The organism is Lysinibacillus sp. FJAT-14745 (genome assembly GCF_001275675.1).
Classification (GTDB): domain Bacteria; phylum Bacillota; class Bacilli; order Bacillales_A; family Planococcaceae; genus Lysinibacillus.
Genome location: NZ_LITM01000007.1, coordinates 12,868 through 70,538, shown reverse-complemented (window position 1 = coordinate 70,538; position 57,671 = coordinate 12,868). Strand labels below are relative to the sequence as shown.

General features: G+C 37.1%; 59 protein-coding genes (1 of these 59 running past the window's edge). 35 read left to right on the top strand and 24 right to left on the bottom strand.

The annotated features are described in order from the left end of the window. From AMS59_RS13330 to AMS59_RS13315, 4 genes are all read left to right on the top strand, one after another. Positions 1-255: the 3' portion of a HEAT repeat domain-containing protein gene (locus AMS59_RS13330; protein ID WP_053484234.1), read on the top strand. Its footprint begins 792 nt before the window's first position; only the last 255 of its 1,047 coding nucleotides appear in the window; the start codon falls outside the window, past its left edge; the stop codon is at positions 253-255. Then, positions 252-1,676: a glycosyltransferase gene (locus tag AMS59_RS13325; protein ID WP_053484233.1), complete on the top strand. Its 1,425-nt coding sequence runs from the start codon at positions 252-254 to the stop codon at positions 1,674-1,676. Before AMS59_RS13330 ends, AMS59_RS13325 begins: the two co-directional genes overlap by 4 nt. Then, positions 1,673-4,849 (top strand): hypothetical protein, encoded by a 3,177-nt coding sequence (locus AMS59_RS13320; protein WP_053484232.1) that lies wholly within the window; start codon positions 1,673-1,675, stop codon positions 4,847-4,849. Before AMS59_RS13325 ends, AMS59_RS13320 begins: the two co-directional genes overlap by 4 nt. A gap of 637 nt (positions 4,850-5,486) precedes the next feature. After that, positions 5,487-6,650, top strand: coding sequence for a dicarboxylate/amino acid:cation symporter (locus AMS59_RS13315; protein WP_053484231.1), 1,164 nt, complete (start codon positions 5,487-5,489; stop codon positions 6,648-6,650). 194 nt (positions 6,651-6,844) lie between these two features. On the opposite strand, the gene AMS59_RS25240 is transcribed toward AMS59_RS13315, so the two are convergent. Next, the gene (locus AMS59_RS25240) at positions 6,845-7,093 is read right to left on the bottom strand and encodes a hypothetical protein (protein ID WP_156304657.1); all 249 of its coding nucleotides are present in this window, start codon (positions 7,091-7,093) and stop codon (positions 6,845-6,847) included. 61 nt (positions 7,094-7,154) lie between these two features. Then, positions 7,155-8,057 (bottom strand): LysR family transcriptional regulator, encoded by a 903-nt coding sequence (locus tag AMS59_RS13305; protein ID WP_053484229.1) that lies wholly within the window; start codon positions 8,055-8,057, stop codon positions 7,155-7,157. 1,143 nt (positions 8,058-9,200) lie between these two features. On the opposite strand from AMS59_RS13305, the gene sufC reads away from it, so the two are divergent. From sufC to sufB, 5 genes are all read left to right on the top strand, one after another. Next, positions 9,201-9,980, top strand: a complete 780-nt coding sequence (gene sufC / locus AMS59_RS13300; protein ID WP_053484228.1) for a Fe-S cluster assembly ATPase SufC — start codon at positions 9,201-9,203, stop codon at positions 9,978-9,980. A gap of 18 nt (positions 9,981-9,998) precedes the next feature. Next, the gene (gene sufD, locus AMS59_RS13295) at positions 9,999-11,306 is read left to right on the top strand and encodes a Fe-S cluster assembly protein SufD (protein WP_053484227.1); all 1,308 of its coding nucleotides are present in this window, start codon (positions 9,999-10,001) and stop codon (positions 11,304-11,306) included. Next, a complete protein-coding gene (locus tag AMS59_RS13290; RefSeq protein ID WP_053484226.1) occupies positions 11,306-12,535 on the top strand; it encodes a cysteine desulfurase in 1,230 nt (409 codons plus the stop codon). The genes sufD and AMS59_RS13290 overlap by 1 nt, the downstream gene beginning before the upstream one ends. Beyond that, positions 12,525-12,950, top strand: a complete 426-nt coding sequence (gene sufU, locus AMS59_RS13285; protein WP_053484225.1) for a Fe-S cluster assembly sulfur transfer protein SufU — start codon at positions 12,525-12,527, stop codon at positions 12,948-12,950. Before AMS59_RS13290 ends, sufU begins: the two co-directional genes overlap by 11 nt. Positions 12,951-13,057: 107 nt before the next feature. Continuing rightward, entirely contained in the window at positions 13,058-14,455 is a 1,398-nt protein-coding gene (gene sufB, locus AMS59_RS13280; protein WP_031417705.1) for a Fe-S cluster assembly protein SufB, read from the top strand. Positions 14,456-14,966: 511 nt separating this feature from the next. On the opposite strand, the gene AMS59_RS13270 is transcribed toward sufB, so the two are convergent. From AMS59_RS13270 to AMS59_RS13260, 3 genes are all read right to left on the bottom strand, one after another. Next, the gene (locus tag AMS59_RS13270; protein WP_082337502.1) at positions 14,967-15,434 is read right to left on the bottom strand and encodes a ferritin-like domain-containing protein; all 468 of its coding nucleotides are present in this window, start codon (positions 15,432-15,434) and stop codon (positions 14,967-14,969) included. 414 nt (positions 15,435-15,848) lie between these two features. Next, a complete protein-coding gene (locus tag AMS59_RS13265) occupies positions 15,849-16,199 on the bottom strand; it encodes a DUF3592 domain-containing protein (protein WP_053484223.1) in 351 nt (116 codons plus the stop codon). Positions 16,200-16,304: 105 nt separating this feature from the next. Continuing rightward, positions 16,305-17,129, bottom strand: a complete 825-nt coding sequence (locus AMS59_RS13260) for a GNAT family N-acetyltransferase (RefSeq protein ID WP_053484222.1) — start codon at positions 17,127-17,129, stop codon at positions 16,305-16,307. A 471-nt stretch (positions 17,130-17,600) separates the two neighbouring features. Here AMS59_RS13260 and AMS59_RS13250 point away from each other — a divergent pair, with 471 nt between their 5' ends. The 9 genes from AMS59_RS13250 to AMS59_RS13210 all read left to right on the top strand — a co-directional run bounded on the left by AMS59_RS13250 (position 17,601) and on the right by AMS59_RS13210 (position 25,562). Further along, the gene (locus AMS59_RS13250) at positions 17,601-18,458 is read left to right on the top strand and encodes a DUF72 domain-containing protein (RefSeq protein WP_053484220.1); all 858 of its coding nucleotides are present in this window, start codon (positions 17,601-17,603) and stop codon (positions 18,456-18,458) included. Further along, a complete protein-coding gene (locus AMS59_RS13245; protein ID WP_053484219.1) occupies positions 18,458-19,279 on the top strand; it encodes a sulfite exporter TauE/SafE family protein in 822 nt (273 codons plus the stop codon). Before AMS59_RS13250 ends, AMS59_RS13245 begins: the two co-directional genes overlap by 1 nt. 61 nt (positions 19,280-19,340) lie before the next feature. Next, the gene (locus AMS59_RS13240) at positions 19,341-20,705 is read left to right on the top strand and encodes a bifunctional UDP-sugar hydrolase/5'-nucleotidase (RefSeq protein WP_053484218.1); all 1,365 of its coding nucleotides are present in this window, start codon (positions 19,341-19,343) and stop codon (positions 20,703-20,705) included. 41 nt (positions 20,706-20,746) lie between these two features. Further along, entirely contained in the window at positions 20,747-21,856 is a 1,110-nt protein-coding gene (locus AMS59_RS13235) for an HD-GYP domain-containing protein (RefSeq protein WP_053484217.1), read from the top strand. A 23-nt stretch (positions 21,857-21,879) separates the two neighbouring features. After that, the gene (gene yunB, locus AMS59_RS13230) at positions 21,880-22,689 is read left to right on the top strand and encodes a sporulation protein YunB (RefSeq protein WP_053484216.1); all 810 of its coding nucleotides are present in this window, start codon (positions 21,880-21,882) and stop codon (positions 22,687-22,689) included. 338 nt (positions 22,690-23,027) lie between these two features. Continuing rightward, on the top strand, positions 23,028-23,951 hold the full coding sequence (lipA, locus tag AMS59_RS13225) for a lipoyl synthase (RefSeq protein ID WP_053484215.1): 924 nt from the start codon (positions 23,028-23,030) through the stop codon (positions 23,949-23,951). A 32-nt stretch (positions 23,952-23,983) separates the two neighbouring features. Continuing rightward, entirely contained in the window at positions 23,984-24,337 is a 354-nt protein-coding gene (locus AMS59_RS13220) for a YutD family protein (RefSeq protein ID WP_053484214.1), read from the top strand. A 441-nt stretch (positions 24,338-24,778) separates the two neighbouring features. After that, a complete protein-coding gene (locus AMS59_RS13215; protein WP_053484213.1) occupies positions 24,779-25,303 on the top strand; it encodes an HAD-IIIA family hydrolase in 525 nt (174 codons plus the stop codon). A gap of 64 nt (positions 25,304-25,367) precedes the next feature. Next, positions 25,368-25,562, top strand: a complete 195-nt coding sequence (locus AMS59_RS13210; protein WP_053484212.1) for a hypothetical protein — start codon at positions 25,368-25,370, stop codon at positions 25,560-25,562. A gap of 328 nt (positions 25,563-25,890) precedes the next feature. Here AMS59_RS13210 and AMS59_RS13205 read toward each other — a convergent pair whose 3' ends face one another. After that, positions 25,891-26,157: a DUF3055 domain-containing protein gene (locus AMS59_RS13205; protein ID WP_053484211.1), complete on the bottom strand. Its 267-nt coding sequence runs from the start codon at positions 26,155-26,157 to the stop codon at positions 25,891-25,893. An 88-nt stretch (positions 26,158-26,245) separates the two neighbouring features. Here AMS59_RS13205 and AMS59_RS13200 point away from each other — a divergent pair, with 88 nt between their 5' ends. Continuing rightward, positions 26,246-26,698 (top strand): DUF86 domain-containing protein, encoded by a 453-nt coding sequence (locus AMS59_RS13200; protein WP_053484210.1) that lies wholly within the window; start codon positions 26,246-26,248, stop codon positions 26,696-26,698. Beyond that, complete coding sequence (locus tag AMS59_RS13195) at positions 26,695-27,447, top strand: TIGR01457 family HAD-type hydrolase (RefSeq protein WP_053484209.1); 753 nt, start codon at positions 26,695-26,697, stop codon at positions 27,445-27,447. The genes AMS59_RS13200 and AMS59_RS13195 overlap by 4 nt, the downstream gene beginning before the upstream one ends. Before the next feature lie 145 nt (positions 27,448-27,592). Here AMS59_RS13195 and AMS59_RS13190 read toward each other — a convergent pair whose 3' ends face one another. Next, on the bottom strand, positions 27,593-27,829 hold the full coding sequence (locus AMS59_RS13190; RefSeq protein WP_053484208.1) for a YuzB family protein: 237 nt from the start codon (positions 27,827-27,829) through the stop codon (positions 27,593-27,595). 352 nt (positions 27,830-28,181) lie between these two features. On the opposite strand from AMS59_RS13190, the gene AMS59_RS13185 reads away from it, so the two are divergent. Further along, on the top strand, positions 28,182-29,246 hold the full coding sequence (locus AMS59_RS13185; RefSeq protein WP_053484207.1) for an NAD(P)/FAD-dependent oxidoreductase: 1,065 nt from the start codon (positions 28,182-28,184) through the stop codon (positions 29,244-29,246). Positions 29,247-29,358: 112 nt separating this feature from the next. Here AMS59_RS13185 and AMS59_RS13180 read toward each other — a convergent pair whose 3' ends face one another. Next, positions 29,359-29,694, bottom strand: coding sequence for a YuzD family protein (locus AMS59_RS13180; RefSeq protein WP_053484206.1), 336 nt, complete (start codon positions 29,692-29,694; stop codon positions 29,359-29,361). 82 nt (positions 29,695-29,776) lie between these two features. Here AMS59_RS13180 and AMS59_RS13175 point away from each other — a divergent pair, with 82 nt between their 5' ends. Beyond that, entirely contained in the window at positions 29,777-30,013 is a 237-nt protein-coding gene (locus AMS59_RS13175) for a NifU family protein (RefSeq protein WP_053484205.1), read from the top strand. 50 nt (positions 30,014-30,063) lie between these two features. Here the strand turns inward: AMS59_RS13175 and AMS59_RS13170 are convergent, their stop codons facing one another. Further along, a complete protein-coding gene (locus AMS59_RS13170) occupies positions 30,064-30,756 on the bottom strand; it encodes a DUF2225 domain-containing protein (protein ID WP_053484204.1) in 693 nt (230 codons plus the stop codon). A 569-nt stretch (positions 30,757-31,325) separates the two neighbouring features. On the opposite strand from AMS59_RS13170, the gene AMS59_RS13165 reads away from it, so the two are divergent. After that, the gene (locus tag AMS59_RS13165; protein ID WP_053484203.1) at positions 31,326-31,697 is read left to right on the top strand and encodes an iron-sulfur cluster assembly accessory protein; all 372 of its coding nucleotides are present in this window, start codon (positions 31,326-31,328) and stop codon (positions 31,695-31,697) included. A 320-nt stretch (positions 31,698-32,017) separates the two neighbouring features. Here the strand turns inward: AMS59_RS13165 and AMS59_RS27010 are convergent, their stop codons facing one another. Further along, complete coding sequence (locus AMS59_RS27010; protein ID WP_053484202.1) at positions 32,018-33,880, bottom strand: flagellin; 1,863 nt, start codon at positions 33,878-33,880, stop codon at positions 32,018-32,020. 725 nt (positions 33,881-34,605) lie between these two features. Next, positions 34,606-35,097 (bottom strand): CarD family transcriptional regulator, encoded by a 492-nt coding sequence (locus AMS59_RS13155; RefSeq protein WP_053484201.1) that lies wholly within the window; start codon positions 35,095-35,097, stop codon positions 34,606-34,608. Positions 35,098-35,232: 135 nt separating this feature from the next. Here AMS59_RS13155 and AMS59_RS13150 point away from each other — a divergent pair, with 135 nt between their 5' ends. Continuing rightward, positions 35,233-35,685 (top strand): MarR family winged helix-turn-helix transcriptional regulator, encoded by a 453-nt coding sequence (locus AMS59_RS13150; protein ID WP_369814328.1) that lies wholly within the window; start codon positions 35,233-35,235, stop codon positions 35,683-35,685. Positions 35,686-35,861: 176 nt separating this feature from the next. Here AMS59_RS13150 and AMS59_RS13145 read toward each other — a convergent pair whose 3' ends face one another. Continuing rightward, positions 35,862-36,413 (bottom strand): hypothetical protein, encoded by a 552-nt coding sequence (locus AMS59_RS13145; RefSeq protein WP_053484199.1) that lies wholly within the window; start codon positions 36,411-36,413, stop codon positions 35,862-35,864. Between the two features lie 178 nt (positions 36,414-36,591). On the opposite strand from AMS59_RS13145, the gene AMS59_RS13140 reads away from it, so the two are divergent. Further along, complete coding sequence (locus tag AMS59_RS13140; RefSeq protein ID WP_053484198.1) at positions 36,592-37,089, top strand: NUDIX domain-containing protein; 498 nt, start codon at positions 36,592-36,594, stop codon at positions 37,087-37,089. A 234-nt stretch (positions 37,090-37,323) separates the two neighbouring features. Beyond that, a complete protein-coding gene (locus AMS59_RS13135; RefSeq protein WP_053484197.1) occupies positions 37,324-37,653 on the top strand; it encodes a YuiB family protein in 330 nt (109 codons plus the stop codon). A 406-nt stretch (positions 37,654-38,059) separates the two neighbouring features. On the opposite strand, the gene AMS59_RS13130 is transcribed toward AMS59_RS13135, so the two are convergent. After that, on the bottom strand, positions 38,060-38,542 hold the full coding sequence (locus tag AMS59_RS13130) for a divergent PAP2 family protein (RefSeq protein ID WP_049669132.1): 483 nt from the start codon (positions 38,540-38,542) through the stop codon (positions 38,060-38,062). A gap of 113 nt (positions 38,543-38,655) precedes the next feature. On the opposite strand from AMS59_RS13130, the gene AMS59_RS13125 reads away from it, so the two are divergent. Beyond that, positions 38,656-40,164 (top strand): leucyl aminopeptidase, encoded by a 1,509-nt coding sequence (locus AMS59_RS13125; protein ID WP_053484196.1) that lies wholly within the window; start codon positions 38,656-38,658, stop codon positions 40,162-40,164. 68 nt (positions 40,165-40,232) lie between these two features. Beyond that, on the top strand, positions 40,233-40,433 hold the full coding sequence (locus tag AMS59_RS13120) for a hypothetical protein (protein ID WP_053484195.1): 201 nt from the start codon (positions 40,233-40,235) through the stop codon (positions 40,431-40,433). A 108-nt stretch (positions 40,434-40,541) separates the two neighbouring features. Here AMS59_RS13120 and mnhG read toward each other — a convergent pair whose 3' ends face one another. Genes mnhG through AMS59_RS13085 form a run of 7 tightly spaced genes read right to left on the bottom strand, consistent with a single transcriptional unit; the run spans position 40,542 to position 46,300 of the window. Next, the gene (gene mnhG, locus AMS59_RS13115) at positions 40,542-40,910 is read right to left on the bottom strand and encodes a monovalent cation/H(+) antiporter subunit G (RefSeq protein WP_049669147.1); all 369 of its coding nucleotides are present in this window, start codon (positions 40,908-40,910) and stop codon (positions 40,542-40,544) included. Further along, the gene (locus AMS59_RS13110) at positions 40,894-41,175 is read right to left on the bottom strand and encodes a Na(+)/H(+) antiporter subunit F1 (RefSeq protein ID WP_053484194.1); all 282 of its coding nucleotides are present in this window, start codon (positions 41,173-41,175) and stop codon (positions 40,894-40,896) included. The genes mnhG and AMS59_RS13110 overlap by 17 nt, the downstream gene beginning before the upstream one ends. Beyond that, positions 41,172-41,651, bottom strand: coding sequence for a Na+/H+ antiporter subunit E (locus AMS59_RS13105; protein WP_053484193.1), 480 nt, complete (start codon positions 41,649-41,651; stop codon positions 41,172-41,174). Before AMS59_RS13105 ends, AMS59_RS13110 begins: the two co-directional genes overlap by 4 nt. Positions 41,652-41,655: 4 nt before the next feature. After that, a complete protein-coding gene (locus tag AMS59_RS13100; protein ID WP_053484192.1) occupies positions 41,656-43,143 on the bottom strand; it encodes a Na+/H+ antiporter subunit D in 1,488 nt (495 codons plus the stop codon). Beyond that, positions 43,136-43,477, bottom strand: coding sequence for a Na(+)/H(+) antiporter subunit C (locus AMS59_RS13095; RefSeq protein WP_049669151.1), 342 nt, complete (start codon positions 43,475-43,477; stop codon positions 43,136-43,138). Before AMS59_RS13095 ends, AMS59_RS13100 begins: the two co-directional genes overlap by 8 nt. Continuing rightward, positions 43,477-43,899, bottom strand: coding sequence for a Na(+)/H(+) antiporter subunit B (locus tag AMS59_RS13090; RefSeq protein WP_053484191.1), 423 nt, complete (start codon positions 43,897-43,899; stop codon positions 43,477-43,479). The genes AMS59_RS13095 and AMS59_RS13090 overlap by 1 nt, the downstream gene beginning before the upstream one ends. Continuing rightward, positions 43,886-46,300, bottom strand: coding sequence for a Na+/H+ antiporter subunit A (locus AMS59_RS13085; protein ID WP_082337500.1), 2,415 nt, complete (start codon positions 46,298-46,300; stop codon positions 43,886-43,888). Before AMS59_RS13085 ends, AMS59_RS13090 begins: the two co-directional genes overlap by 14 nt. 153 nt (positions 46,301-46,453) lie before the next feature. Between AMS59_RS13085 and AMS59_RS13080 the strand changes: the two genes are divergently transcribed. Continuing rightward, positions 46,454-47,017, top strand: coding sequence for a DUF5366 family protein (locus AMS59_RS13080; RefSeq protein WP_053484190.1), 564 nt, complete (start codon positions 46,454-46,456; stop codon positions 47,015-47,017). Between the two features lie 104 nt (positions 47,018-47,121). Here AMS59_RS13080 and AMS59_RS13075 read toward each other — a convergent pair whose 3' ends face one another. Together AMS59_RS13075 and AMS59_RS13070 are read right to left on the bottom strand one after the other, a co-directional pair. Next, positions 47,122-48,972, bottom strand: coding sequence for a transglycosylase domain-containing protein (locus AMS59_RS13075; protein WP_053484189.1), 1,851 nt, complete (start codon positions 48,970-48,972; stop codon positions 47,122-47,124). 400 nt (positions 48,973-49,372) lie between these two features. Continuing rightward, positions 49,373-50,080 carry a hypothetical protein gene (locus AMS59_RS13070; protein ID WP_053484188.1) on the bottom strand — a complete coding sequence of 236 codons (708 nt, stop codon included), beginning with the start codon at positions 50,078-50,080 and terminating at the stop codon, positions 49,373-49,375. Between the two features lie 440 nt (positions 50,081-50,520). On the opposite strand from AMS59_RS13070, the gene AMS59_RS13060 reads away from it, so the two are divergent. Together AMS59_RS13060 and AMS59_RS13055 are read left to right on the top strand one after the other, a co-directional pair. Next, a complete protein-coding gene (locus AMS59_RS13060; RefSeq protein ID WP_053484186.1) occupies positions 50,521-51,108 on the top strand; it encodes a peptidylprolyl isomerase in 588 nt (195 codons plus the stop codon). A gap of 22 nt (positions 51,109-51,130) precedes the next feature. Then, positions 51,131-51,343: a hypothetical protein gene (locus AMS59_RS13055; RefSeq protein ID WP_053484185.1), complete on the top strand. Its 213-nt coding sequence runs from the start codon at positions 51,131-51,133 to the stop codon at positions 51,341-51,343. A gap of 211 nt (positions 51,344-51,554) precedes the next feature. On the opposite strand, the gene AMS59_RS13050 is transcribed toward AMS59_RS13055, so the two are convergent. Then, on the bottom strand, positions 51,555-52,727 hold the full coding sequence (locus AMS59_RS13050; protein WP_053484184.1) for a MalY/PatB family protein: 1,173 nt from the start codon (positions 52,725-52,727) through the stop codon (positions 51,555-51,557). A gap of 72 nt (positions 52,728-52,799) precedes the next feature. Between AMS59_RS13050 and AMS59_RS13045 the strand changes: the two genes are divergently transcribed. Then, the gene (locus tag AMS59_RS13045; protein WP_082337499.1) at positions 52,800-53,060 is read left to right on the top strand and encodes a DUF1871 family protein; all 261 of its coding nucleotides are present in this window, start codon (positions 52,800-52,802) and stop codon (positions 53,058-53,060) included. A 317-nt stretch (positions 53,061-53,377) separates the two neighbouring features. Here AMS59_RS13045 and AMS59_RS13040 read toward each other — a convergent pair whose 3' ends face one another. After that, complete coding sequence (locus tag AMS59_RS13040; protein WP_053484182.1) at positions 53,378-54,712, bottom strand: sodium-dependent transporter; 1,335 nt, start codon at positions 54,710-54,712, stop codon at positions 53,378-53,380. Between the two features lie 228 nt (positions 54,713-54,940). On the opposite strand from AMS59_RS13040, the gene AMS59_RS13035 reads away from it, so the two are divergent. From AMS59_RS13035 to yugI, 3 genes are all read left to right on the top strand, one after another. Beyond that, the gene (locus AMS59_RS13035) at positions 54,941-55,489 is read left to right on the top strand and encodes an RNA polymerase sigma factor (RefSeq protein WP_053484181.1); all 549 of its coding nucleotides are present in this window, start codon (positions 54,941-54,943) and stop codon (positions 55,487-55,489) included. Then, positions 55,482-57,134, top strand: coding sequence for a hypothetical protein (locus AMS59_RS13030; protein WP_053484327.1), 1,653 nt, complete (start codon positions 55,482-55,484; stop codon positions 57,132-57,134). The genes AMS59_RS13035 and AMS59_RS13030 overlap by 8 nt, the downstream gene beginning before the upstream one ends. Positions 57,135-57,219: 85 nt before the next feature. After that, positions 57,220-57,597: a S1 domain-containing post-transcriptional regulator GSP13 gene (yugI, locus tag AMS59_RS13025; RefSeq protein WP_053484180.1), complete on the top strand. Its 378-nt coding sequence runs from the start codon at positions 57,220-57,222 to the stop codon at positions 57,595-57,597. Positions 57,598-57,671: the final 74 nt, after the last annotated feature.

The following is a 57,671-nucleotide window of genomic DNA, read 5'->3' as shown; positions in this document are numbered from 1 at the left end:
GTGACATCAGATATGTGGGAAGTAAGATTAATGGTTGCAAAAATCTTTAAGCATGTGCCACTAAACTATACCTATGCTTATTTAGAACAGCTTCTTCAAGATGAAAATTGGTGGGTACGCTCACAGGCAGCTAAAACAATTGCAGAAAATAAAGAAGGAATTGCAAAATTACAGCAATTTATGGAGTCCTCAAACGACCAATATGCAATTGAAATGGCACAGGAAACAGTAGTCAGAAAGCAGGGGAACAAATGAAAGTATTTTTAGATTATTGTATGTGGTTCTTTGGCGGCATTATTCTGTTCTATATGTTATTCGTTATTGTTTCATATTGCACAATGTTTGTCATTGCCATGCTAGTTATGCGAAAACGCTATAAATTAGATCCCTCAGAGTATGATGATGCGCATATAGATGCCTTCTACTCAAAACCAGTATCCTTATTAGTCCCTGCTTACAATGAAGAGATTGGAGTTGTAGACACAGTCTATTCATTGTTGAATTTACGATATCCGCAAACGGAAATTATCATTATTAACGACGGTTCTACTGACTCTACGCTACAAACCGTAATTGAGCATTTCCGAATGAAGCCCGTTGATAAAATTGTTCGTACAAATATCCCTACAAAACAAGTTAAACAAATTTATGAATCTGAAATCTATAAGAATTGTATTTTAGTAGATAAAGAAAATGGTGGGAAGGCAGATGCATTAAATGTAGGTATTAATGTTTCGCAATATCCTTATTTTTGCTCTATCGATGGGGATTCAATCTTAGATGAAAAATCATTGCTTCGTGTGATGAAGCCGATTATTTTATCGGATGGTGAAGTGATTGCGGCAGGAGGAAATATCCGAATTGCCAATGGAGCGAAAATGCATCTTGGTTCTGTTACGGAAACGCATTTACCAAATAACTCCTTAGTTATTATGCAAATAATAGAATATTCGCGAGCCTTTTTAATGGGGCGAATAGCTTTAAGTAAATTCAATCTTGTACTTATTATTTCGGGAGCATTTAGTGTGTTTTCGAAGGAATGGGCTGTGGAAGCGGGTGGTTATTCCACGAATATTATTGGCGAAGACATGGAGCTTGTCGTGAATATTCACCGTTTGGTAAGAAAGAAAAAAGAAAAGAAACGTATTGAATTTGTTCCAGATCCTGTGTGTTGGACTGAAGCACCTCAGACATTAGGAGTTTTGCGAAACCAACGTAGACGTTGGCATCAAGGGTTATTTGAAAGCCTTTGGAAGCATAAAACGATGACGTTGAATCCTAAATACGGCTTAATAGGGTTCCTTTCATTGCCATATTTTTGGCTAGTAGAGTGCCTAGGACCAATAGTTGAACTAGGTGGTTATATTTATATCGTAGTGGCATTTTTCTTAGGGAAAATCTATTATGAAGTAGCCATCATGCTGTTACTACTCTTTGTCATTTATGGCGTTATTTTTTCAATAGCCTCTATATTATTCGAGGCATGGATCTTGAATACTTATCCGAGAAAGAGAGATCTACTACGCATGATACTTTTAGCGTTTACTGAAATTTTTTGGTATCGACCACTCACTCTTTTTTGGCGCTGTGAGGGAATGATTCGGTTTGTGCTAAGAAGAAGCGATTGGGGTAATATGAAGCGTGTCGGCATCGCTGAAAAGGAGAAAAGTGTATGAAGCGAATATATATAGGGGTTATAGCCATTCTAATTCTCATACTCACACCTATAGCATGGTGGTATTTAAGCGCTGAAAAACCGCTGAACGTTGCAATTCTAGATAAAACGGTTCCGAATGAAACCTATCGAGAGCATTTAGGTGTGAATTGGTTTTTAAACCATTATAAATACACAATCGATGATCAACCGTATGATGTACAAAAAGATTACTATGGTACGCTTCCGAATGATAAAACGAAGAAAGTGTCAGAAAAAAAGTTTCCGGCTGACTATAGTAATTATGATGTTATTTATTTGGCAGATACGTATGGGGTTTATAAAGATGATTTAAATGAAGAAAAGCGCTTAGGTAAACGCTCAGAAAAAATTGTTGGTGGCTTGGAAATGGATGAATGGCAGTCTATAGTATCCCGTTTAGCAAGCAACAAGAAAAGTATGCTGATCGCTGAATACAATACATTTGCGTCACCTACATCAGAGGCAGTTAGAAAAGAGTTACAGGATTATTTAGGGATTTCATGGTCTGGATGGATTGGGCGTTATTTTGATGAGCTTGATTATCATAAAAACTCAGAAATTCCACAATGGGTCATAGATGAACATGGTGATAATTGGCCATATAAGGGCGGTGGTTTTCTTCTATTTAATGAAATGACAGAAAAGCTCATCGTGCTAGAAATGGACAAGCATGTAAAAACAGAAGGCATTCAGGTGCAATTTACTGAAAAAGGGAAAAAATTCTTTAATACCTCAGCTAGTGCAGAGTATGGCTATTGGTTTGATATTATCACACCTAAATATGCGGAGGATGCACTCGCTAATTATCAATGGGACTTAACAAAAGATGGGGCAAAACTATTAAATGACAACGATATTCCACAGCAATTTGCGGCTATCGTTTCACAGGATAAACGCTACACTACAAGCTATTATTTTGCTGGAGACTTTAACGATATGTCACGGGTACCGTCTCTTTACAAAATAAAGGGATTACCGACTATTTATAAATACGCTGAGAAGTATGCCGATAGTTCATTTTACTGGTCGATTTATATACCAGTTATGCATAAAATTTTTGAAACGTTTGAGCAAAAAGAGGTTCATGACAACGTTAATCATGAAAAATTAAATTATAATGCACGTATTCAAGGAGAGTCATTTGAAGTCTTACGCGATGGAAAATGGGAGCCAATAGTATTTAAGGGCGTTAATATCGGTATGGGAAAACCGGGAGCATTCCCGGGCGAAGCTGCTATTACGGAAGAAGAGTACTATCGATGGTTCCGTCAAATTGGTGAGATGAATGCCAATACGATTCGTGTATATACATTACATCCACCAGGTTTTTATCGGGCACTTGCTAAATACAATGAAGAAAATCCAGATAAACCATTGTATGTATTGCATGGTGTATGGATTAATGAGGAAGGCTTGGCTGATTCACTAGATGCCTATGATGAAGCTACTTTAAAGGATTTCCAATTTGAAATGAAGCGCATGGTAGATGTTATCCACGGTAATACTTATGTGAAGCCAGTAGCTGGGCATGCATCAGGATTATATGATGTTGACGTTTCAAAATATGTTATCGGCTGGGTGCTTGGAATCGAATGGTATCCGCATATGGTTGTCGGTACGAACGAAAAGCACGCTAATATAGGCGAATACAATGGGAAGTATTTTGAAACGAAAAATGCTGCACCATTTGAGCATTGGTTAGCGGAGCAAATGGATCTTATTACTGTTTATGAGAAGGATAAATACAATTGGATCCGTCCAATGAGTTTCACAAACTGGGTAACAACTGATTTACTAGACCATCCATCTGAACCTTCTGAAGATGAAGATTTGGTAGGAGTAAATCCAAATGTCATCTATACGAAAGGTGAGATGCAGGCACCAGGCCAATTCGCTTCATACCATGTGTATCCATATTATCCTGACTTCTTTAACTTCGACAAAAAGTATTTAAATTATAAAGATTTCCGGGGCAATAAAAATAGTTATGCAGGCTATTTAAAAGACTTACATCAAGCTCATCGTATGCCTGTTCTTATTGCGGAATTTGGCATTCCTGCAGCGCGTGGTATGACACATGAAAATGTTTACGGCTGGAATCAGGGGCATATGTCCGAACAGCAGCAGGGTGAAACACTTCAACATTTATATGAAGATATTATGCATGAAGGTTTGCTAGGAGGTCTTGTCTTTACTTGGCAAGACGAGTGGTTTAAGCGAACGTGGAATACGATGGATTATGATGATCCAAATCGTCGACCGTTTTGGTCCAATGCACAAACGAACGAACAACAATTTGGCGTACTAAGCTTTGATAGATTTAAAGTAAAAGTAGATGGCGATACGAAAGAGTGGAAAGGTACACAAATGTACAATACCTCACCTTCTGCTTCCACAGATTTTGCTGTCGATTATGATGAAAAATATTTGTATTTCAAATTAAAAAGTGATGTTTTAGAAAAAGCTTCCCCTCGTATTTTACTTGATGTAGTACCAAATCAAGGGAACACTTCGGCAACATCACTAAAAGATATGACGTTTTCAAATGGTGTAGATTTTATTGTTGAATTAAATAAAAGTGGAGACTCTCGAGTTGTCATAGATGAATACTATGATTTCTATGATTATTTTTACGGTCATAATTTAAATATGATTCCGCCTCGTATGGCAGTTCCTACAAAAAACAGCGGTAAGTTTGCACCGATTAACTATGTGTTAAATAAACAGCTATTCTTACCAGAGCAAAACATTACTACCGACTTTAGTTCTTATGAAACAGGGAAGTTGCTTCAAGGGAATGCCAACCCAAAAGCAAAAGATTATAATTCGTTAGTAGACTATACATGGACAGATGATAATGTTATTGAGCTACGAATTCCTTGGCTACTGATCCAAGCAAAAGATCCAAGTCAGCGTGAGTTTATGGGAGATCTATATAAGGATGGAAAGGAAGGTTCGACTAAAGTCGATAATATTTATATTGGTGCTGTCTTTGTAGATAAAGAGGGCAAGGTTGTAAAATCTCTACCAGAGACAAACGGCCATGTCTTGCCTGCTCTTCCAGCTTATTCTTGGGAAAAATGGCAAACTCCTAAATATGATGAGCGTTTAAAACAATCATATTATATTTTACAAAAATTATTTAAAGATTAATCAATTATGCCTCGGCATAAATGCGTCCGGAATCGGCTTTGTGCTTAGGCCTGCGTGAGGGTCAACACGATGTTGGTCATTTCGGTAATGCCACAGGACGTGGCGCTTTTACCGATGCAGGTCATTTAACCGTTATCGCATGGATGCGATGGTTTTAGGCTAACATCCCCTAAGAACTCCTTTCCGATTCTGTGACATCCGCCGGAGGCTTTGGGCCAACAAATGTTTTTTGCGCGAAAGCGTAGTGCTAACGCAGCGTCAGCAGCACCGATGTTGGTTACTCAGTCGTGTGTTGCTGTCGCTTCGCTTTCGCACAGATAAATTGCCACAGGACGTGGCGTTCTTAGACTGAGTTCCTCTATTTCAGCTGGTGTTTGGACAACCGTTGTAAAGTAGCTTAAATCCGCATTCATCTCATCACCTATAGAGGTGGGAGACTTTTGCTGAAAGAAGTTAAATGGAAGCTTAGGATAGGTGAATTTTGCCTATTCTAAGCTTTTTTGTTTTTTGTTAGAAAATGAAAAAGAGTTTTGCAATTCCGTCTATTTTACAAACTGTATATTCTCTCAACTGTTTATGTTAAATTACTAATATTGCATCGGAAAAAGACAGTTGTATTTTTAGGGAGGACAATATAATGAAGCTTAAATTTGGTCTATTGGCAAAAATTATTGTCGCAATTTTATTAGCGGTAATACTCGGAAGCTTTATGCCAGAACCATTTATACGTATATTTGCAACATTTAATGGCTTATTCGGTAACTTTTTAAATTTTGTTGTACCACTTATTATTATTGCATTTATTGCTCCGGGCATTGCACAGCTTGGAAAAGGCTCAGGAAAATTATTAGGTTTGGCAACATTTTTTGCCTATTTTTCAACAATCATTGCAGGTATACTCGCCTTTTTTGTCGCGCGCAATGTGTTGCCTAATTTCATTTCAAATGGTGCTATGGAAAGCATGAAAAACCCGGAGGAATTTTTAGCACAAGCATTCTTTAAAGTTGAAATGCCTCCATTAATGGGCGTTATGTCAGCATTAATTTTTGCGTTTATCGTAGGGATTGGTATGACAGCCATTCAAAGTGATGTTATGAAACGTGGTTTTGAAGAGTTTAATGTAATCATCGAAAAATTAATTTCAGTCATTATTATTCCACTTTTACCATTCCATATTTTCGGTATCTTCTTGAACATGACATTTGGAGGTCAAGTAGCAAAAATCTTATCCGTTTTCGCAATTGTATTCGTGCTAATAATTGTGATGCATTGGGTAATATTACTAGTGCAATATACAGCTGCGGGAATTTTAAATAAGAAAAATCCACTCATGTTACTTCGAATTATGCTACCTGCATATTTTACAGCTTTGGGCACACAATCCTCAGCAGCAGCTATTCCAGTTACATTGCGGCAAGCGCAAAAAACGGGAGCTTCAGAAAAAGTAACGAATTTTACAATTCCACTGTTTGCCACGATTCATTTATCGGGTAGTACGATTACATTAGTTACTTGTTCTTTAGGCGTTTTGATGATGAACGGTATGGATATAGGCTTTGCACAATATATAGGCTTTATTTTTATGCTAGGTATTACGATGGTTGCTGCACCAGGTGTCCCAGGAGGGGGAGTTATGGCAGCAATTGGGTTACTAAAAACAATGCTCGGCTTCGACGAAACAATGATTGCACTAATGATAGCTCTGTACTTAGCGCAAGATAGCTTTGGTACAGCTACAAATGTAACTGGAGATGGCGCATTATCTATGATTGTCGATCGTTTTAGTAAAAAAACGAATTAAGAAAAGCAGAGTGACGGGTAGAACAGAGGTAAAGTCGTGGATAGAACCTCCGAAATCGTGGATAGAGCAGGCAAAGTGGCGGATAGAAACGCCAAAGTCGTGGATAGAGAAGCCAAAATCGTGGATAGAACCGTCAATGTGACGGATGGAAATCAGAGCGACGGAAAGAAGAGCCGAAGCGACGGAATGAAACGTCAAAGCGACGGAAAGAATAGCCAAGGTGACGGATGGAAATCAGAGCGACGGAAAGAAGAGCCGAAGTGACGGAAAGAAACATCAAAGCGACGGAATGAAACGTCAAAGCGACGGAAAGAATAGCCAAGGTGACGGATGGAAATCAGAGCGACGGAAAGAATAGCCGAAGCGACGGAATGAAACATCAAAGCGACGGAAAGAATCGCCAAAACGACGGATAGAACCGCCAATTTGACTAATAGAATCACCAATTTGACTAATAGAATCACTACCTTAAACCAAAAAAAATCGCCAGCTATGGCGATTTTTTTATTGGAATTGAGAAAGACGTGAAAAGAAATTTGTAACGAAGTCTAAAAATATTTTTTCTGATGGTGCAATTTCACGGTTTACAGGTGAAATAATACCGACTGTTCTTGGGATCGTAGGTGATGTAATCGGTACCTTTACGGTGAAGCGGGCAGCTGAATCGTACAGTGAGCTTTCTGGTAACAAGCTGACCCCAATGCCTGCAGCGACAAGACCCTTTAGTGCATCTAAGTCTTCCCCTTCAGAGATGACGTTTGGCAAAAAGCCAGCTGCTCGACAGGCATCCATAGCTACTTTATGTAATATGTATCCATCTGGGAATAATACAAATAAATCGTTACGTAAATCAGCAAGTTGAATACTTTCCCTTTTGGCTAATGGATGTTTTACTGGCAGTAATGCGGCGATATTTTCAGTAAATAATATTGTTGAATGGATCGATTCGTCATGCGGTGGTAGAGGGCCTAAAAAAGCTAAATTTAACTCCCGATTTTTCACAGCATCAATTAAAAAACGATAGGAGCCTTGACGGAGCTGGAATTGCAAATCCGGATATTCCCGCTTAAAGGCTGAAATAACAGTTGGCAATACATAGCTAGCCAAGCTCGTTGGAAAACCGATTTTTATCGTACCTTTAGCAGGATCTAAATATTCTTCAACTTGCTTTGCGGCAAAATCAATGGCTTTTAAAGCAGTAATTGTGTGCTCGAGAAATATTTTTCCAATTGGTGTCAATTTAACATTTCGTCCGACACGTTCAAAAAGTGGTGTGCCTAATTCATCTTCTAAATTAGCAATTTGTCTGCTTATTGCAGATTGAGCAACATGAAGATGTTCGGCAGCTTCTGAAATGTGTTCCCGCTCAGCGACTTCAACAAAATAGCGTAATTGACGTAACTCCACTAGATATTCACCTCTATTAATCGAAAAATACGATTGATTATACCTCAATTATATACTATTTAAGATGAAAAATGATTGTAATTAAACAAATGATAGCTAGCAAGCTTTATTGATTAAAAGAAAATTACATCATCTTTTCAGGTGTGTTGATTAACCATTTTTATACATTCAAAGAGGCTGATTTCCGCTACGGGCTACTCGCTTTCCTGCGGGCGAGCGTCGAGCCGCTTCCTCCGCTTCGCTCCGTGCAGGGTCTCGTCTGTCTCGCTTTCCCGCGGGAGTCGAGTAGCCCTACGCTACAATCAGTTAAAATGGAAATATATTGGCAAAGTGGTAACGAAAAAATCCTTTTATCGCTCAATAATAAACTTATTTTTTCCTAATCAACACGCCTGTCATCTTTTATTATTTATTTTGACTCATTATCGAAAGTTTGAGATATCATTGGTTAAAACGAATGTCGTGTATATAGGTTGATTGGAGTGGAGGCTGGGCGACTCCTTGGGGATCAGCGATAGAGGAACGAAGGCTAAAACCATCACGTCCTGTGATAACGCCTTCGTGACCAACATCCTGTTGGCCCGAGACCAGCGAAGCGGCTCATCGGACGCCCCTAGGAAGCTTTGCTCTGTGCGAAAGCGTAGTGCTAACGTAGCGGCAGCAAATGTTTTATCTGTGCGAAAGCGAAGCGACAGCAACAACAAAGCGCCCAGCCGGAACGGAAATTAACCCCACGTTATGATGGTAAGTCTTAATTTTACGAATTAGTACTCTTGATATTTCTTTCCTTTATTTGATTCTATTCTAATAAAAAAGGTTATAGTATTGGTATTGTTATTTATACTTTCTGTCACAAAACCGCTACAATTGGCGCTTTCTGCGGGGTTTCCACTATGTAGGTAGATGAAATTCATTCTCAATTAGATTTATTTCATTGAAAATGAGGAAAGTTGATTCTCATTGTCAATAACGATTAACAATTATCTGAAAATGCTTACAAACTCTTTGTTTTTAAGGATTGTTTCAGAGAAAAATGAAAGTAATTGAAATGGTTTGCATAGAGAACGATTTTCAGTTAAGATTAGAATGATGATAATTAAGGAATGGAACACCATTCACTGAACACACTATGGAGGTATTTTCATGTCAATTTTAGTTATTAAAGATCTTCACGTTGAAATCGACGGGAAAGAGATTTTAAAAGGCGTAAACCTTACAATTAATACAAATGAAATTCATGCAATCATGGGACCAAACGGAACTGGTAAATCAACACTAGCTTCTGCAATTATGGGACACCCTAAATATGAAGTAACTTCTGGTACAGTAGAACTTGATGGCGAAAATGTACTTGAAATGGAAGTGGACGAGCGTGCTCAGGCAGGTTTATTCCTAGCAATGCAATACCCTTCTGAAATCGCAGGTGTAACAAATGCAGATTTCTTACGTTCAGCTATTAATGCACGACGTGAAGAAGGCGATGAAATTTCATTAATGAAATTTATCCGTGAATTAGATAAAAACATGGAATTCCTTGAGATGCACGAAGATATGGCACAACGTTATTTAAATGAAGGTTTCTCTGGCGGTGAGAAAAAACGTAACGAGATTCTTCAATTAATGATGATTAAACCTACTTTCGCAATTTTAGATGAAATTGACTCTGGTCTTGATATTGACGCACTTAAAGTTGTTTCAAAAGGAATCAATGCAATGCGTGGAGAAGGCTTCGGCTGCTTAATGATCACTCACTACCAACGTCTACTTAACTATATTACACCAGACCATGTACACGTAATGATGCAAGGTCGCGTTGTTAAATCAGGTGGCGAAGAATTAGCACAACGTTTAGAAGCAGAAGGCTATGACTGGATTAAAAAAGAATTAGGTATCGAAGAAGAAACAGAAGAACAAGAAGCATAAGAGGGAGGACGAACTAGCATGACAGTGGAACTTAACTTGCCTGTAACAGTACAGGACGTGCGCTCGTTCTCAGAAGCAAATGGAGAACCGGCTTGGTTTACAGAACTTCGCGCGGCAGCACTAGACAAAGCAACTGGTTTAGATATGCCAAAACCAGACAGAACAAATATTACAAAATGGGATTTCGTAAATTTCCCAACTCACACAGTTGACAGTGAAGGATTTGCTTCACTTGATGCATTACCAGAAGAAGCAAAAGGTTTAATTGATCTTGATGCACAAGAAAATCTTTATGTTCAACGTAATAACACACCAGCTTTCATTAAAACATCACAAGAACTAGCTAATAAAGGTGTTATTTTTACAGATATTTTAACAGCGATTCGTGAGCATGGAGACCTTGTTAAAAAGTACTTTATGACAGAAGCTGTAAAAGTTGATGAGCATAAATTAACAGCGCTTCATGCGGCACTTGTTAACGGTGGTGTGTTCGTATACGTACCGAAAAATGTCATTATTGAACAGCCGCTTCAAGTAGTATTCTTAAACGATAACGCAGAAGCTTCATTATTTAACCACGTGTTAGTTGTTGCTGAAGCAAATTCAGCTGTAACGTATGTTGAAACATATATTTCAACAGTTGAAGAAGCAAAAGGTCAAGCAAATATTATTGCAGAAGTAGTAGTTCAAGATAATGCACAAGTTACTTACGGTGCGGTTGACGTACTTGCAAAAGGATATACTACTTATGTAAATCGCCGTGCACGTCTAGCTCGTGATGCGAAAGTAGATTGGGCTCTTGGCTTAATGAATGACTCAGATACTATTTCTGAAAACATTACACATTTAATCGGTGACGGTTCTCATGCTGATACAAAAACAGTAGTTGTTGGTCGCGGTGAACAAAAACTTAACTTTACTACTGAAGTTCGTCACTGGGGTAAGAACTCAAATGGTCATATCTTAAAGCATGGTGTCATGAAAGACGCAGCACAATCAATCTTTAACGGTATTGGCTACATCGAACACGGTGCGACAAAAGCGGATGCACAGCAAGAATCACGTGTGTTAATGCTTTCTGAAAAAGCTCGTGGCGATGCAAACCCAATTCTATTAATCGATGAAGACGATGTAACAGCAGGACACGCAGCATCTGTTGGTCGAGTGGATCCACTACAACTTTACTACTTAATGAGTCGTGGTATCTCGAAAGCAGAAGCAGAGCGCCTTGTTATCCATGGATTCCTTGCGCCAGTTGTTACGCAATTACCTATCGAAGGCGTTCAAAAGCAACTGACGGAGGTTATTGAAAGGAAAGTTCGCTAATGATGAATAAAGACATTAAAAGCTATTTCCCAATTTTAAATCAGGAAGTAAACGGTCATAAGCTTGTTTACCTTGATAGCGCAGCAACTTCTCAAAAGCCTATTCAAGTGATTGAAGCAATGAAACAATATTATGAATTCGATAATTCTAATGTTCACCGTGGTGTGCATACATTAGGTAATCGTGCTACTGACAAGTATGAAGGCGCACGTGAAAAGGTTCGTAAGTTTATCAATGCTAATTCAACAGAAGAAATTATTTTTACTCGTGGTACTACAACTGCTTTAAATACAGTGGCATCAAGTTATGGTCGTGCTAATGTTGCTGAAGGTGATGAAATTGTCATCACTCACATGGAGCACCACTCTAATATTATTCCTTGGCAACAACTAGCGAAGGAAAAAAATGCAACGCTGAAATATATTGAGCTTGAAGCGGATGGCACACTTAACTTAGAAAAGGTTCGTGCGACAATTACACCTAAAACAAAAATTGTGTCGGTGTCAATGGCGTCAAACGTCCTTGGAACAATTAACCCAATTAAAGAAATCGCTCAAATCGCGCATGCTAACGGTGCTGTAATGGTAGCGGATGGTGCACAAGCGGCACCACACATGAAAATCGATGTACAGGATTTAGATGTGGATTTCTTAGGGTTCTCAGGGCATAAAATGTGCGGACCAACTGGAATAGGTGTACTATATGGTAAAAAGGAACACCTTGAAAAGATGGAGCCAATTGAATTTGGCGGCGAAATGATTGACTTTGTTGGACTTTACGATTCAACATGGAAAGAACTGCCGTGGAAATTTGAAGGTGGAACTCCTATTATTGCTGGTGCAGTAGGTTTAGGAGCCGCTATTGATTTCTTAACTGAAATTGGGCTAGATAACATTGCAGAGCATGAGCATAAACTTGCAGGCTACGCGATGGATCAACTTGAAACAATTGACGGACTTAAAATTTTCGGCCCACGTGACCCAATGAAACGTTGTGGCCTTGTAACGTTTAACCTAGACGATGTACATCCACATGATGTGGCAACGGTTCTTGATATGAACGGTATTGCTGTTCGTGCAGGACATCATTGCGCACAGCCACTAATGAAATGTCTTCAACAAGTAGCGACAGCGCGTGCTAGCTTCTATCTGTATAACACGGAGGAAGATATTGACCGCCTAGTTGCAGGGTTACGTTCTGCGAAGGAGTATTTTGGCGATGTCTTTTAATAATTTAGATCAACTATATCGTTCAGTCATTATGGATCACTATAAAAATCCTCGTAATAAAGGATCTATTGAAGAAGATGCTGTTACGATCGATATGAACAATCCGACTTGTGGAGACCGTATTCACTTAACGCTAAAAGTGACTGATGGTATTGTAGAAGATGCGAAGTTTGACGGTGAGGGCTGTTCGATTTCGATGTCTTCTGCTTCCATGATGACGCAGATTATCAAAGGGAAAAAAGTTGAGGAAGCATTAGAGCTTGCTGAAATTTTCTCTAAAATGATGATGGGCGAAGACTATAGCGAGAAATATGACCTTGAGGATGTTGAGGCACTGCAAGGTGTTTCTCAATTCCCTGCACGTATTAAATGTGCGACATTAGCTTGGAAAGCGATGGAAAAAGGTGTAAAGTAATAAATTTATCCCGAAAATCACTTGAATAAAAGCATGTTTTCATTCAGGGCGAGGGGTTTCGTTTTAGACTAGATAAATAACAATAATGCATGAACGGAGGAGAAACGATGGCTAAAAAAATGCCTGATATTGGCGATTACAAATACGGATTCCATGACAAGGACGTATCAATTTTCCGTTCAAAACGTGGTTTAACTGAAGAAATCGTCCGTGAAATTTCAAATATGAAACAAGAGCCTGAGTGGATGCTTGAATACCGCTTAAAAGCACTTGAAACTTTCTATACAAAACCAATGCCGCAATGGGGTGGCGATTTAGGTGATTTAGATTTTGATGAAATTACGTACTACGTAAAACCATCTGAAGCTACACAAAAATCATGGGATGAAGTACCTGATGAAATCAAAGCTACTTTCGATAAATTAGGTATCCCAGAAGCTGAGCAAAAATACCTTGCAGGTGTATCTGCTCAGTACGAATCTGAAGTAGTATATCACAATATGAAACAAGATCTTGAAGACCTTGGTATTGTGTTCAAAGATACAGACTCAGCTTTACGTGAAAACGAAGATATTTTCAAACAATACTGGGGCAAAGTAATTCCTTACACTGACAACAAATTCGCTGCACTAAACTCAGCTGTTTGGTCAGGTGGCTCATTCATCTATGTACCACCAGGTGTAAAAGTGGAAACGCCATTACAAGCTTACTTCCGTATTAACTCTGAAAACATGGGTCAATTCGAACGTACGTTAATTATCGTAGACGAAGGTGCTCACGTACACTACGTTGAAGGTTGTACAGCTCCTGTTTACACAACAAACTCTTTACACTCAGCAGTAGTAGAAATTGTTGTACGTAAAGATGCATACTGCCGTTATACAACGATTCAAAACTGGGCAAACAACGTTTACAACTTAGTAACAAAACGTACAGTTGTTGAAGAAAACGGTACGATGGAATGGATCGACGGTAACATCGGTTCTAAATTAACAATGAAATACCCAGCTTGTATCCTTAAAGGTGAAGGCGCTCGTGGTATGACATTATCAATCGCATTAGCAGGTAAAGGGCAACACCAACATGCAGGTGCGAAAATGATTCATATGGCTCCAAACACATCTTCAACAATCGTTTCTAAATCGATTGCTAAACAAGGTGGTAAGGTAACGTATATGGGTCAAGTTCGTTTCGGCCCTAAAGCAAGTGGTGCACGTGCTAACATTGAATGTGATACGTTAATCATGGATAATCAATCTACTTCAGATACAATTCCATACAACGAAATCTTAAATGATAATGTTTCTTTAGAGCATGAAGCGAAAGTTTCAAAAGTATCAGAGGAACAATTATTCTACTTAATGTCTCGTGGTATTTCTGAAGAAGAAGCGACAGAAATGATCGTAATGGGCTTCATCGAGCCATTCACAAAAGAATTACCAATGGAATACGCAGTAGAAATGAACCGTCTGATCAAGTTTGAGATGGAAGGCTCTATCGGATAATAAAAACTTTATAATCAATTGATGTGTAAATTTCATATCGATTTGATTCAATTTTAGATTGAAGGAGATGAACTTTTGAAGTTCGTCTCCTTTCTTTTTTGTCTTCAAGGTAAGTACCTAATGTTGTTTTGATGGTTCAAAGAGCCGTTATAAAGTTGAGGAAAAACAGTTGGAAAATCATCATTAGGAACATTAAATGCTATAAACGTTTCGTACATAGATATATTGTCTTTTTCCCTCTGACTCCTAGCCACATAGGCTATTTTATTGTTTTCTGAGTTTGTTACGAATAACTGCGATTCGTCATTAGATAACGGTACCCAATTACGTTCGAAAAATGGTAATAAAGCATTTATATGCCCCAATGTACGATTAATATAGTGGAAGTTTCCTAGAAAATTATCAAAAATTGATTGGGTTAAGTATTCACCCAACATTTGAGGGGATGTTAATAGAGAAGGTTGTAATGGATCTTGATGATCGTAATTTTGAGTTTCCCTATTAATAAGTGTTATCTCGGGGCTTTTTGAAAAAAAAACAAAAACCACACAGCGTGATTTTGCTCGTCTGCTGCTGCACGTCGAAATCTTTCTTTAATCATTGGATCATTTGCTTTATCTGCTATATCTAAATAAGAATCAACGGTTTCTTGTTCATCTTTAAAAGCAAATTCTATTCCGGCCTTATAGTTGTCCGGACATTCCTCAATTATTTGATATGAGGGCTTTTTTCCTGTTAAATTCGTATAAATTTTGCTGAATTCCTCGAGATGGCGTATTTCATCCTTTTGTATCTCAAGTATTCTATACTTTTCATCCTCAGAAGGTGCGATCTTAGCTAACTTCTCATAACAAGCAGTAGCACTATACTCAGCATTAATTGCCTTCTGAATATCATTTACAAGTTGAGTATCGTTTTGCATAGGATAGGTACTATTATGCTGTGGAGCATAATGATAATAGTATTGATTTGGATACATCATTGTCCTCCTTTTGTTTAACCATCAACTTATCTTATGCTTTGTGTATAGGTAGTTGTGCAAAATCATTTCTCGTGTTGCCTCGTTGGGTGATAATTCTGCAAGAATAAGATGGGCATGTCAAGCGCAGCAATGTACTGACCTAGAAATTTTAAGATAAATAAAAACACCTTTCGTTGAAAAGCGGGTATGACACCTTATGTAACCAACGTGAAGGTGTTTTTTCTATGGGACAAGAGTTAGTAATGAAAATGGGTTATAAATTGAATAAAGAGATAGTAACGACCTTGAATTTCTTTCAGTAGTTCTATGCTGAGTAGGTAAATTCTACTTTTGAAATCTTGATGTTTATTTTATGATGATTCAACCGGTGGAAAAAAGAATTATCTCCTATTCATTTAATACAGTAACCTTCTATATTTGATATTTGAGTTTAAACTGTTGGGGCTTCTTTTTATTATAAAGAATCGTCACCCATTGTCCTTCCTCAAAAAAAGCACGATTTTTCGTATATGTCCATACTTTGCTCGTGACAGTGATTGATTTATTTTGTAATGACGTAAATTGTACTGTGAACTTTATTCTACGCCTTGATTCTCCTTTTGCATATGTAATCTCATGGCCAACTGTTCGGTGTGAAAAATCACTGTCGATAATTTGCGCGTTCGTTTCAATCCATTCAATCTTTTGATACTTCAGTGGTAATATCCATAGTGCAACAAAAATGATTAGAAAGAAGATAATTATCCCGATAAAAATGTACATTTGCATCCCCACTTTTTTTCTTTTTTAAACAAAAGACGCCTTTAAAAATAATCAAGTGTTTGTAAACGTGGTAGATCCTTTATATTTAGCGAGGTTTTAACATTTTTAGTTGAATGAAAATTCGTATCCTACATAGTTAAAAACATTGGTAAACCCTATATTTTTTGCTACAGCGATGGAAGGCTTGTTTGAATCCATACAATCCCAATATGGGGTCGAACCTTGGGCCAAACAATCTTTTACAAAATAATGAGCTAACTTTTGGGCTAATTTGTTTCCTTGGTGAGCTTCTAATGTTTCAATGTCAATACAGTGGACATTTTCAACTACAAAGCCTGAAAAACAAAGACTAATAATGTGATGTTTGTAAACGACACAATATCCAATTCCTTCATTCAAGAAACACTCAGGAGAAGACCAAAACGATAATATTTTTGACTGTAAATATTCAGGGTTTTTAATTGTGTTATCGTTAAATAGAGCGTTATCTATTTTTAAAACAGTGTATCCTTCTTTAATATCGGGCTCATTATTTGCTATATAGTTATTTTTATGTAGCTTATAAACTCTTTGCTTCCAACTACCAAGTTCACGATGTTTAAATATTTTTTCAATCGTTTGATTCCACTTTGGATGGTTACCAATACCTTCGAAGTAATGTAACCCCACTTTTTTCGCTTCGGGTACAATTACTCGATCTACAAAACCATTTATTTGATTATTAAATTGTTCATTATCTTCATTCCCTATAAATAAAAATCCATCATTGTTGCCTAACCAAATAAGTGCTGTACGTGGTGTGTCGATATTATCCACAAATATTCGTCCAGGATTTACTCCCTCTACAACTGCTTGAACTTCTAATTGGCCTTGCTTATTCAACAGTTCTTTACACCTGTAAAATTCATTTTGCTGTAGCTCAGTAATCATCTCAATCAAATCCCCTTCGTGTTAAATTTCATATATTTTGACTCATCACCAAAGTTTAGAATGACATTTATAAAAACGTAAATTGTAGGTATAAGTTGATTGGAGTGGAGGCTGGGCGACTCCTTGGGGATTAGCAATAGAGGAACGAAGGCTAAAAGCATCACGTCCTGTGATAACGCCTTCGTGACCAACATCCTGTTGCCCCGAGACCCTGCAGCGAAGCGAAGCGGCTCATCGAACGCCCCCAGGAAGCTTTGCTCTGTGCGAAAGCGAAGCGTCAGCAACAAAGCGCCCAGCCGGAACGGAAATCAACCCCACGCTATGATGAGATAATCCTTTACTTTATCATATGGGAAAATGATGGTAATTTCTATCTTTGCCCCTAAATTATGAGCTGTGTTTTTTTACGATACGTTTATATTTAGTTAGAAAGTGTATGCTATGATAAATGTACATGGAGGAGGGGGTCACATGATTATAGTTGGATTATCTGGATGGGGTGATCATCCTTCGCTTTATAGTGAAGTGACTGCCTCAAAGGACAAATTATTCGATTATACAGGTCACTTTTTAACAGTCGAAGTAGATACTTCTTTTTATGCCATACCTTCTAAAGAAAATGTACGGAAATGGTGTGAGGATACACCCGAAAATTTTCGTTTTGTTGTGAAGGCCTATCAAGGGATGACAGGCCATTTACGTGGTGACATACCGTTTGAATCGAAGAATGACATGTTTAATGCCTTTATCGAATGTGCCAATGAATTTAAACGTTATGGGAAGCTAGCGATGGTGCTAGCACAATTTCCACCGTGGTTTGATTGTCAGGCGAAAAATGTACAATATTTAAAATATATTAGGCAGCAGCTCAAGGGCTTTGACGTAGCGATTGAGTTTCGCAATAAGACTTGGTATGCGGACAATGTCGTGCAGCAAACAATGAGTTTTTTACGAGAGCATCAATTCATTCATACAATTTGTGATGAACCACAGGCTGGCGTAGGTTCTGTACCATTTTATCCTACTGTTACTACGGCTAAGGCACTTGTACGTATTCATGGACGTAACATTCATGGATGGCGCAATGCTGGTAATGCCGAAAACTGGCGGAAGGTTCGCTTTTTATATGATTACAATCGTGAAGAATTGCAGCAGCTTGGACAGCATGTGAAACATCTTCAATCAGAAGTACAGGAACTGTATGTATTATTTAATAATAATTCAGGACTTCATGCTGCGAAAAATGCAAAGGAGTTTCAGGGGATTTTAGCGATTAGAGATGTAGGGTTAGCGCCTAAACAATTAAATATGTTTGAAGGGGAACTATAATGGAATTTATTCTTTTAGCTATTATTGCATTATTGTCTGGATTAATTGGCTCGTTGGTTGGGCTTGGTGGAGGAGTTATCTTAGTCCCAGCAACATTATTCGTTGGATTAAATTTAGGGATGATTCCAGATATCACTCCTCAAAAAGTGGTTGGTTTATCTGTTGTCATGATGATTTTCACTGGACTGGCCTCTACTTTAAGCTATATGAAATCTAAAACAGTGGATTATAAAAGCGGTTGGATATTTTTTATAGGAAGTATTCCTGGAACGATGCTAGGTGCATGGGTAAATAAGGGACTAGATTTACCATCATTTAATTTGTATTTTGGTATTTTACTAATCATTTTGGCGACGATATTACTTGTACGGGATCGATTGAAACCTGTAGAATGGTTTGTAAAAAACGGCATGCAACTGGAATTCAAAGATAAAGAAGGAAATACCTTTGTCTATGGGTATCCCATTTGGTTTGCCATTGCATTAACATTTTGCATTGGCTTTGCCTCTGGATTATTTGGTATCGGTGGAGGCTCGATGATCGTGCCTGCCATGATTATTTTATTTTTATTCCCACCACACGTTGCAGTGGCAACATCGATGTTCATGGTATTTTTATCGTCGATTGTCAATTCAGCGAGCCATATTTATTTAGGACACGTTCCATGGCTCTATACGATTCCTGTTATTCCAGGAGCTTATATTGGAGCAAAAATAGGGGCAGCATTAAATAAAAGAATTAAATCAGATACGCTTGTAGTAGCGCTTCGAGTTATTTTATTATTACTAGGAATTCGTTCTATTATCGAAGGTTTATTGTAATATTGATTTAAAGCAAGTCTTCTACAGATATAGAAGCTATTTTAAAGAAGAGGTGGCTTAATTGCTGGAAAAAATTCATATTTTTCACACGAATGATTTGCACAGTCATTTTAAGTATTGGCCACGAATGCAAAGCTATGTGAAAGAAATGCGTTCTAAGCTAACAACCATAGGAGAAACAAGCTATTTATTTGATGTCGGCGATCATTTAGATCGTTCAAATATTTATACAGAAGCAACAGTCGGTAAGGGCAATGTAAGGTTATTGAATGAAGCTGGCTACGACGTAGTGACAATTGGTAATAATGAAGGGATAACATTGTCCCATGAGGAGCTGTACCATCTATATGATGAAGCAGCTTTTGACGTAGTAGTTGCCAATGTAAATGCTTCACATGGAACAAATCCAGCGTGGATGAAGCCGTATGTTGTGTTAACGACTGCTTATGGTACAAAGGTTGCGGTTATTGCAGCAACTGCTATGTTTGAAATTTATTATAAGGAATTAAATTGGGAGATAGATGTTGCACGAAGCACACTTATTCGCTTAGCATATCAGCTTCGTAAAGAAGTAGATATTATTGTTTGTTTGTCTCATTTAGGAATAACAGAGGATGAGCTTTTAGCTGAGGAATGCCCAGAAATAGATGTTATATTCGGTTCACATACACACCATGTTCTTCCAAATGGCAAGCTGATTAATGGCGTTTTATTAACAGGTGGAGGGAAATTTGGACAATATACGGGCCATCTTTTGTTAGAATATGATAAAAATTCTAGGAAAATTGTTGAAAAAAAGGATACTTTAATTCATAATAAAGAGTTGCCTACGGTTAAAAATGAAGATGAAATCGTTCAGTCTTTAGAAAAAGAAGGCAAACAATTACTTGATATTCCAGTATTCACTACGAAAAGATCGTACAATAAGGAATGGTTCCATTATTCGCAATTATCCGATTTGTTTGCGCGGGCCATTTTAGAGAAAAGTGGAGCGGATTGTGCGTTATTTAACGCGGGTATTTTTTTAGATGGTTTACCTAAGGGAACAGTGACGGCACTAGATTTGCATAGAATTTTCCCACATCCTATAAATTTATGTACGATTGAATTATCAGTTGCTGAAATGAAAGAAATTTTTCAGCAATCTAAAAATGAAGAATGGCCCTATATTGAGCTAAAGGGATTAGGGTTTAGAGGCGTTATCTTTGGGAAGATGTTAACTTATGGCTTTTCAATGAATGAAGATCGCCAATTACTTATTAATGGGAAGCTTGCAGATAACGATCGAATTTATAAACTAGTAACACTTGACTTGTTTACGTTCGGTTATTTTTATCCAAGCTTTAAATATGCTAAGAAAAAATATATTCTACCAGAATTTTTAAGAAACATTATGATAGATTATGGGCAAAGATTCTTTCAGTAATAGTAGATAAAACGCTTTTAGAACGGATTGGGGAAAAGGTCATGCGATTAATTTCAATCGATGTGTTAAAAGAAGGAATGGTATTAGCAAGAACCATTTGGAATGAGGCGGGACACCCTCTTTTAAAGAAAGATGTTGTCATTAATGAACGTATCATACAAAGACTTCAACAATTAAATATGAATTATTTATATATTGATGATGAAATTTCTAAAGGTATTGAAGTACAGGAAACAGTTCCAGCAGTTATTCGAAATAAAGCAATTTCAACCATTAAAGAATCTTTCCAATCAATCAATGGTTTAAATCCAGTAAATGCCTCTTATGTGCTTGATCAACAATCAAAAGCAATTGTCTCAATTGTAGATGAGTTACTGTCGGCAGTTAGTGGCAATGATGAAATTTTAACAATACTAACAGATGCGTATTTATTTGATGAATATTTATATCAACACTCTTTTCAAGTTACTCTTTATTCGATAGCGATTGCTAAAGAGCTTGGATACTCAGTTGAGGATTTACGTTTAATTGGGATTGGCGCTTTGTTACATGACATAGGGAAGCTTATGGTACCAAAAGAGATCCTGACAAAACCTGGGCGCCTAACTAGTGAGGAATTTGAAACGATGAAGCAGCATACTCGATATGGTTTTGATTTGTTACGCAATTTACATTCCATATCATTGATTGTTGCACATTGTGCCTTCCAACATCATGAACGGATTGATGGGAGCGGCTATCCACGAGGCTTAGTTGATTTTGAAATTCATCCGTTTGCAAAAATTATCGGTGTAGCAGACGTCTTTGATGCGGTGACTACAAGTCGTGTCTATCGTGAAAAAATGTTACCTTCTCAAGGCCTAGCAATCGTAGAAGCAGGCTCTGGAACTATATATGATGCACGTATCGTGAAAGCATTGAAACGGACTGTTGTACATTATCCTAACGGTGTTATTTTAAGATTATCGGATGGACGTCGAGGTATTGTATCAAGACAAAATACATTGAATGCAGCATTACCGTGGATTCGTATCTTTGAGGAGCAAAATCAAATATTAACAGCTACATATGAAATTAATTTAATGGACTATCCAACCGCAACAATTGAAAGCGTTGAAGCGGATTATGTTGCACCATCGAAAATCGAATAAAAATCTCCTCCTGTTCATACTTTATGGAACAGGAGGAGATTTTTTTGTTTTTCCCTCGAAAAAGGATGAAATTACGATCATATAGTAATTATGGTAACTATAGAAAAAAGGGAAAAGGGTTGAATCGTTTAACCCTATTAGTTGTCTGTATGATTATTGGTGTCTTTTTATTTATTTATTATTTAAATGAGAAGCTTATGCCGACTTATTTAAATTATGCTGAAATACAAACGGGTAAGATTGCATCCTCCGTTGTGAGTAAAGCGATTGATTCTCGTACTTCAAGTGTTATGGATGTTAATGATGTTCTTGTAGAAGTATCCCCTGGCAACCATGCTGATTTGAAAATTAATACAGAAACGATAAATCGAGTTCGAACAGAAACGGTCAATCAAGTAAAATTGTATTTAGAGCAGGCAGAGCAAGGGGAGTTGTCGCATTTGCCAAATGTTGATAATGTTGAATATGATTATAACAAGATTAATGAAGGTAATGGGGTAGTTTTTTATATGCCATTGAGTCAGGCGACTAATATCCCTTTAATTGGGAACTTAGGACCTAAAATTCCGATACGTTTTCATGTCATTGGCAATGTGCATAGTGAAGTTACTTCTTCAATAACTGAATTCGGTATTAATAGCGCATATATGACGGTAGGGATTCATATAGAGGTAAATGTCCAAATTATTGTCCCGTTTGCTAGTAAAACAACAACCGTTACTCAGGATATTCCGGTGGCGATGGGCTTAGTAAGGGGGGCAGTTCCAAATGTTTATTCAAATGGTAGTGAAGGGGCACCTTCAATTCAAATACCTGTCTCGCCTAAAAAGTAGAAATGTTTAACTTCTTTCAGCAAGTATTTTGGGTAGCGAAAGCGAAGCGTCAGCTACAAATGTCTTTTGTACCGAAAGCGTAGTGACAGGTACAGGTGTCCAAACACCCACTGAAATAGAGGAACTCAGTCTAGGAACGCCACGCCCTGTGGCAACGACTGAGTGACCAACATCATGTTGGCCCTCACGCAGGCCTAAGCACAAAGCCGATTCCGGACGCAATTATGCCGAGGCGTAATTGATTGTTATAGTTGTTGGAGTTCGTATATTATGTTACATTGACAACAGTGAATATAGTAATAGAAAAACTGCATATATTTGATAGGGGCGATATCCGTATGACATCTTGTAAACCTACAAGCAAAGGAAAAGAAGAATATTTAAGAAAACCAGATTGGTTAAAAATTAAATTAAACACAAATGATGAATATAAAGGGCTAAAGAAGCTCATGCGTGAAAAAAATCTGCATACAGTATGTGAGGAAGCACGCTGTCCTAATATTCATGAATGCTGGGGTGAACGACGTACAGCAACAATGATGATTCTTGGATCGGTTTGTACACGTGCATGTCGTTTCTGTGCTGTTAAAACAGGCTTACCAAATGAGTTAGACTTAGCAGAGCCAGAACGCGTAGCAGATTCTGTAGCAATTATGAACTTGAAGCACGTTGTTATTACAATGGTAGCGCGTGATGATTTAAAAGATGGCGGTGCGCAAGTATTAGCTGAAACAGTGCGTGCGATTCGTCGTAAAAGTCCGTCTACATCGATTGAAGTTTTACCGTCAGATCTAGGTGGTCTGCAAGAGAACCTTCAAATTTTAATGGATGCGAAGCCAGATATTTTAAATCATAATATTGAAACAGTACGTCGCTTAACGCCGAGAGTACGTGCACGCGCAAAATATGAGCGCTCATTAGATTTTCTTCGTTTGGCGAAAGAAATGCAACCAGACATCCCTACAAAGTCATCTTTAATGATAGGCTTAGGTGAAACAGAAGAAGAAATTTTAGAAGTTATGGACGATTTACGAGCAAATGACGTAGATATTATGACAATTGGTCAATACTTACAGCCAACGAAAAAGCATTTGCCTGTTAAAAAGTATTATTCTCCAATAGAGTTTGGTAAACTGCGTAAAATCGCAATGGAAAAAGGATTTAAGCATTGTGAAGCAGGTCCACTTGTACGTAGTAGCTATCACGCTGATGAACAAGTTAACGAAGCAACAAAAGAACGTCAATTACAAGCAGAACAGTAAATACAAATGTTGAAATAGAAGGCGGTGTTACTTTGATCAATATTGAAGGATATGAATACGAGCTTATTGAAGATTACAAAGAAGCTTTTCAAGAGGAAGCATTCAAGGAACGATACTCAGATATTTTAGCCAGATATGATTATATTGTGGGAGACTGGGGCTATAATCAATTACGTTTAAAAGGCTTTTTTGACGATAAAAATCAGAAAGCCTCTTTCGATACGAAGATTAGTACATTACAAGATTACTTATACGAGTATTGTAATTTTGGCTGTGCATATTTCGTCTTGCGTAAATCCGGTAAATCTACTCAACAGCTAGAAGCTGAAGTAAATGAAGATCATGAAGTGACAAAGCTTGTTGAGGATGAACAAATAGCAGAATAAACTTTTAAGACCTGATGCGAAATTTGCATCAGGTTTTTACTTTGTAGTGATAGGTTTTTTTAAAATTTGGTAATAATAAAAGTGAATTCGAAAATTGTTTTATTTTTTACTTTTCAACAAAGTTGGGATGACACTGATAAAACATATTACATTGATATAAGTTGATTGGAGTGAAGGCTGGGCGACTCCTTGGGGATCAGCAATAGAGGAACGAAGGCTAAATACCATCACATCCTGTGATAACGCCTTCGTGACCTCCATCGTGTAGGCCCAAGCGGCTCATCGGACGCCCCCAGGAAGTTTTGCTCTGTGCGAAAGCGAAGCGACAGCTACAAAGCGCCCAGCCGGAACGGAAATCAACCTCACGCTATGGAGATGAGCTTGTATATTTGGCTTTTATACCCAAACTCTTATTTTATATTAAAGGTGTGTGTTGTTTAGATGAAAAAAGCTGTATTTTTGGATCGTGATGGGGTCATCAATGAAGTGTTAACGGATCGCGTTAAATTTGTCAATAAACCAAAGGAGCTCTATTTCCTGCCACATGTTCCGAAAGCTATCAAAAAATTGAATAAATACTTCGACTATATATTTGTAGTAACCAATCAGGGCGGCGTTGGATTGGGGTATATGAAAGAAACGCAGCTACAAAAAATACATGAGCATATGGTAAAAGAATTGAAGAAGGAAGGGGCTACTATTCATGAAGTCGTATATTGTCCCCATAAACCAAAGTCGGGCTGTGCCTGCCGTAAACCTAATAGTAAATTAATCGTTGATTTGGGTGAAAAATATAATATAGATTTGGCAAAATCCTACATGGTGGGAGATACGGATACAGATATTATAGCAGGAAAACGAGCAGGAACGAAGGGCGTATTTTTAGGTGAGAAAGATCCGCTGGCTGATGCGGTTTTTCCAGATTTAATTAGTGCTACAGATTGGATTATTAAAGATGCAACATAACACTAATATTGTTGGGGTAGAAAGACAAAGCGTATAAATCATGTGAAAAAGGATAATTTATTTATTGGAGGTGATTCATTTGACGAAAGAAAATAAAAAATCGTTAGATCGAGAAGAATATGGATTTGGTTTTGATATTAGTGTTGATGACTTAGCAGTAATTGGGCAAAATCAACAAGCCAAAAAACAAAACGACAATGAAAACAAAGACAAGCCTCGCAATAAGGATAATCCTGCTAAATTAAATAATGAAAAGTAGGGGCCACGATACAATGCTCCTCAAGTAAGATTCAAATTAAAGATACTTACAAAAAAATCCGCTATCCTTCTGTTGAACAGTACGCAAAGTATATTCCTATGTCTGCAGAAAAGCGGAATTTTTTTGTATTATATTCTTAATTGCTAATAGGCACAGGGGTGTTACAGACTATCGAAAAACGCTAATTTGATTGCATAAAGCAAGCATTTTGTGAGGAGCTTCGAAACGGTCTCGTTTAGCCAAACCCGCGGAAAGCGCCAACTCGGAGTGAAAATCAACCCTTGTTTTTGATAGACACTTTATTCTTTTTTAATCAAGTTGAAGGGTGTTAATTTAATAATTCACGTAAATATTCACGTAGCTCGACTGTCTCTTCCTCTGTGCGATTGTATACGTGTTCAAGATAGCCAGGCTCTTCTACATCATCTGGACCAATTATAGCAAAGCGTCCAAATTGGATATCCATGACAAGCACTTTTCCAAAGAAACGACCCGATTGCAAAATGGCTAAATCATAACGTAACTTGTCCCCTGCAAAACTAACAAAGCGTGTTTTCGTATCTTCTACATCATCATATAAAAAAAAACGTTCCATCTTTTAATCTCCTTCCAGTCCTATAGATATGGTACTATAGAAGAGAAATGACTATCAACTTTTAAAGATTTGAATGGGGGCTTTCCTTGTGTATTTTGTAGATCGTAATAAAATCACAAAAAATTTACAGTACTTAGATGGACTACTAGCTATTTTAGAGTCAGAAGATAGCTGGCTAGAAAATGATATTAAGAAATTAGCAATCGAGCGAATTGGTCACAATGTGATGGAGTCAATGATGGATGTTGGGAATTTAATGATTGACGGCTTCATTATGCGTGATCCAGGAAGCTATGAGGATATTATTGATATTTTAATCGATGAAAAAGTCGTATCTACTGAAATGGAAGCACCATTAAAAGCAGTAGTTGGCTTACGTAAAATGCTTGTTCGTGAATTTGCAGATGTAGATGTTCAGGAAGTTGTAAATGTGTTAACAACGACTTTACCAGCGTTAAAGCAATTCTCACCAGCTGTGAATAGTTATGTAACAAATGAACTTGGCCCTGTTTCAGCATTTTTGCCAGAGGATCATCAATGAAAACCTACAAGGCATATTGCTTTGATTTAGATGGTACAGTGTACCGTGGAAAGGAAGGCATTCCTTCTGCGATTACTTTTATTCATCGTTTACAACAAGCAGGAATCGAGCCATTTTACGTAACGAATAATTCTTCTAAAACAAGAGAGCAGCTGCAGGAAGCTTTAAGCGCTATAGGTGTGAATGCACCGTTAGAGCATATTTACTCTAGTGCATTAGTTACAGCGAAATATGTAGCCCTGAATTTCCCTGGCAAAAAAGTAGCGATGTTAGGTTCTGATGGTATTCGTAAAGCGTTATTTAATGAAGGCATTGAACCTACCGCGGATGAGCCAGAGGTATTTGTTATGGGGATCGATCGAAATCTAGATTATATGGCACTTGCAAAGGCGACAATTGCTGTGCAAAATGGTGCGACGTTTATAGCAACGAATCAAGATATTAAATTCCCGACAGAACATGGATTTCTACCAGGTAATGGGTCGTTTGCCCGATTAGTAGGTGAGGTTGCAGACGTTGAGCCAATCTATATCGGTAAACCATCACCTGCAATGCTTGAAGTCATTGCGACAGAGCATGGCTTTAGGAAAGATGAGATGGTGATGATTGGCGATAATTATGACACAGACATTATGTGTGGAATTCGTTTTGGCTGTGACACAATCCATGTAAATACAGGTGTTACACCAACAAAAGTTGTACTTGAGAAGGAGCAGCAACCTACCTATATGGTGGAAGCTTTAATTTAACTTCTTTTATGCCGAGGCATAATTGATTAGTTCAAATATAAAAAAAGGATGCTTATGCCGATTTTTTTGGCATAACATCCTTTTTATATGTTCAAATTTAGTAGTAAGCGTTTCATCAATATATGAATGAGCTATTACGCCTTCATTACCATAACGGATTTTCTTCGATAAATTGATAAATGGCTTTCGTCAACTCTTCAGGAGAATCAGCCTCAACTAATTCACCATTGACGACTGCATAAAATGATTCTGAACATTTTGTACAGTAACTGAGACAGCCATATTCCAAAACGTCGATGTTCGGATCGCGCTCTAGTATTTCATAAGTTTTTTGAGAGCCATTTGCTAAATTACTTATACAAAATTCAACCATTGGATTCATACATGTCACCTCACCAAAGTAATGCTACTAGCTTTTAAAACATTCGTCAATGATTTGAGTTGATCATGAGAAAAAAGCAAATACTAAGTGGTAAAGGGCGCATCTAAAATGATTTTAACTTCTTTACAAAAGTGAAGAGAAGAAAATAATATTTAAGGAAAATTCGAACAATAACGACAATTCATCGAAGTCCAAGTGATTCAAAAACGTTCGAAAAAAGCGAGTTATCATTCTTTTTGTGAAATATTTCACAAAATTGCATTCTGATATTGTGAAACTTCTCACAATCGGTTATACTCATTTGTGGATACTTTGTGAACAATTAATATAAGAGATATAAAAGGAGACTATTATGGGAAAATTAGTACTTTTAGGTGGCGGCTACGGCAATATGCGTCTCATGCTTCGATTATTACCAAACGTTCCATTAGACACAGAAATCGTGTTAGTAGACAGAGCACCTTTCCATAGTTTAAAAACAGAATTTTACGCATTAGCAGCAGGGACTGCGACAGATAAAGAAATTCGTGTATGCTTCCCAGAGAATGAACGTTTATCGGCTGTATATGGAGAAGTTGTTGAAATTGATCGTACGGATAAGGTAGTCATTTTAGAAGATGGACAACGTATTGAATATGATGATTTAGTCATTGGTCTTGGCTGTGAGGATAAATATCATGGTGTACCAGGTGCAGAGGAGTACACATATAGCATTCAGACAATGGCGAAATCACGTTCAACATTCCAAGCGCTATGTGGTTTACCAGCAGGCTCTACAGTCGGAATTGTAGGAGCTGGCTTAAGTGGTATTGAGCTTGCAAGTGAGCTACGTGAAAGTCGATCAGATTTAAAAATAAAGCTATTTGACCGTGGTCCACGTATTTTGAAGGACTTCCCAGAAAAGCTAAGTAAATATGTAAAAGATTGGTTTGTAAAACATAACGTTGAAGTCATTGCCAATTCAAATATTACAAAAATTGAACAAGGTAAAATTTACAATCACGAAGAAGAAATTGCACTCGATACTGTAGTTTGGACTGCTGGTGTACAGCCTGTTAAAATTGTTCGCGATTTGGAAGTTGAGAAAGATAAACAAGGTCGTCCGCTTGTAACACAATATTTCAATCTTCTTGATGATGAGCATGTATATGTTGTAGGTGACTGTGCTGCTTCAGACTTACCTCCAACTGCGCAGTTAGCTGAGGAGCAAGCAGAACAAATCGTCAAAGTACTGCGCATGCGTTGGAAAGGCGAAAACTTACCTGAGAAAATGCCTGATATCAAATTAAAAGGCTTCATGGGGGCTCTTGGTAAAAAACAAGGCTTTGTATATTTAGCAGATACAACAGTAACAGGACGTATCGCACGCTTGATGAAATCAGGATTATTATGGTACTACAAACGTCAAAATGATTAATAAGTCGTATAAAAAGGGATTGCTTCGAAATTTATTTTTCGAAACAATCCCTTATTTTTTCTATCAATGATGCCTCGGCATAATAGCGTCCAGAATCGGCTTTATGCTTGAATTAAACAGTTTCGTCTGGCATGAAGCCTAGCTTTTCAAGTGCAGTAAATACAGGCTTTAATTGTACATAACCTTCGCCCACTACTTCATCATTTATAAGGACAAGTGGATAAAAAAATTCATCTTCCTGAATGCGTGTAGCATAATCTTGGTCGCGTTCATTCTCAATTGGACCTTCAATATCGACATAGCGAATATCATATCCTTGGTTTGGATATTTTCGATCGATGGCTGCTTGTAGCCATTCATATGTATCCTTTGAAGATGGTGCATTGACACAACTTGCGCAGATTACCGCTGTTCCGTAGATTTCAATCATTGGTTTCGTTTGACTCATTTCATTTCCACTCCTCGGATTCTATATTGGATTTTTTCTGTTGCTAACATTATAATCATTATAAGGAAAGGAGTCGAGACAAATGTCAGAAACAACAATTAACGACCAAGTTCAAGAGGTATTAGATAAATTACGCCCATTCTTACTACGTGACGGTGGAGACTGTGAATTAGTAGATGTAGAAGACGGCATTGTAAAATTGCGTTTATTAGGTGCATGTGGTAGTTGCCCAAGTTCGACAATTACACTTAAAGCCGGTATCGAACGCGCATTATTAGAAGAAGTACCAGGTATTATTGAAGTGGAGCAAGTATTCTAAAATGACTAAAAAAAGTTCTAGCCGATTCATTCAGGCTAGAACTTTTTTTCTTACACTTGTCGAGCGTGTTCTTTTTCTTCTCTAATAATAGCCCATTGTTCCTTAGCCATATCAATGATCTTTGCTTCTCCACCAATACTTTGCTTTTCAATAACCTTTGAAAAGAAGCGTGTAGCATTTTCTAAATCACCGATACGTCGTGATAGTTCAGCAATCATATACATAATTCGTACATCTGACATTTGCGTTGAGCTGTAATCCTCAGTTGAATAAGATTCCATATAGTAATCACGGGCCATTGTCATAAAACGTTGCTCTTGGCCTTCGTTTTTTAATGAACGATATAGCCATGCAAGACGTAATGTAAGCCCAGCTATAGCGACAAATTTTTCTTTTTTAATCGTACCGCAAAGGAACGCTAATTTATAAGCTTGTATTGCTTGGAATACAGTACGTTCTCCTTTAAAGTCATGGTGTACCCATTTTTCTGTAATTTGCGAGCGAATTTCATCTTGCGTGCCAGGGGCAAAATACTTTGAAAAGTCTTCTGTAAATGAAAATCCACAATGCTCACAAACAAATACATTATAATAAAGGGCATTTAGACCGTCTGCATAAATAGGATGAAAATCTGTTTCTGTATGATCTACTTTAATGAATTTAGAGCGTACTTTTAATGTTGGAAATTCTTTGTTGCAATGAAAACATTGAATTTTTTTTTCGTAATAAGGTGAGATCTCCATATTTTATACCTCTTTCATCGACTGATTAAAACTATTATACCAATGTTAATTTTATAAACATGGATAAAAAGTACTAAAAATGTGAAAAATATTAGAATTTTTACTAATGAATCATTGTCATCACTATAACGGTAGGTTGATTTCCATTCCGACTGGGTGCTTTCCTGGGGGCGTGCCCGAAAAGTGATCGGGTATCCACGAAAAGTGATCGGGTAAGCCCCGAAAGTAATCAGGTATGCGCGAAAAGTGATCGGGTAGGCCCCAGAAGTGATCAGGTATCCGCGAAAAGTGATCGGGTATGCGTGAAAAGTGATCGGGTAGGCCCCGGAAGTGATCAGGTATCCACGAAAAGTGATCGGATAATTCCCAGAAGTGATCAGGTATCCGCGAAAAGTGATCGGGTAATCCCGAGGAGTCGCCAGCCGCCACTCCAATCAACTACATAGCATACGTTCTAACAAATGTCATCCTTGACTATTAGTAATGAACCAAAATCCTGTTGAAGCTGAATGTTTGTCATACAATAGTCAAAATTGATATGATAATAAGTAAGAAGGAAGGTGATTGGGATGACAAGTAAGCAAGTAATTGAAGTTACTGAAGCGGCTGTCTTTCATATTAATGAAATGATGGAGCACAATGAAGAGCAAGGTTCGTTTTTACGTGTAGTTGTTAATGGTGGCGGATGCAGTGGCCTATCATACGGTATGCATTTTGATAAAGAGAAAAAAGAAGATGATTTTGAAGATGTACAGCATGGTTTAACAATTCTTGTTTCCCGTGAAGATGCGCCGATTTTAGTGGGGACAAAAATTGACTATAAGCAATCACTAATGGGTGGTGGCTTCACAATCGAAAATCCAAATGCGATCGCATCATGCGGCTGTGGCACGTCTTTTAAAACGGCGAAACGTGAAGGTACGCCTGAGATTTGTGATTAAAAAATAAACATAAAGCTCATTAGTAATGGGATCTAAATAATAAGCTTCTTTGATTTATGATGTTGTAAAACATGGTGAATGAAGGGAGCTTTTTTATGAGGTTAAAGGAAAAATTTAAATAAATTCACGAAAAGTAGTAACATTGAATGAATAAATTTGTCACCACTATTCGTGCTTTTTGTCCGTAAATTTATGAATACATAAAAGAGACAAGGGACATATGTATAAATTGAAAAATTTCACATCAGCAGAAAAGTACAAGAAAATCTACTCTTCTAAAATTGATTTCTCGTACTTCTTAAAGTTTTTACAGCATCTTTTTATTGAAGCAATTGTAAAATGCCTTCGGGCTGTTTATTTGATTGAACTAATATTACTTGAGTAGCTTGAATTAATATATTATTTTTTGTGAAATTCATCATTTCTTTTGCCATATCAGTATCACGAATATGTGATTCAGCAGATTGAAGATTTTCAGATGTATTCGTATTGGCTTGATAGGCATGTTCAAGTCTATTTTGATAAGCACCGAATTTACTACGCTCTAATGATACTTTTTCCATTGCATTATCAATCAATGAAATTGCAGAATTAGCTCCTTCTCTAGTTGAAAGGTCGATATTACCAATTTTAAGTGCAGTTGTTGTTACGTTTGTAAGTTTAATTGAGAAAGATTGTCCAGAATTCGCACCTATTTGAAGTGTTAGCTCATCACTAGCATTTTTAATTAGAAAATCAGAAATTGAGTAACTACTACCATTCATTTCTCTTGTAAATGATAGTTTACCATTATTATCAACAGCTGTAATACCAGCACTAATCTTTTTAAACTTATCGTTAAGTGAATTGATTAGATTAGTAGAAGTATAATGACCAGAATTCAAGGTAATTGTTTTGATTATATTATCATCAACTGTAAATTGCCATTCGTTTTTATCTTCCTGAAATATAAGACCATTTGAAATATCTATATTTGTATCAAGTGAACTTTTTGTTTCGGGTGCCCATACATCTCCCGGCTTTGCAGAACGCAAAAATAAGGGCTTAAGTGCATTACCAGAAATTAATTGAATAGCATTATCAGAATTACTTGTGTTATGTGTTAAACGTAAAATATAATGCTCATTTCCAAGATTGGAACTAACGTTTAATCCTACAGCTTCTGACATTGATGCTGTAATATTACTACCAGACGCAATAAATTGTTTATTTAATTCTGCGACTAAACCAGATCTACTGTATGCCCCCTCAGTAAGAGTAATAGATTTATCTATTCCATCTACTTTAAAATTAAGAGTATCATTTACCCCACTTTTAACAGTATATCCTACAGAAAAATCTGCTTCCCTCCCCCAAACTTCATATGGTTCAGTATAATTATACGTTGATTTTTCTATAAATAGTTCATTAAATGCCGTTCCCTCTACTTCTAGAAAATGTTCTCCTGGAATTGTGCTAGTAAGAAAGTTTCTGATGTGTGTGTCATCCCAAGAACCATAAGCACTGCTCATTTTTAATGGTGCTCCTAATGCTTCAAGTTTGGAATTTACAGCACTATTAATGTAACCAGTACTTGAGTATTTTCCTGGGTCGATTGTTATTGAATACGTTTCATTGTTGAATTTAATAGTTAATTGATCATTTACACCAGTAATGATTTCTCTATCACCATTGGTTCTGTTAGTGTCATGAACTCCAATTAATGTTGTATTACTAATTGAAGTTCGGTTTGTTCCTACACTTTTCGTGAAAGTAAAGCCATTTGAGTTATTTAATAATTTGATACCGTTAAACTCTGTATTATTAGCAATCTCATTTATACCCTGTTTAATGTGTTCAACTTCTTGCTGAATTAGTTGACGGTCAAAGTTTGTCAAAGTATCATTAGCAGCTTGAATGGCTAGTTCTCTTAATCGAATTAAATTAGGGTCTTGAATATTTCCTAATCCTCCTTCAGCTGTTTGTATTAAAGAAATTCCATCTTGAATATTTTTTGACGCCATATTAAGACCACGAATTTGACCACGCATTTTTTCTGAGATAGCTAAGCCAGCCGCATCATCACTAGCACGATTGATTTTATATCCTGATGATAATTTTTCTAGACTTTTTTCAAGTTGCCCTCTGTTTTTTTGTAATTTATTATTAGTGTTTAATGAGTTGATATTATTCTTAATTCGCATAAAGTACATCCTTTATCAAATATATAGATTTTACATATATAAAACATAATAACAATTTATTCTAATTTTAACTAGGTATATATTCCAATATTTGAATATATTTTAATATCTAAAGAACTATTAAATTAAATAATTTATCATTTTAACTTACGGAAAATAGAGATATCGAGTATATATAAGGGTGATGTTGACTCGATATTCGATGAACTTAAAGATTGTTTCTAGAGTTAATAGGAGCGATAATTCTATCTATGGAGAAGTTGTAACATTGCAAAGTACAAATTGGATAATTGGTAAATACGCAGAAATAAAGATTGACTGTTTAACGAGGGTGTGAGCGTTGTAGGGAATAAGGAAAGGGCTTGCATACATGAAAATGAATCATAAGTGCAAGCCCTTTTCTTAAAGACCCCGTTAGTTCAATAATACTTTTTATTTTCCACTAAGAATGGTAAATCTGAAAAAAACAAACTAAGTGATATAACTAATGGTGAAAGTACCATATTATATAAAGTTATTTCTGATGGTTCTTTTTCCATAAAGGTACAACAATTCATTAGAATAAAACTAATAATAGGGTATAAAGAATCTCTTTCTTTTAGCAATCTTGCATTTTTATTACATTGCTTAAACTATGAAGCAGAATCTTTTTGTATTTCTTATTAAATAAGAAAAAGCCACGATTATTTCTAATCGTGGCTTATTAATGTACAAACAATTCACAATTAGTGAAGTTGTGTTAATACATAATCATAAATTTCATCGGAAGATTTATTTAGAGCTATGGAAAACTCTGAAAAGATAGTATCTTGTAAAGATTGCAGTAATTTCTCTTCTTGGTTAGGGAATTTTTTTTCAATCGCACTATATTCGAGTTTTTTTCGTAACAATGTGTTTAAAAGATTTGCTTGTTTTTGGCGATTACCGGATTTAATTATTTCTAGATGAAATCTCAAACGATGAGTGCTTTGTTCAATCCATTCTACGCCAGGTGATGTGAATGAATGTAAAATATTGAGTGCTTCTTCTTTTTTAATAATGTTTCTAAGCTGTTTTTTTGAATTGTCAATAGGGGTACGAATGACTAATTGTGGTTCATTTAGTGGTTGTAAAACGTAATATGTTTTTGTAATGTCGTTAAAGGTTTGTTCACAAATATCTTCAATAGAACAAAGTCCATGTGATGAATAAATGACTACATCGCCAACATTGTACATGTATTTTCCCTCCAACAAACTATATTGTCAACTTAGTTGACTAAATTAATTATAAGCATTTAAAAGAATTTTGTCAACTTTATTGACGATTGCTATTGTTTTTTGTATATTAATAACGAAAAATATGGAATGAAGGTGAACCAGTTGAAGGACGCATTGCAGAATCGGGATGTAATTGATTTGTTGAGCGAACGTCACGAACTACTTCGACGACTTGCTGAAGAGAAGTGGAATAAACATAATAATATTTATATATCAAACTCAGAATGGTATATTTTGGGGATAGTTTATAAAAAGCAACTGATGATTTCAGATGTAGCTAAGGATGTTGATTTTACAAGACAAGCAACTCATAAATTTATAAAAAGTTTGGAAGCAAAAGGTTTAGTGAAGGTCACAAATGTCGAACACAGTAAAAAACATAAAGCAATTCATATGACTGAATTTGGTCAAGACTGTTTTGAAAAGAACGAACATTATAAAGCTGAAATTGAACAACAACTGATCAATACTATAGGGGAAGATCAAGTGACCAAATTAAAAAAAATATTAACACTTAATTGGAATATAGAGCATTTGAAAGAATAGAAAAGACATGAATTTTAGCAAATAGACTAATTACAGCTGCAAAAAAGTTTACAAGCCTCTCCGTTGCGAAAAGAGGCTTTTTAATGTGGTAATAAAGTTGGAGCTGACATTTGTTAAAACGTATGCCATGTATTTAAGTTGATCGGAGTGAAGGTTGGCGTTCCTAGGATAGCTTGTTATTTAACCTTCTCACGCTCTAAAAATGTAGCGCCATTGTCATTTGCTAAATTGTAAATGGCACTTTTCTCCTCCGCGCCAAATTGTCCGTCTTCTTCAATGACAAACTTTTCATTATTTTTCGTTTGAAAATAATAAGTGCCTACTGTACCTATTTCATACTCATAAATGACTTCTTTAATATCCTGCCATTCATATGTAGTTTGATGATGGAAATCTTTGAAAACAATTTGTTTATTCTGTATAGCGGTATAACTTAAAACAGAAAAATAGCCTAAAACTAGACTGCTCACGATTACTAAAAGCGTAATCAAATAGGTGTATTTATTTCTTTTGAACCCAAGTATGATCAACGTTAAAATAATTAGCGCAATTGCTAGGAAAAGCAAAATGAAGTTGTATGTTGGCGTGATCAGCACGATATTATCTCTACTATAATAAAACGTTTGGGAAATGGTAAATGGCAACATGAAAACAATGATGGGTGATAGTAAAAGCAACACTATCGCAAAAATAAAAAGCTTTGCACTAGGTGATATTTCGTTTAACATAAAACTTCCTCCTTTGAATAGAGTGAATTTTCTATATTTTAATTAGTGTAACATATTTACAAAATTGGCTTACATGCATACTTTATGTTTGAGAGTGAGAACTAACCATAAAATTCTGATTTAATACTTCTATATATAGAAAATTGGCCGTTATAATAGTGATATAGGGGTGAAGCTTATGAAAAAAGATAGAGGAAAAGTTTGGTTAGGTGTTGCAGGGGTAACTGTCAATGAGTTAGGACAATGGCTAGTTGTCAAAAAGGCATATAGCGGATTAAAGGGAAGATGGTCATTGCCAGCTGGTTTTGTCAATGCTGGTGAAACCGTAGATGAAGCTGTTGTTCGCGAATTAAAGGAAGAAACGGGTATTGATTGCTACGTATCAGGCTTAATTGGTTTTCGAACGGGTGTGATTCGTGGTGACATTAGTGATAATATGGCGATATTTTATTGTCAGATGAAAGATGAGCAGCAGAAGATTTGCATTCAGGAGAATGAATTATTAGAAGCGCAGTGGATGTATCCTAAAGAGCTCACACAGGATGAAATGACATCAGTGATGTTAAAGGAAATGGCATCTAACCAATTTGAAAAGCACCAATTAGAGGGCATTGAAGGCATCAATCCAGGAGATGTCTTTGGTTATTCCTCTTATAAATTGTTCTTTAAAAAATAAAGTGACAGAGGGGACCTATGATGGAGCTTTTTTTGTTTATGTTAGAGCGAGTAGGGCTAATCATTGTGTTTGCCTTTTTAATGTCAAGATGGCGCCTCTTTCGGGGAGTGCTTCAACCACACGTTATGGTAATACTCCCTAAATATGACGAACAAGCGAAATCAAGGATATGCTCATTGAAAGCGCTGTAGTAATCATGTAAACTAATGAGAGGAAAACGGAGGTTATACATACATGGATGGTCCAGTTTCATTAGTACAGTTAATCATTTCAATTGTGTTATTTTTCGTCATGTTCTTTGGGATCGGATTTTTATTGAATATGCTTTTGCGAATGACATGGTTAATGGCGATAGTGTATCCGATTGTTGTTATCTTTATTGTCGATGATGTAAGCTTTTTAGATTATATTTTCAAGCCAGGTTCCGCATTCCCAGCACTTTTAGATAAGTTACAAGCGCTGCAATTTGTAGATATTGCAATCTTATCTGGTGGCTTTGCCGGTTCAATTGTTGCTGGAATTGTCATGATTTTTTTACGTAAAAGTGGTTATCGAATGTTTTAACTTTTTTCAGCAAATGTCTTTTGGTACCGAAAGCGAAGCGACAGGTACAGATGTCTTTTGTACTGAAAGCGTAGCGACAAGTACAAATGTTCAAACATCAGCTGAAATAGAGGAACTCAGTTTAAGAACGCCACGTCCTGTGGTAACGACTGAGTGACCAACATCACGTTGGCCCAAAGCCGATTCCGGACGCAATTATGCCGAGGCATAATTGATTTTCTTTCAGTATTCTTCTTTCGATGGAGAGAAGAATACTGATTTTTTTTTGAATGTTTCCGATAAAACTTGAAAAGCTTCCGATAAAATCACAAAAGTTTCCGATAAATCGTGAAAAGTTTCCGATAAAACCACAAAAGTTTCCGATAAATAAAAAAACACAGCCTCAACATGAGGATGTGTCTATATTTCACAAAATAAATTGATATGTGATGATGGCGATAAAAATTCCAGTTAATGCTCCAAAAAATACTTCGCTCCGTTTATGGCCTAGCAATGTTTTTAGCTCTTCCATTTTTTCTTGCCCATCCATTTGTGGCCACTTTTTTAAATCATGAAGCAATGTTTGAAAGTCTTTACGCAGTTGATTTAATACAGCTGCATGCTGACCTGCCTGATAGCGTACACCACTCGCATCATACATGACGATAAATGAAAACATAGCGGCTACGGCAAAAATTGGGGAATCTAATCCTGTTTCATAGGCAATAGAGGTTGTTAGTCCTGTTACGGAAGCAGAGTGTGAACTAGGCATTCCCCCAGTGGAAGTAAATAATCCCCAGTTAATCTTTCTTGTCATTAAAAAATGAATAGGGATTTTAACAAACTGTGCAAAGAGGACTGCAAAAAGGGCAACGAGTAAAGGGGTATTTTGAAGTAAACTCATAATCATCACAACCTTCACTTATAATTATTTTTATTATAACATTCATTATTTTCTAAAAGCTAAATATTACGCGTTTTCTGAAACTTAGGTATAATAGAATATTGAATGGAGGAATTTACATGCATATTGTAAAAGAAGCAAAAACATTTGAAACGATTTCTACTGAAGTGTTAGTAGTAGGAGTCACTAAACATCGTGAGCAAATGCAGGATTGGGCAAGCTTTTCATCATTTTACGGAGAATCCCTGGACGCGTGGATTAGTACAGGGGATGTTTCTACTGAACTAAAAAAAATGACGAAATTGCCATTCTTGAAGGACCATACAAATCTTAAACGTATCTTATTTGTTGGTTTAGATGAACGAAAAAATTTAACAGAAGGCGATGTTCGTGCAGCATTTGGATTGCTTGGCAAGGAACTAAGAGCCTTAAAGGTTAAAGAATATTCCATTTGGCTTGAGTCGTTTACGACAGAGTCGATTACTGTAACAGATGTTGCCTTTTTAGCTGGTGAAGGAACAGGACTTGGTTATTATTCAATTCCTCATTACAAAACAACATCAAATGAAGTAGATAAACGTATTGACGCTGTTCACCTTGTAACTGCTGCTAATGATTTAGATGAAGTGGTGGCAAGCTTTGAGGTGGGTGCTATTTATGCAAATGCAGTAAATGAAGCACGTAGCTTAATTAATTTACCACCAAACTTACTGACAGCGACAGACTTAGCTAATTACGCAGAGTCCCTTGCAGTCGAGTACGGTTTTGAAGTTGAAATTTTAGATAAAGAACAATTAGAGGAGCTCGGTATGGGCGGTATTTTATGTGTCAATCAAGGCTCCCGTGAAGAACCTCGTTTAATCACATTAAAATATAAAGCGACTGAAGATTTTGATGATCCAATTGGCCTTGTCGGCAAAGGGGTTACGTATGATACAGGTGGCTATTCCTTAAAGCCAAAAGATGCAATGGTAGGCATGAAAGGTGATATGGGCGGTGCGGCAGCAGTGCTAGGTGCCATGAAAATCATCGGTGAATTACGTCCTAACAAAAATGTCTTAGCAGTTATTGGCTCTACCGATAATATGGTATCTGACACAGCATTTAAGCCAGATGATGTCATCACTACATATAGTGGTAAGACGGTAGAAGTTTTAAATACCGATGCGGAAGGACGTTTAGTATTAGCAGACGCTACTACATATGCTAAACAACAAGGAGCTACTGCCCTGATCGATGTTGCAACGTTAACAGGTGGAGTGATTACAGCACTTGGTATGGATAAAACAGGTGCACTTTCTAATGACGATGAATTCTTTGCTGCTTTCATGGAAGCTGCTCAGGAGACTGATGAATTTGTGTGGCGTATGCCTTTAACAGAAAATGATAAAAAACGAATTCGTAAATCAGACGTCGCTGATTTAAATAACTCTCCTGGTCGTGATGGACACATGATTTTTGGAGGAGGCTTTGTTGGTGAGTTTGTTGGTGATACACCATGGATTCACCTAGATATTGCAGGAACGTCAGATGCGCTTGCTGTACATGACTTAGGCCCAAAAGGTGGTACAGGTGTAATGGTACGTACACTAGCGAATTTTGTGCAACGTTTAGGAGAAGAAAAATAGAATAGGCAATAGACATGTGATATATGCATCCTCCTACATAAGATAGAGTAAAAAAAGGGAGGAAGCTTATGACATTCTTCGGAGGTTTTCCAGGAGGCTTTGGGCCAGTCGGTGGGCCGTTTTTCCGACCATTCTCACCGTTTTTCGGACCATTCCCGCCGTTTTTCGGACCATTCCCACCGTTTTTCGGACCATTTTCGCCATTTTTCGGACCGTTTCCACCGTTTTTCAGACCAGGTCTACCATTTAGAGGTCATCGTAGATTTTAATTCAAACAAAATAGATCTCAAAAAAACCAGATGTCAGCAAGTGACATCTGGTTTTTTAGAAATAAAAAGATCTGCCCGATTAAATTCGAGCAGATTCTTGTATCTAAGTTATTTAATGCCTTGTTCCTTTTTCATTCGATCAATTTCAGGTCCAAGCTCGTCGTGTATTGTGCCTTTCCAAGGTTTTACGCCAGCGATGTATGAGGAGCGAGTCATAATATGCCCCCCAACAGGACCAGTGATGAACAGGAACAGTATACCGAGCAAAATACGGGGATTAAAGTGATCTTCAATAAGCCAAAAGTGAAAGAATACGCCAATGAGTATACACATGACACCGAGCGTTGCACTTTTAGAAGCAGCGTGCGCACGTGTGTACAAATCAGGTAAACGGACAAGACCAATGGCTGTCACAACTATAAATAGCACCCCTACAGAAATGAAAAAGATAACTAAGCTATTAGCGAGAATTGTCACGTTTAATGATGTCTCCTTTCTCTATGAATTTAGAGAAAGCAACAGTACCGATAAACGATAAAATCGCTAACAATAATATAATCTCCAGGAAGAAGCTTGTTTCAACCAGTACTGAAAACAGTCCAATTAGCGAGATTACTGATACACCCAATGAATCCAACGCTACCACACGATCGGATGCAGAAGGTCCTTTAACCATTCGATAAATGACTGCAATCATTGATAAGCAAATCACTACAATCGAAACAATAATAAACGTTGTCATGATTTACTCACCTCCAAAATCGCTTTCTCAAATGAATCTCGAATTGCTGTAATCGCTTCATCGACATCACTCATGTCGATCGCATGCACATACAAAGTTTTTGCATCATCTGATACGTGCACTACTACAGTACCAGGCGTTAACGTAATGAGACTCGATAATAATGTAATTTCCCATTCTTGTGTTAAAACAGTCGGATAGGCAAAGAACGCAGGCTGCATATCTAACTTTGGTTTTAAGACTACTCGAAGAACTTGTATATTCGCTAACACTAACTCCTTTAAAAAGAGTAAAGTCAGTTTAATGATTGCCCATATACGGTAGACGTAAAGACGAGCAGTAAAAAATCTACGCATAATAATGAGCAATATAATACCGAGAATGAACCCAACGATAAAGCCTGTTGCTGTGTAATTAGAAGAAAGGAACATCCAAACGAAGGCAAGTACAACATTTAAAATAATTTGAAATGCCATATCTCTAATCCTCCTTCATTACAGCATCTATATAAATAGATGGATCACTTAATAGTTTTGCCGCATCGTCCATAAATGGAGTAATCCATTCAGAGCCTACACCATACGCTACAGTAATGAGCACTAAAAGCACAGTAGGCACAAATAGTGTATTGTAGACTTTTTTATCGACAGTACCCGTTGTTTCTTTTTCTTCACCCCAAAAGGCATAAAGGAAAATACGAATAACAGACAATAAAACGAGAAGAGACGAAGCTAAAATAAAAATACTGCTCCATTTACTGCCTGCTTCAAAACCTCCCTGTACAATTAACAGCTTTCCAACGAAGCCACTAAGTGGAGGAATCCCTGCTAAACCAAATGCTGCAATTAAATAGCACCAACCGAGAGCGGGATATTTCTTCATAAGACCGCCCATTTTTCGTAAATCGGATGTGCCGGTAATGTAGATGATTATACCGATCAACATAAAGAGCGCTGCTTTAATAAGCATGTCATGAATTAAATAAAACATTGCACCCTTTAGAGCAACCTCATTCATTTGAGATACACCGAATAAAATAACACCTACAGCTATGACAATATTATAGATAATGATGAGCTTCACATCATGATAGGCAAGTGCGCCAATGCAGCCCGCAATAATTGTTGCAACTGCTAATGCCATCAGTAGATCATGTGTATACGATAAATCATGAACAAAGAACAATGTATATGTTCGGGTAATCGCGTAAATGCCAACCTTTGTTAGTAGTGCACCAAATAGCGTTAGTACTGGTATAGGTGCTGCTGCATAAGAAGTTGGAAGCCAGAAGTATAGCGGGAAAATAGCCGCTTTTAACCCAAATACCATTAAAAATAGTACAGCTATAACGGTAACGATACCTGGCTGATTAATTTCTGCAATCTTTACCGCAATATCTGCCATGTTTAATGTACCTACTACAGAGTAAAGGTAGGCAACTGTAATAACAAATAATGCAGATGAAATAACATTAATTAAAATATATTTAATGGAACCTTTAAGCTGTCCTTTTTCGCCCCCAAGAACGATGAGTAAATAAGAGGCCATTAACAATACCTCAAAGAACACGAAAAGGTTAAAAATATCGCCTGTCGTAAATGCCCCGTTAACCCCAGTTAAAATAAACATAATTCCAGGATAATAGAAGAAGCGTTCACGTTCCTTTGTGATGGAACCAAAGCCATACCAAACAACAAAGAGGGCGATCAGCAGCGTTGTTGTGACCAGCAGTGCGGACACCATATCAGAAACCATTGTAATGCCATATGGCACAGGCCAATCTCCGAATGTCACCTTTTGGATACCGTCATTTTTCACCTTTAAAAGCAGTGAAATGGCTGATGTAAGTGCGAGCCCTATACCAAGTAATGCGAATGAACGCTGGTATTTTAAGTTTTTTTGCCCAAACATTAAAATCATACCGAAGAAAAACGGAATGATAATTGGCAGTAGAAGGAAGTTATTCATCCTCATCACTTCCTCTCATTAAGCTTATATCATCTGTCTCGAGCTCCTGATAAGAACGGTAAGCAAGTACAAGGAAGAACGCTGTTACCCCAAAACTAATAACAATCGCTGTTAAAATAAGCGCCTGTGGTAATGGGTCTGCAAAAGTTTTTGCCCCTTCCTTTAAAACTGGTGGCGCTTCTCCACCTAGCCCGCCCATCGTTAAAATGAGAAGATGGGCGCCATGACTTAAAAGACCTGTCCCGATAATAATACGTAATAAGCTTTTGGATAAGATTAAATAAATCGCCGCCATAAACAGAAAGCCTATGACAAACGCCATCAATATTTCCATTATTCATCCTCTCCAATCGTTTGAATAATGGTCATCGTAACGCCGACAACAACCAAATAGACACCGCTATCAAAAAGCATAGCCGTGTGTAAGGACTGTCTACCTAGAAGCGGTAAATCGAAATAATCAAAGAAATGTGTAAAAAACGGTTTACCTACAAACATTGGGAAAGCGGCTGTTGCAAGTGCTAGTAGTAAGCCAATTGCTGTTAAATACGTATAATTTATAGGTAAAACCTTACGAACCGTATTTAAATCAAAAGCAAGGACTAAGAGCACGATCGCACTCGATGTTAAAAGTCCACCAACAAAGCCGCCTCCAGGTGTGTAATGACCAGCAAGGAAAATATGAATGGAGAAGAAGAAAATAATGAAGAATACAATTTTTGTTGTAAATTGTATAATGACATCATTTGTTTTCATGTGTTTTCTCCTTTCGATTCATGCGTAGCTTGATCATTGCTAAAATGGCCATCCCAGCAATAGCTAGCACTGTAATTTCAAATAATGTATCAAATCCACGGTAGTCTACTAAGATAACGTTGACAATGTTTCCACCGCCGGCTTTTGAATAAACTGTTTCCTCATAATACTTCGAAATAGTTGGAATCAATTTTTGTGAATGTGCAGACAGTGCTAAAAGCGTAACCATAACACCGACTGCAATGGAAACAATCGCACGATTTAATTGGAACCTCATACGCTCTTCTCGTTTTCCGAGCTTAGGCAGATGATAAAATGCTAGTAAAAATAGCGCAACAGAAATCGTTTCAATGACAAGCTGTGTTAATGCTAAATCAGGAGCATTAAAAATAACGAAGAATAATGCTACTGTGTAGCCCACAGCACCAAGACCAATAATGGCTGTTAAACGTGATTTTGCCAAAATAGTAATGGCTGTTCCAATGACTAACACCACAACTAAAATGATTTCGTAAGGACGAATAGGTGCAGTGTCTTGGAAGGAGACTGTAAAGGCATTCTTCACAAATAAAGAACCGATGACAATTGCTGCAATGCTACTAAACATATATAGCAGGTAGTGACGCATAGAGCCTGTCATATAAAGACGTGATACACGATTTAACCCAACATCTAGTCCGAGCATAATTTTGTCGTATGCATTATTTAATGTTAAAGCTCGTGGGAATTTTTGATAAATACCCTGCCATTTCGGTAATGCTACAAACAATAGAACCCCAACAAGTACTATGCCAAATGTCATGAGTAATTCAGGTGTAATTTCACCATGCCAAGCTGCCACATGAATATCAATATCCTTTGGTGAATCGTATAAGAATGGCTGAATAGCTTGTACTGCTGGCTTTACAAAAGTATCCCCAACTAGATTCGGAATAAAGAATATTGTTACGACTAATGCTGCTAAAATCATCGGCGAAATGAGCATGCCAATCGGTGCCTCGTGTGGTTTACGAGGTAATTTCTCTGGTTTATATTTACCAGTGAATGTTCTGAAAACAAAATAGAAGCTATAGATAAATGTAAATATACTTGCAATCCAAGCAACAATCGGGAAAAGTGCTCCCCATGTTTCAAAGCCTGAAAATTCGAAATTTCGTAGTGCAAGCATTGCAGTAAAAAACATTTCCTTACTCAAGAAGCCGTTAAATGGCGGTAGACCAGCCATTGATAAGCTTCCGATTGCCGCTACTGTAAAGCTAAGTGGCATAAGACTCATTAAGCCACCGAGTTTACGAATATCACGTGTACCTGTTTCATGATCGACAATACCAGCAATCATGAATAGGCTTCCTTTAAACGTTGCATGGTTGATAAGGTGGAAGATCGCCGCAAAGGCAGCAAATTTAATAGTATCTGTTGCCCCATTGCCATGAAACGCTAAAGCACTAGCGCCGAGCAACGACATAATAAGTCCAAGCTGACTCACTGTAGAGAAAGCGAGGATTCCTTTTAAATCTGTTTGCTTCACTGCGAAGAACGAACCCCAGAATAGCGTTAAGATACCTACGCCTGTAACGAGCCATATCCAAAGCTCAGAAACAGCGAAAATCGGGGTAAAGCGTGCAACTAAATAAATACCTGCCTTTACCATTGTTGCAGAGTGTAGGTATGCACTAACTGGTGTTGGCGCTTCCATTGCATCTGGTAACCAAATGTAGAATGGGAATTGGGCAGATTTCGTAAATGCTCCTAGAAGTATTAAAACAAGCGACCAGGTGAACATCGGATGCTGCACTAAATTAGGTGTCATGACAATAAGTTCACGGATTGAATACGTTCCTCCCATTAAATAAAGAAGAATGAATCCTCCTAACATCATTAAGCCGCCACCGACTGTAATCATCATTGATTTAAGTGCACCAAAGCGAGAGGCATCACGAGAATACCAATAGCCAATCAGTAAAAATGATGAAATTGATGTTAGCTCCCAAAAGAAGTACAGAGTAATTAAATGATCTGACTGTACTACTCCGAGCATTGCTGTCATAAATAGTAATAAGTAAACATAAAAATTATGTAATTTTTCTTTATGTTTGTCTAAGTAAAAAATAGAGTAAAGTACGACCAATGAACCAATTCCAGTAATTAGCAATGAGAAAAGCAAGCTAAGTCCATCTAAATAAGAAACGATGGAAATATCAAGCGATGGAATCCAAGGAAGCTCTTCAAGAAATACTTTACCATCTGCTACTTTTCCGATATAAGATGCGTAAATAATCGCGAGTGTAGCAGGTACTGCAAGAACAAACCAGCCTGTGTGAATATTTTTAATGCTTTTATATAAAAATGGCACAAATATTGCGGCAAGCATTGGAATGAAAATATAAAGTACTTGTAACAAAAAAATCCTCCTTTATGCAGATAAGTATGTTAATTATAACGCACTTCTTGTATGAATGCATTGTACTCATTGGATTTAGCTTGCGATAGTGGAAGAATTTTGGCTATATTATAAATAGGAAGTTATCAATAACAATAGAGGGAAAAAATTTTTATGAAGAATCCTTATATTTATGGTTATCTACCATTAATCACAATTTTATTGTTTAGTTTGACATTTGGGATGTATGCTGTAAGTGAATCATTGCAAGTTTTTCATGCAATCGGTGTGTATTCCGGCATGCGGGAGTTTTTATCCGATTTCGAGCTCCGTGTTTTTTTGCTAATTGTCTTTGCTGGGATCTTTTTTATGTTATTTTCAGCATTAAAATTAGTAGGGGAAACTATTCATGAGCTAGGAATGTTATTTTTCTCCAAGGATAATGATGGTGCGACAGTTAATCAAGCACGAGGCGGATATATCATTTTATTGGTTGGTGCAATATGTTCAGCCTTTGCTATTCAATTTATTTACGTTTTAGTAGGTATTTTTGTCTTAACCGTTCTTATCTACTTTATTTACCTTATCTATAAAATGAGTCATTTTATGTCGATGGGTGGAACGATTGGCTTATTAGTATTTGAACTTTTTATGTGGACTATACTATTATCGCTATTTGTTTATGTTGTTTTAAAATTGTATAATGGCATCTTAGCAAGCTTACCGTTTGCTCATTAAACGCTACGGTTTACATCTTATTCAATTACATAGTAACGTTATACAATAAAAGGAGCAGCCCGAGAGTGAAGAATTTCACTCAGGGCTGCTCCTTTTAGTTTACTTTATTCCAGTAGAACATTAAATAGCTTGTGATGAATCTTATACGCTTCTAATCTCTCCATAGATTGTGGCTTATCGTAGCCAAGCCATACTGCTGCAGTGTATTCATCATTTAATCCAGCGAGCCAGTAGTCACGATAGTCGTTAGTTGTTCCCGTTTTGGCACCGACATAGTTACTTCTACTATAAACGCCTTGTCCTGTACCTTTAGTAACAACATCTGCAAGCATCGAACGCATATACTTAACGGTTTTCGGTGACCAAATTTGATCGCGTTCTGAATCCCAGCTGTAAAGCTCTGTGCCATCAGCTGCTGTCACTTTACGGATGCTATGGGCCAGTACGTATGAGCCGTCTATAAAACTTGTATAGGCGTCTGCTAGTTCAAGTGCTGTAACACCATACGTTAATCCTCCTAGAGAGGCCGCATAATTATGATCTTTTGCCCCGATAGAGCGGAAGTGAAAACGATCTAAGTAACTGAAGGCTTTGTCAACTCCGACTGTGTTAAAGAGACGGAGAGCCGATGTATTATAGCTATATCGAAATGCTACTCGAATTGGTACATCACCGTATTTAAAGCCTCCATAGTTTTGTGGACAAAATGAACCGACACAATAACTGCCACCACTAACGATAGAATCGGGTGTGTGTGCTGTCGTTTCAAAGAAAGGAGCATATACCGCTAGTGGCTTAAAAGCAGAGCCTGGCTGACGCGTACCTTGAAAGGCACGATGATAACCAAACTTTTCATAGTTTTTCCCAGCATAAAGACTAACAACTTCACGAGATGTATTATCAATAACTGCTCCAGCTGCTTGTAATTTGCCTGAACCTAGAATTGCAGTCATTTTCTTCTCATCATGTGCTTGTTTGTCTGGATTTAGCGCGGTATAAATCGTTAATCCATTTTGAAATAATGTATTGAGTCGATTGTCTAGCTGCGCTTTGATTTTTTTCTGCTCTTCCTCGCTTTGTGTTTTGGCAAGTCGATCTGAATAACCTTCTTTTTCTGCAACTAACCATCTAAGCTCTTGTAAGACGTAAGTGCTGTACATAGGGTAGCTTTGTACTTTATTTTTTACATGTAACGTTATCGTTTCTGCTTTATATGTAATAGCATCTTCTTTTGTTATAGCGCCACTTGCTGCGAGTGTATCTAACAGCCGCTCCTGTCTCGCCTTTGTTTTATCAAAGTTTTTTAAAGGATTATACAGTGAGGGGTTATTTGGAATGGCAGCAATAAATGCAATTTCAGCTATAGATAATTCTTGGAGTGGTTTCTGAAAATAATATGTAGCTGCCCCACCGATTCCATAAACTTGATTGCTAAAATAGGCTTCATTTAGATACATCGTTAAAATCTCGTCTTTATCAAATTCTTTCTCAAGCTCATGAGAGTAAAAAATCTCTGTTAATTTTCGTTCATATGTTTTTTCGTCGGATAAATAACGCATACGAACGAGCTGTTGTGTAATGGTGCTAGCACCTTGAGAAGATGAATTTGTGCTTGAGTTAGCAACAACTGCACGGATGATAGCACTGAAGTCAAAGCCGATATGCTCATAAAAATGAGCGTCCTCACTTGCGATAAAAATTTCCTGGGCAATTTTTGGGATTTTCTGTAATGGTAAAGGTTGCCGCCATTCGACATATTCTTCGCTAAATGTTTTGCCGTTTCGATCAATAAGTGTTACTGGAAGCTGTGGCTGTACTTCCGGTAAATGAATAGCGCTAGCAATTTGCTCCTCGTGCGCTTGTGCCATATTGATTTCTGTCCTAATATTTGTACTAATCCACCAAAGGGCAGGCAAGGATAGTAAAATGATAAAAAAACCAAAAGCCTTTTTCATGTGTGCCTCCACTCTAAATATGAGTCATTGAACAGAATAACATAATTTGGATTGTTTCCAAATACGCGTTCAGACCTAATTTGTATTTATCAAATAATTTTGCTACGAAGTTGGAGATGACGTTTGTTAAAATGTATTAATTGATTGGAGTGAAGGCTGGGCGACATAATAAAGTAAAAGGATTCACAAATAGTTTTGTGAATCCTTTTTTTGCTCTTTGGAAGGCGGATGTCGATAAAATTTAAAAGTTGGGCGATAATTCCTGAAAGTATTCCGATAAAACTAAAAAGTTGGATGTCATGTTGTAAAAACGTATGTCATGTGAATAGGTCGATTGGAGTGTGGATGACTTCTTGTGGATTAGCGATAGAGGAACGAAGGCTAAAAGCATCAATAACGCTTACGCTCTGTTTTTTTGTCTGTTACTTATGAAAAGAGGAATTATACATAACAATCCAAGGAGAATGAACAGGATTAAGGTGTTGATTGGATTATCTTTTAATTTTGTATCTTCTTTGTGTTTTTTTTCAAATTCTTTTACTTCTTCTGTTGTATTTACTTTATCGTTTGGAACAAATTCATTTTTATCTACATCATAGTAATAGAATCCGTGTTTGTTAAAGGTGAAAAAGTCATCTCTAACCGTCTTATATGAACTTGAAATCATCGCTAAGTTCACTTTTTCTGTATCAATCATTGTTTTTACATATTTTTTACTTTCTGCTTTAAACAATTCTTTTTCTTTTTTTAATAAGTTGGCTGCATCACTTTTTACTTTTTCTACATCTTGAAGCGTTGTTGCTTTTTTCAATCCCTCTTCAATAAAGGCTATTTGTTCCATTTTCATTTTTTCTTCAAATTCTTTTGTTTTTTGTTCTAATAATGATTTATCTTCTTTTTCTGTTTTAATCAGTACCGTTTTTGTTTCTTTTGCTACTATTTTGGCGGAGTCGTTTTTGTAATAATGAACTTCTTTTTTATTTTTATTATTTACTGAATTCAGATGCTCTTCTGTAACGATTGTTGTTGCCATGCTAGCAGATGAAAAAACGATACTCAACAGACATACCGACAGTCCGATTACACTTATTTTTTGTATAAATTTCATTTCAATCCCTCCATTTTTCTACTATTATCCATATAATCCATCTTTATTATTGATCAAGGGGATATATGAACAATCATAAAAAATATACTAAGGGGGTTAATATGAAAGAATGTTTCTTAACCGGTGACCAACATCGTGCCGCTGCCGCTACGTTAGCACTACGCTTTCGTGCAAAAAACTTCTGCTGTTGCCGCTTCGCTTTCACACAAAAACACTTATTGGCCCAAGCGGCTCAACGGACGCCCGCAGGAAAGAGCCCAGCTGGAACGGAAATCAACTCCACAGTATGGTGATAAGTCCAAAAATTAAAAGTGCAATAAATCGTCAATACTTTGGTGAAGAAAACCAGTAAGAAGTGTGTTAGACTAAAATAAGGTCAGAAATGATAGTACTATCATTTTCATTGAAACTGAAATTTTACATTTAAAGGAGAGACTTCAATGTTTCCACAATTAACAACAGAAGTACTAGAAGGCGAAGTACTTGTAGAAATGAAAACAACATTAGGTGCCATCAAAATTAAATTATTCCCAGAGCATGCACCAAAAACTGTTGAAAACTTCTTAGGCCATGCAAAGTCAGGATACTATGACGGCATCATTTTCCACCGTGTGATCCAAGACTTTATGATTCAAGGTGGTGACCCAACTGGTACAGGTATGGGCGGCGAATCAATTTGGGGTAACTCTTTCGAAGATGAGTTCTCTGAAAAAGTATTTAATCTTCGCGGTGCCCTTTCAATGGCAAATGCGGGTCCAAATACAAATGGTTCACAATTCTTTATCGTACAAATGAAGCACCTTCCAAGTGATATGCTTCGCCAATTACAAGGTGCTGGCTTCCCAGAAGAGATTATTGAAGCATATGCTCAAAATGGTGGTACTCCTTGGTTAGATCATAAACACACAGTATTTGGTCATGTTGTTGAAGGAATGGACGTTGTCGACAAACTTGCAGACGTAGAAAAAGACTTCCGTGATAAACCAGTAGAAGATGTGAAAATCGAGTCAATTACAGTTTTTGAATAATAATTGTAAGGACGTGTAAAACATGAAACATTTAATGTATCAATTTTTATATTTCCCAGAAGATAAATCAGGTTATATTCCTGCAGCTTTTGAATTTTTAATCATGCTTATTTTATGTATTGTTGTATTTACTGTTTTCCGTAAGATTTCTAAGAAACAAGAAATGAAGTCAAAGGAAATCGAAGCACGTATTCTTTCAGAGAAAAATAATACAAACAATCAGCAAAACATTTAAAAACACATTTTTCGTGGGAAGCCAGATGCCTCGCAGCCATTAAGGACTGCGGGGCATCATTCATTCTCATTAATCTTATGCTAAAACACCTCATGTATTGTGTGTCTTCACTCCATTCTCCAGATGCTTAATTTCCTTATGAGATATATTTTCTAAACAAAAAAAAGGATATCTCAGAAAAGCTTGAGAGATATCCTTCACTATTTACTTTTTATTGCTGAAGTGCTTGCTTAAAGCGTTGAACACCATCTTTTACTGTGTCAAATGAGCAAGCGACGTTCATACGTAGGAAGCCGCAACCTTCTTCGCCGTATTTTGTCCCTGGCTCTAATGCAAGTTTGCCATTTTCCAGCAAGCGTTTCATGATTTCTTTTTCATCAAGTCCTAATTCTCGATAATCAATCCAAAGTAAATAAGTGCCCTGGGGTTTTTTAATATGGATGCCGGGTAATTGACCTAATTCAGCAATCACATAGTCCATATTATTTGAAATGTAAGTAAGCATGTCACTTAACCATGGGGACCCCTCTGAATAAGCAGCATGAAGTGCAACTGAAGCAAAGGTATTTAATGAGCCTTGCCCACTAGCCATATGAACTGCTTCTAGTAACATTCGCTTTTCTTTATCCGGTACAATCATATAGGCAACTTGAATACCAGCTAAATTAAACGTTTTTGTCGGTGCCATACACGTAATAATACGATCAATTTCATCACCAGCGATTTTTGCTAATGGTGTATGTTTAGAGCCATCTAACATTAAATCCGAATGAATTTCATCTGAAATAATCACTACATCATATTTTGCACATAGTCGTACGATTTCCTTTAATGTAGCTTCATCCCATACATATCCTCCTGGATTATGAGGATTACACAATATGTAGGCTTTCACGTTTTGAGCAAGTGCTTGTTCAAAGGCTTCAAAGTCATAGACAAATGTCCCATCTTTTTCTACTAAAGGACAATTAACAATCTCTCGACCATTACTTTTCGGGATGTTATAGAATGGTGGGTAGACAGGTGAGGAAATAAGTACTTTATCTCCTGGATTTGTCAGTGCTTTGATACTATCCGCTAAAGCAGCAACAACACCGTTACAGAAAACAATTGATTCTTTGTCAATGTGCCAATCATGATGAGCATTTTGCCAGTCTACGATCGCCTGTACCGCTTCATCGCTAACAAAGCTATAGCCGAAAACAGTCTTTTCAGCATGCTCTTGTAGCGCTTTTGATACGGCTATTGGTGCAGAAAAATCCATATCCGCTACCCACATTGGAAGTATGTCTGAAGCCTCTTGTAGCTCATATACGTTTTCCATTGCGTCCCATTTTACCGAGTTTGTACAACGACGTTTAATAGTTTGATCGAAAATAGACAAGCAAATCACTCTTTTCTTTTTTATTTACTATGGTATCATACGAGTATGATAAAAGGATAATAGGTGAGTATTTTGGAAAATATAAAAATGAATCAAGCAGCCGTACACCTGCTAGAGGAGTGGGATCCATTCCACTTAGGTCCAGATCATTATGATACTGAAACTGCAGATGTTGTAGCAGCATTGCAAGGAATTGATGATCCATCTACTCTTGCAAAGGTTATTCAAGAAACATATGAGCATTCATTTGAAGAATGGATACCATATGAAGATTGTGTAGCCATTTCTTACAAACTTATCGCGATAAAATTTGAAGCAAAATGCATTATTTAACTTCTTCTAGTGGGTGTCAAAACATCCGCTGAAATAGAGGAACTCAGTCTAAGAACGCCACGACCTGTGGCAACGACTAAGTGACCAACATCATGTTGTTGCCGCTGCCGCTTCGCTTTTGCGCAGATAAAACACTTTTGCTGTCGCTTCGTTTTCGCACAGACAAAACACCTTGCTGCCGCTACGTTAGCACTACGCTTTCGCGCAAAAAACATCATGTTGGCCTAAGCACAAAGCCGAATCCGGACGCAATAATGCTTCTGCTTTTCTATAGAAAATGAGGTTGTCATTCAATTTTGAGACAACCTCGTTTTTTTTTATTTAAACAACGGTAAAATTCCCTGAATGAAAATAATTAGTATCGCTATCGGAGAAACATAACGAATTAAAATATACCAAATATTGAACATCAGACTAGATGTTGCAAGCTCCTTACGAGAAATGTCCTTTGTATAATAATAGCCTGCAAAGATAGAAATCAATAAGGCACCAATTGGCATACCGATACTATTGGTCAAAAAGTCTACAAAGTCGAAAATAGAGCGATCTAAAATTTTTACATCAGATAAGATGCCGAATGATAGTGCACTTGGAATACCAACGATAAAAATAATAATACCGCCAATCCAAGCGATTTTTTTACGCTTTTCAGGCTTATCTCCAATTGCGATAGCCACGACAATTTCTAACATGGAAATGGAAGAAGTAACTGTAGCAAATAGTAAGAGTACAAAGAAAATCGTTAAGAACAGTCCACCAAGAGGTAATTGTTCAAAAACAGCAGGTAAAATAATAAATACGAGGCCAGGACCTTGATCAGGTGTATAGCCAAGTGCGAACACTGCTGGGAAAATTACTAGACCTGCAAGTAAAGAAATAATGATATTCATTGATGCCACATTGATGGCTGAATTTCCGATCTTTTCTGATTTTGATAAATAGGAAGCATATGTGATCATTACCGCGATCCCAACACTTAGCGAGAAGAAAGCTTGTCCAAGTGCCTTTAAAAATGTTTCTGCATTTAAATAGGACCAATCAGGGACGAACATAAATTTAATACCTTCCATTGCACCGTCCAATGTTAAAGAACGTATAACTAATACGATGAAAAAGATGAATAACAGTGGCATCATCCATGTACTAGCTTTTTCAATCCCACCTTTAATGCCTGCTGATACAATTACTACAGTTAACAACATAAATAATCCTTGTACAAGCACTGCTTCAAATGGGCTTGAAATGATGTTATTGAATAAATCTGCATAATTACCATTTGAATTTTTGAGATGGAATGTTATGGCGCGGCCTAAGTAGCTTAAAATCCAGCCACCAACAACACTGTAGAATGACAGTATTAGACCGGCTATAATCATGCCACCCCATCCTATGAAGTACCATGGTTTTCCTGGCGCCTGTTCCTTGAACGACGTGACAGCATCCTTTTGCCCACGACGACCAATCATAAATTCTGCAATTAACACTGGCAAACCGATGAAAAATGTACATAGGATGAATAGAAAAATAAAGACACTTCCGCCGTTAGTACCCGCCATGTAAGGAAACTTCCAAATAGCTCCTAACCCTATAGAACTTCCAGCGGCAGCTAAAATAAACCCAATTTTAGATGTAAATTGATCTCTCGAAGACACAAAAATTAATCCTCCTTATACTAAAGTTTCATTTTACAGCAATATTCTCGTTTCACAAGTAATTTCAGAAAATGATTTATAGATATTCTGGAATAATTTTGTTTGAACAGTGGAGGTAATTTTAGCGACGTAATTAGTGTTTGGAGCTATTATTAAAAAAGTAAAATCTATTTAAATATGTAACAATTAGGAGGAATGATTCGTTACATGTGCAAAGGGGGGATGACTGTGACAGAAACTGAATTAATAGAACGGGCTCACCAAGGAGACAAAGACGCCTATATAGAGCTGATCCGAATACATCAACGAACAGTTGAAAAATTTGCCTTTCAATGCGGCGTACATAGTGATGATTTAGCAGATGTTTCGCAGGAGGTATTTGTGAAGCTCTATCGTTTTTTACATCAATTTAAGCAGGATCGTTTTACGACATGGCTCTATAAAATCACATTGAATGCAACACGTGATTATTATCGCAAAGAACAACGAGAGCAGGCAAAGGGAGAAAAGCTAAGTGCTCAGCAACAAATGCCCTCATCTTCAGCAGAAAAGCATGTCCTTAATTTTGAAGAGGATAGGTTATTACATAATGCTATTAAAGAACTTGATGAAAAGTATCGTTATCCTCTTATATTATTTTACTTCCATGAATTAAAGTATGAGGAGATAGCCGAGGTACTAAATATTTCGTTATCAACTGTCAAAGTTCGTATATTGCGTGCAAAGGAAAAGCTCAAAGCGTTGTTAATGCAGGAGGGGAGTGTTGAAAATGGATGATAAACAATTTGAAAAACGAATGGAGCTTCTAAAAAAATCCTATGATCGCATGGAATCACAGTTAGATCCAGAAGCCGTTTTCGCACAAATCGAGGCAGAAAATGCAACACAACATTCGCCAGGAATCATAACAACAAAAAAGCCCCCTTCAAGATGGCAAAAGCCAGCCGTCTGGATAGCGAGCATTGCAAGTGTACTTTTAGTAGGCGTTTTCGTTTCGTCGTATGTGATTAATCCATCGACATTTGTTCAAACAGCTGAACAAGAACAGGAACAAGCAAAAGAAAATGCGTATGACGAATGGCTTTCAAACCTTACAAAAAAATATCAAGAAAAACGTGAACAAATGAGTAAAGAGCTCGACATACCAGAGAAAGAGTTTAGTGAAATAGTTCAAATTGCAGATAATGAATTGTACGATTTATCTAAAAGAAAAGAGATGGTTTTAAGAATACAGAACGCAAATGACAACTATAGAAAAGGTGTAGAAACAGATATATTGGACAATCTACAAACGCCACGTGAGCGAATACAGAGTATCGAAACTTACGAAAATCCTATGTCATTTGAAGAATCTTATTACTTTTATAGTGGATATTCTCACTCAGCAGAAGAAATTGCAAGCTATTATTCTAATAAGCTTGCTCCGTATGAAAAAGTATTATCTCAAAAACCAAAAAGTCTCCCAGCAGACCTAAATAAATTAATTGCTACGGCTGAAAAGCAATATTTGGAATTGCAATATAATGGACAAAGTTATAGTTTTCGACCAAACCCTGTATTCGGGAAAGACGCGCCCGAATATATTGACCGCCTTCACCCAAATGTATTAGGATATTTTAAATACTTGGCTACAGGCTCATTGCTTGTTGGTGGAGATTTACTCTATTCTAGAGAGGATTCGGCAACTATTCTACGGCTCTATGAAAAAACACTTGTAGCGGATAATTCTACAGATATGGATAAGTTCAACGTATTAAAGGGAGAGTTTGAAAATACATGGCTTACCATTTTTAAAGGGACTGACACCAATCCAATTCGTACAAAAACTGGGCAATTCAAACCTGAATACATGGATTTATTAACTACCATTGCGAATGGGGAATATGGTGAGGCAATGCGCAAAACAGCCCAATTAATACTAGATGAAATAAAGTTAACGGGACAATCTAAGACTCTAGAACAGTTAACAACATACGATATATGGATGGGGATTTTATATGCACGAGAAGACTTATTTATGCAGACAGAGGATGGGACAACAAGTATAGCAATTAATCCTGATTGGATAGAGCAAACTAAAACTCTTTACAATTCGTATGTAGAGACGAGGGATGATACAATTATTAACACTTTAAATCCAATTAATATTGTTAGTTTATTTTTATATGCTCATGGGACTGGTGATCGAGAAATAGCTCAGAGACTATTGACTGATGATTTGGATATAGATACAGTTGTTCAGTTTGAGGGGATGGAAAATTTTAAAGCTCTTCATGAAATAGGGGGTTCGTCACTTCATATTAAAGCTGAAGTAAGAAGTGAGGCACGTGGAGTAATTGGACAGCAATTATCCTTTAAATTAACCTCTGTAGTAACTAAAAATGGTGAACAGCATTACCTAATTAGTGCCATTAACGAATAAGGAGATTTTTTGCCCCACTAATACGCGTATGTTATAATTTATGGTGATATATACGTAGCAAACAAAAAGAAAGTGGGCAAAGTTTATGGGAAAAAAATATGAATTAGGGGACGTGTTGAGCGGAAAAGTTACAGGTATACAGCCGTATGGTGCATTTGTTGCGCTTGATGAAGATACACAAGGCCTTGTGCATATTTCCGAAATTACGTACGGCTTTGTAAAGGACGTTAGTGAATTTTTGTCAGTTGGACAAGAGGTAGACGTGAAGATACTTGAAATCGATGAAGATGCCGAAAAAATTAGTTTATCGATTCGAGCTTTACAGGAGCGCCCAGCTACATTGCGTAAAAAAGATGCACTACCACGTAAATCATTGCAGGACCGTGTAGATGAATCGGATGCGAATGGTTTTAATTCCCTAAAAGATAAATTACAGGACTGGATCGAGCAGTCAGGACATTAAAGTGAAACTTTAATCAGTGGGGAGCTCTATCCCCACTGATTATTAGTCTTCACCAATCGGGCGTTTACAGACAG

Bases quoted from the DNA above. Each gene is read 5' to 3' on its own strand.
- AMS59_RS13325 (WP_053484233.1), top strand. From the start codon at position 252: ATGAAAGTATTTTTAGATTATTGTATGTGGTTCTTTGGCGGCATTATT.
- AMS59_RS13320 (WP_053484232.1), top strand. From the start codon at position 1,673: ATGAAGCGAATATATATAGGGGTTATAGCCATTCTAATTCTCATACTC.
- AMS59_RS13315 (WP_053484231.1), top strand. From the start codon at position 5,487: ATGAAGCTTAAATTTGGTCTATTGGCAAAAATTATTGTCGCAATTTTA.
- sufC (WP_053484228.1), top strand. From the start codon at position 9,201: ATGTCAATTTTAGTTATTAAAGATCTTCACGTTGAAATCGACGGGAAA.
- sufD (WP_053484227.1), top strand. From the start codon at position 9,999: ATGACAGTGGAACTTAACTTGCCTGTAACAGTACAGGACGTGCGCTCG.
- AMS59_RS13290 (WP_053484226.1), top strand. From the start codon at position 11,306: ATGATGAATAAAGACATTAAAAGCTATTTCCCAATTTTAAATCAGGAA.
- sufU (WP_053484225.1), top strand. From the start codon at position 12,525: ATGTCTTTTAATAATTTAGATCAACTATATCGTTCAGTCATTATGGAT.
- sufB (WP_031417705.1), top strand. From the start codon at position 13,058: ATGGCTAAAAAAATGCCTGATATTGGCGATTACAAATACGGATTCCAT.
- AMS59_RS13270 (WP_082337502.1), bottom strand. From the start codon at position 15,434: ATGTATCCAAATCAATACTATTATCATTATGCTCCACAGCATAATAGT.
- AMS59_RS13265 (WP_053484223.1), bottom strand. From the start codon at position 16,199: ATGTACATTTTTATCGGGATAATTATCTTCTTTCTAATCATTTTTGTT.
- AMS59_RS13260 (WP_053484222.1), bottom strand. From the start codon at position 17,129: ATGATTACTGAGCTACAGCAAAATGAATTTTACAGGTGTAAAGAACTG.
- AMS59_RS13250 (WP_053484220.1), top strand. From the start codon at position 17,601: ATGATTATAGTTGGATTATCTGGATGGGGTGATCATCCTTCGCTTTAT.
- AMS59_RS13245 (WP_053484219.1), top strand. From the start codon at position 18,458: ATGGAATTTATTCTTTTAGCTATTATTGCATTATTGTCTGGATTAATT.
- AMS59_RS13235 (WP_053484217.1), top strand. From the start codon at position 20,747: ATGCGATTAATTTCAATCGATGTGTTAAAAGAAGGAATGGTATTAGCA.
- yunB (WP_053484216.1), top strand. From the start codon at position 21,880: ATGGAACAGGAGGAGATTTTTTTGTTTTTCCCTCGAAAAAGGATGAAA.
- lipA (WP_053484215.1), top strand. From the start codon at position 23,028: ATGACATCTTGTAAACCTACAAGCAAAGGAAAAGAAGAATATTTAAGA.
- AMS59_RS13215 (WP_053484213.1), top strand. From the start codon at position 24,779: ATGAAAAAAGCTGTATTTTTGGATCGTGATGGGGTCATCAATGAAGTG.
- AMS59_RS13205 (WP_053484211.1), bottom strand. From the start codon at position 26,157: ATGGAACGTTTTTTTTTATATGATGATGTAGAAGATACGAAAACACGC.
- AMS59_RS13195 (WP_053484209.1), top strand. From the start codon at position 26,695: ATGAAAACCTACAAGGCATATTGCTTTGATTTAGATGGTACAGTGTAC.
- AMS59_RS13190 (WP_053484208.1), bottom strand. From the start codon at position 27,829: ATGAATCCAATGGTTGAATTTTGTATAAGTAATTTAGCAAATGGCTCT.
- AMS59_RS13185 (WP_053484207.1), top strand. From the start codon at position 28,182: ATGGGAAAATTAGTACTTTTAGGTGGCGGCTACGGCAATATGCGTCTC.
- AMS59_RS13180 (WP_053484206.1), bottom strand. From the start codon at position 29,694: ATGAGTCAAACGAAACCAATGATTGAAATCTACGGAACAGCGGTAATC.
- AMS59_RS13175 (WP_053484205.1), top strand. From the start codon at position 29,777: ATGTCAGAAACAACAATTAACGACCAAGTTCAAGAGGTATTAGATAAA.
- AMS59_RS13170 (WP_053484204.1), bottom strand. From the start codon at position 30,756: ATGGAGATCTCACCTTATTACGAAAAAAAAATTCAATGTTTTCATTGC.
- AMS59_RS13165 (WP_053484203.1), top strand. From the start codon at position 31,326: ATGACAAGTAAGCAAGTAATTGAAGTTACTGAAGCGGCTGTCTTTCAT.
- AMS59_RS27010 (WP_053484202.1), bottom strand. From the start codon at position 33,880: ATGCGAATTAAGAATAATATCAACTCATTAAACACTAATAATAAATTA.
- AMS59_RS13155 (WP_053484201.1), bottom strand. From the start codon at position 35,097: ATGTACAATGTTGGCGATGTAGTCATTTATTCATCACATGGACTTTGT.
- AMS59_RS13145 (WP_053484199.1), bottom strand. From the start codon at position 36,413: ATGTTAAACGAAATATCACCTAGTGCAAAGCTTTTTATTTTTGCGATA.
- AMS59_RS13140 (WP_053484198.1), top strand. From the start codon at position 36,592: ATGAAAAAAGATAGAGGAAAAGTTTGGTTAGGTGTTGCAGGGGTAACT.
- AMS59_RS13135 (WP_053484197.1), top strand. From the start codon at position 37,324: ATGGATGGTCCAGTTTCATTAGTACAGTTAATCATTTCAATTGTGTTA.
- AMS59_RS13130 (WP_049669132.1), bottom strand. From the start codon at position 38,542: ATGATTATGAGTTTACTTCAAAATACCCCTTTACTCGTTGCCCTTTTT.
- AMS59_RS13125 (WP_053484196.1), top strand. From the start codon at position 38,656: ATGCATATTGTAAAAGAAGCAAAAACATTTGAAACGATTTCTACTGAA.
- AMS59_RS13120 (WP_053484195.1), top strand. From the start codon at position 40,233: ATGACATTCTTCGGAGGTTTTCCAGGAGGCTTTGGGCCAGTCGGTGGG.
- AMS59_RS13110 (WP_053484194.1), bottom strand. From the start codon at position 41,175: ATGACAACGTTTATTATTGTTTCGATTGTAGTGATTTGCTTATCAATG.
- AMS59_RS13105 (WP_053484193.1), bottom strand. From the start codon at position 41,651: ATGGCATTTCAAATTATTTTAAATGTTGTACTTGCCTTCGTTTGGATG.
- AMS59_RS13100 (WP_053484192.1), bottom strand. From the start codon at position 43,143: ATGAATAACTTCCTTCTACTGCCAATTATCATTCCGTTTTTCTTCGGT.
- AMS59_RS13095 (WP_049669151.1), bottom strand. From the start codon at position 43,477: ATGGAAATATTGATGGCGTTTGTCATAGGCTTTCTGTTTATGGCGGCG.
- AMS59_RS13090 (WP_053484191.1), bottom strand. From the start codon at position 43,899: ATGAAAACAAATGATGTCATTATACAATTTACAACAAAAATTGTATTC.
- AMS59_RS13080 (WP_053484190.1), top strand. From the start codon at position 46,454: ATGAAGAATCCTTATATTTATGGTTATCTACCATTAATCACAATTTTA.
- AMS59_RS13075 (WP_053484189.1), bottom strand. From the start codon at position 48,972: ATGAAAAAGGCTTTTGGTTTTTTTATCATTTTACTATCCTTGCCTGCC.
- AMS59_RS13070 (WP_053484188.1), bottom strand. From the start codon at position 50,080: ATGAAATTTATACAAAAAATAAGTGTAATCGGACTGTCGGTATGTCTG.
- AMS59_RS13060 (WP_053484186.1), top strand. From the start codon at position 50,521: ATGTTTCCACAATTAACAACAGAAGTACTAGAAGGCGAAGTACTTGTA.
- AMS59_RS13055 (WP_053484185.1), top strand. From the start codon at position 51,131: ATGAAACATTTAATGTATCAATTTTTATATTTCCCAGAAGATAAATCA.
- AMS59_RS13030 (WP_053484327.1), top strand. From the start codon at position 55,482: ATGGATGATAAACAATTTGAAAAACGAATGGAGCTTCTAAAAAAATCC.
- yugI (WP_053484180.1), top strand. From the start codon at position 57,220: ATGGGAAAAAAATATGAATTAGGGGACGTGTTGAGCGGAAAAGTTACA.